This is a genomic window from Delftia sp. DLF01 (assembly GCF_014852125.1).
Classification (GTDB): Bacteria; Pseudomonadota; Gammaproteobacteria; order Burkholderiales; family Burkholderiaceae_C; genus Comamonas; species Comamonas acidovorans.
This window is the reverse complement of record NZ_JACVAZ010000003.1, coordinates 1,126,983-1,183,441: the sequence shown is the minus strand read 5'-3', so window position 1 is coordinate 1,183,441 and position 56,459 is coordinate 1,126,983. Positions and strand designations below refer to the sequence as shown.

General features: G+C 65.4%; 52 protein-coding genes and 6 tRNA genes (2 of these 58 cut by a window edge). 49 read left to right on the top strand and 9 right to left on the bottom strand.

The annotated features are described in order from the left end of the window. The 46 genes from IB269_RS20675 to IB269_RS20450 all read left to right on the top strand — a co-directional run. Positions 1 to 180: the 3' end of a lysozyme gene (locus tag IB269_RS20675; RefSeq protein WP_063326677.1), read on the top strand. Its footprint begins 468 nt before the window's first position; 180 of the gene's 648 nt are visible here — the last part of the coding sequence; its start codon lies beyond the left edge, outside the window; its stop codon occupies positions 178 to 180. Next, a complete protein-coding gene (locus tag IB269_RS20670) occupies positions 177 to 698 on the top strand; it encodes a hypothetical protein (RefSeq protein ID WP_080736826.1) in 522 nt (173 codons plus the stop codon). Before IB269_RS20675 ends, IB269_RS20670 begins: the two co-directional genes overlap by 4 nt. Positions 699 to 723: 25 nt before the next feature. Further along, positions 724 to 1,653, top strand: coding sequence for a hypothetical protein (locus IB269_RS20665; protein WP_192368139.1), 930 nt, complete (start codon positions 724 to 726; stop codon positions 1,651 to 1,653). Between the two features lie 8 nt (positions 1,654 to 1,661). Next, on the top strand, positions 1,662 to 1,868 hold the full coding sequence (locus tag IB269_RS20660) for a hypothetical protein (RefSeq protein WP_192368138.1): 207 nt from the start codon (positions 1,662 to 1,664) through the stop codon (positions 1,866 to 1,868). Between the two features lie 60 nt (positions 1,869 to 1,928). Then, positions 1,929 to 3,044, top strand: coding sequence for a N4-gp56 family major capsid protein (locus tag IB269_RS20655; protein WP_013803292.1), 1,116 nt, complete (start codon positions 1,929 to 1,931; stop codon positions 3,042 to 3,044). Between the two features lie 26 nt (positions 3,045 to 3,070). Next, on the top strand, positions 3,071 to 3,520 hold the full coding sequence (locus tag IB269_RS20650; RefSeq protein ID WP_013803291.1) for a hypothetical protein: 450 nt from the start codon (positions 3,071 to 3,073) through the stop codon (positions 3,518 to 3,520). An 87-nt stretch (positions 3,521 to 3,607) separates the two neighbouring features. Beyond that, positions 3,608 to 3,991 (top strand): hypothetical protein, encoded by a 384-nt coding sequence (locus tag IB269_RS20645; protein ID WP_192368137.1) that lies wholly within the window; start codon positions 3,608 to 3,610, stop codon positions 3,989 to 3,991. A gap of 28 nt (positions 3,992 to 4,019) precedes the next feature. Beyond that, a complete protein-coding gene (locus tag IB269_RS20640) occupies positions 4,020 to 4,616 on the top strand; it encodes a hypothetical protein (protein ID WP_174549427.1) in 597 nt (198 codons plus the stop codon). After that, positions 4,607 to 5,239, top strand: coding sequence for a DUF6682 family protein (locus IB269_RS20635; protein WP_013803288.1), 633 nt, complete (start codon positions 4,607 to 4,609; stop codon positions 5,237 to 5,239). The genes IB269_RS20640 and IB269_RS20635 overlap by 10 nt, the downstream gene beginning before the upstream one ends. Positions 5,240 to 5,308: 69 nt before the next feature. Beyond that, complete coding sequence (locus tag IB269_RS20630) at positions 5,309 to 5,725, top strand: hypothetical protein (protein ID WP_180317230.1); 417 nt, start codon at positions 5,309 to 5,311, stop codon at positions 5,723 to 5,725. Between the two features lie 3 nt (positions 5,726 to 5,728). Beyond that, positions 5,729 to 6,775 (top strand): hypothetical protein, encoded by a 1,047-nt coding sequence (locus IB269_RS20625; RefSeq protein WP_192368136.1) that lies wholly within the window; start codon positions 5,729 to 5,731, stop codon positions 6,773 to 6,775. A gap of 2 nt (positions 6,776 to 6,777) precedes the next feature. Then, positions 6,778 to 8,622 carry a hypothetical protein gene (locus IB269_RS20620; protein ID WP_192368135.1) on the top strand — a complete coding sequence of 615 codons (1,845 nt, stop codon included), beginning with the start codon at positions 6,778 to 6,780 and terminating at the stop codon, positions 8,620 to 8,622. Positions 8,623 to 8,888: 266 nt separating this feature from the next. Beyond that, on the top strand, positions 8,889 to 9,059 hold the full coding sequence (locus IB269_RS20615; protein ID WP_192368134.1) for a hypothetical protein: 171 nt from the start codon (positions 8,889 to 8,891) through the stop codon (positions 9,057 to 9,059). Between the two features lie 43 nt (positions 9,060 to 9,102). Further along, positions 9,103 to 11,682 carry a hypothetical protein gene (locus tag IB269_RS20610; protein ID WP_192368133.1) on the top strand — a complete coding sequence of 860 codons (2,580 nt, stop codon included), beginning with the start codon at positions 9,103 to 9,105 and terminating at the stop codon, positions 11,680 to 11,682. Beyond that, complete coding sequence (locus IB269_RS20605) at positions 11,679 to 13,601, top strand: DUF1983 domain-containing protein (RefSeq protein ID WP_123691994.1); 1,923 nt, start codon at positions 11,679 to 11,681, stop codon at positions 13,599 to 13,601. The genes IB269_RS20610 and IB269_RS20605 overlap by 4 nt, the downstream gene beginning before the upstream one ends. Before the next feature lie 245 nt (positions 13,602 to 13,846). Beyond that, positions 13,847 to 14,017 carry a phage tail assembly chaperone gene (locus IB269_RS20600; protein WP_192368132.1) on the top strand — a complete coding sequence of 57 codons (171 nt, stop codon included), beginning with the start codon at positions 13,847 to 13,849 and terminating at the stop codon, positions 14,015 to 14,017. 29 nt (positions 14,018 to 14,046) lie between these two features. After that, complete coding sequence (locus IB269_RS20595; RefSeq protein ID WP_148078911.1) at positions 14,047 to 14,457, top strand: N-acetyltransferase; 411 nt, start codon at positions 14,047 to 14,049, stop codon at positions 14,455 to 14,457. Next, the gene (locus IB269_RS20590; RefSeq protein WP_192368131.1) at positions 14,435 to 15,301 is read left to right on the top strand and encodes a hypothetical protein; all 867 of its coding nucleotides are present in this window, start codon (positions 14,435 to 14,437) and stop codon (positions 15,299 to 15,301) included. The genes IB269_RS20595 and IB269_RS20590 overlap by 23 nt, the downstream gene beginning before the upstream one ends. Further along, a complete protein-coding gene (locus IB269_RS20585) occupies positions 15,301 to 16,059 on the top strand; it encodes a phosphoadenosine phosphosulfate reductase family protein (RefSeq protein WP_192368130.1) in 759 nt (252 codons plus the stop codon). Before IB269_RS20590 ends, IB269_RS20585 begins: the two co-directional genes overlap by 1 nt. Beyond that, complete coding sequence (locus IB269_RS20580) at positions 16,056 to 17,108, top strand: hypothetical protein (protein WP_192368129.1); 1,053 nt, start codon at positions 16,056 to 16,058, stop codon at positions 17,106 to 17,108. The genes IB269_RS20585 and IB269_RS20580 overlap by 4 nt, the downstream gene beginning before the upstream one ends. Before the next feature lie 126 nt (positions 17,109 to 17,234). Further along, positions 17,235 to 19,718, top strand: a complete 2,484-nt coding sequence (locus IB269_RS20575) for a hypothetical protein (protein WP_192368128.1) — start codon at positions 17,235 to 17,237, stop codon at positions 19,716 to 19,718. A gap of 45 nt (positions 19,719 to 19,763) precedes the next feature. Further along, on the top strand, positions 19,764 to 20,150 hold the full coding sequence (locus IB269_RS20570) for a Mor transcription activator family protein (protein WP_097202854.1): 387 nt from the start codon (positions 19,764 to 19,766) through the stop codon (positions 20,148 to 20,150). 277 nt (positions 20,151 to 20,427) lie between these two features. Then, complete coding sequence (locus IB269_RS20565; protein WP_192368127.1) at positions 20,428 to 20,838, top strand: hypothetical protein; 411 nt, start codon at positions 20,428 to 20,430, stop codon at positions 20,836 to 20,838. A 27-nt stretch (positions 20,839 to 20,865) separates the two neighbouring features. Beyond that, a complete protein-coding gene (locus IB269_RS20560) occupies positions 20,866 to 21,657 on the top strand; it encodes a hypothetical protein (protein WP_013803273.1) in 792 nt (263 codons plus the stop codon). Between the two features lie 98 nt (positions 21,658 to 21,755). Further along, positions 21,756 to 24,734: a phage tail tape measure protein gene (locus tag IB269_RS20555; protein WP_192368126.1), complete on the top strand. Its 2,979-nt coding sequence runs from the start codon at positions 21,756 to 21,758 to the stop codon at positions 24,732 to 24,734. After that, on the top strand, positions 24,731 to 25,126 hold the full coding sequence (locus IB269_RS20550; protein ID WP_192368125.1) for a hypothetical protein: 396 nt from the start codon (positions 24,731 to 24,733) through the stop codon (positions 25,124 to 25,126). The genes IB269_RS20555 and IB269_RS20550 overlap by 4 nt, the downstream gene beginning before the upstream one ends. Positions 25,127 to 25,139: 13 nt before the next feature. Next, positions 25,140 to 27,032 (top strand): hypothetical protein, encoded by a 1,893-nt coding sequence (locus tag IB269_RS20545; protein ID WP_192368124.1) that lies wholly within the window; start codon positions 25,140 to 25,142, stop codon positions 27,030 to 27,032. Between the two features lie 5 nt (positions 27,033 to 27,037). Continuing rightward, entirely contained in the window at positions 27,038 to 28,948 is a 1,911-nt protein-coding gene (locus IB269_RS20540; RefSeq protein ID WP_225614208.1) for a hypothetical protein, read from the top strand. 14 nt (positions 28,949 to 28,962) lie between these two features. After that, positions 28,963 to 30,132 carry a hypothetical protein gene (locus tag IB269_RS20535; protein WP_192368122.1) on the top strand — a complete coding sequence of 390 codons (1,170 nt, stop codon included), beginning with the start codon at positions 28,963 to 28,965 and terminating at the stop codon, positions 30,130 to 30,132. Beyond that, the gene (locus IB269_RS20530) at positions 30,132 to 31,532 is read left to right on the top strand and encodes a hypothetical protein (protein WP_192368121.1); all 1,401 of its coding nucleotides are present in this window, start codon (positions 30,132 to 30,134) and stop codon (positions 31,530 to 31,532) included. Before IB269_RS20535 ends, IB269_RS20530 begins: the two co-directional genes overlap by 1 nt. After that, positions 31,529 to 31,960: a hypothetical protein gene (locus IB269_RS20525; RefSeq protein WP_192368120.1), complete on the top strand. Its 432-nt coding sequence runs from the start codon at positions 31,529 to 31,531 to the stop codon at positions 31,958 to 31,960. Before IB269_RS20530 ends, IB269_RS20525 begins: the two co-directional genes overlap by 4 nt. Positions 31,961 to 31,962: 2 nt before the next feature. Continuing rightward, the gene (locus IB269_RS20520) at positions 31,963 to 33,846 is read left to right on the top strand and encodes a hypothetical protein (protein WP_192368119.1); all 1,884 of its coding nucleotides are present in this window, start codon (positions 31,963 to 31,965) and stop codon (positions 33,844 to 33,846) included. Next, the gene (locus IB269_RS20515) at positions 33,843 to 34,079 is read left to right on the top strand and encodes a hypothetical protein (protein WP_192368118.1); all 237 of its coding nucleotides are present in this window, start codon (positions 33,843 to 33,845) and stop codon (positions 34,077 to 34,079) included. The genes IB269_RS20520 and IB269_RS20515 overlap by 4 nt, the downstream gene beginning before the upstream one ends. A 287-nt stretch (positions 34,080 to 34,366) precedes the next feature. Continuing rightward, complete coding sequence (gene tig, locus IB269_RS20510) at positions 34,367 to 35,677, top strand: trigger factor (RefSeq protein ID WP_012204528.1); 1,311 nt, start codon at positions 34,367 to 34,369, stop codon at positions 35,675 to 35,677. Between the two features lie 135 nt (positions 35,678 to 35,812). Then, positions 35,813 to 36,421 carry an ATP-dependent Clp endopeptidase proteolytic subunit ClpP gene (clpP, locus tag IB269_RS20505; RefSeq protein ID WP_012204529.1) on the top strand — a complete coding sequence of 203 codons (609 nt, stop codon included), beginning with the start codon at positions 35,813 to 35,815 and terminating at the stop codon, positions 36,419 to 36,421. A 107-nt stretch (positions 36,422 to 36,528) separates the two neighbouring features. Continuing rightward, the gene (clpX, locus tag IB269_RS20500) at positions 36,529 to 37,791 is read left to right on the top strand and encodes an ATP-dependent Clp protease ATP-binding subunit ClpX (RefSeq protein ID WP_012204530.1); all 1,263 of its coding nucleotides are present in this window, start codon (positions 36,529 to 36,531) and stop codon (positions 37,789 to 37,791) included. Positions 37,792 to 37,911: 120 nt separating this feature from the next. After that, a complete protein-coding gene (gene lon, locus IB269_RS20495) occupies positions 37,912 to 40,326 on the top strand; it encodes an endopeptidase La (protein ID WP_012204531.1) in 2,415 nt (804 codons plus the stop codon). A 103-nt stretch (positions 40,327 to 40,429) separates the two neighbouring features. Next, positions 40,430 to 40,505, top strand: a tRNA-Gly gene (locus IB269_RS20490). Positions 40,506 to 40,572: 67 nt separating this feature from the next. Beyond that, positions 40,573 to 40,648: transfer RNA gene (locus IB269_RS20485), tRNA-Gly, on the top strand. A 59-nt stretch (positions 40,649 to 40,707) separates the two neighbouring features. Further along, positions 40,708 to 40,783, top strand: a tRNA-Gly gene (locus tag IB269_RS20480). Positions 40,784 to 40,826: 43 nt separating this feature from the next. Next, positions 40,827 to 40,900 (top strand) — tRNA-Cys (locus IB269_RS20475). Positions 40,901 to 41,283: 383 nt separating this feature from the next. Beyond that, on the top strand, positions 41,284 to 42,048 hold the full coding sequence (locus tag IB269_RS20470) for a M48 family metalloprotease (protein WP_043824220.1): 765 nt from the start codon (positions 41,284 to 41,286) through the stop codon (positions 42,046 to 42,048). A 149-nt stretch (positions 42,049 to 42,197) separates the two neighbouring features. Beyond that, a tRNA-Gly gene (locus IB269_RS20465) sits at positions 42,198 to 42,273 on the top strand. Between the two features lie 98 nt (positions 42,274 to 42,371). Beyond that, positions 42,372 to 42,462, top strand: a tRNA-Leu gene (locus tag IB269_RS20460). Positions 42,463 to 42,791: 329 nt separating this feature from the next. After that, a complete protein-coding gene (locus tag IB269_RS20455; RefSeq protein ID WP_013803265.1) occupies positions 42,792 to 43,418 on the top strand; it encodes a DUF6806 family protein in 627 nt (208 codons plus the stop codon). Between the two features lie 32 nt (positions 43,419 to 43,450). Continuing rightward, positions 43,451 to 44,062: a M48 family metallopeptidase gene (locus IB269_RS20450; RefSeq protein ID WP_097202847.1), complete on the top strand. Its 612-nt coding sequence runs from the start codon at positions 43,451 to 43,453 to the stop codon at positions 44,060 to 44,062. A 1-nt stretch (position 44,063) separates the two neighbouring features. Here the strand turns inward: IB269_RS20450 and murI are convergent, their stop codons facing one another. From murI to IB269_RS20430, 4 genes are all read right to left on the bottom strand, one after another. Next, on the bottom strand, positions 44,064 to 44,954 hold the full coding sequence (gene murI, locus IB269_RS20445; RefSeq protein WP_192368117.1) for a glutamate racemase: 891 nt from the start codon (positions 44,952 to 44,954) through the stop codon (positions 44,064 to 44,066). 58 nt (positions 44,955 to 45,012) lie between these two features. Then, on the bottom strand, positions 45,013 to 45,600 hold the full coding sequence (locus tag IB269_RS20440) for a GNAT family N-acetyltransferase (RefSeq protein WP_192368116.1): 588 nt from the start codon (positions 45,598 to 45,600) through the stop codon (positions 45,013 to 45,015). Then, positions 45,597 to 46,229, bottom strand: a complete 633-nt coding sequence (locus tag IB269_RS20435) for a class I SAM-dependent methyltransferase (RefSeq protein ID WP_013803261.1) — start codon at positions 46,227 to 46,229, stop codon at positions 45,597 to 45,599. The genes IB269_RS20440 and IB269_RS20435 overlap by 4 nt, the downstream gene beginning before the upstream one ends. Positions 46,230 to 46,329: 100 nt before the next feature. Then, positions 46,330 to 47,883, bottom strand: a complete 1,554-nt coding sequence (locus tag IB269_RS20430) for a fumarate hydratase (protein ID WP_034391754.1) — start codon at positions 47,881 to 47,883, stop codon at positions 46,330 to 46,332. A gap of 313 nt (positions 47,884 to 48,196) precedes the next feature. On the opposite strand from IB269_RS20430, the gene fumC reads away from it, so the two are divergent. After that, positions 48,197 to 49,588 (top strand): class II fumarate hydratase, encoded by a 1,392-nt coding sequence (gene fumC, locus IB269_RS20425; protein ID WP_192368115.1) that lies wholly within the window; start codon positions 48,197 to 48,199, stop codon positions 49,586 to 49,588. Positions 49,589 to 49,652: 64 nt separating this feature from the next. Here the strand turns inward: fumC and IB269_RS20420 are convergent, their stop codons facing one another. From IB269_RS20420 to IB269_RS20405, 4 genes are all read right to left on the bottom strand, one after another. Then, positions 49,653 to 50,552, bottom strand: a complete 900-nt coding sequence (locus IB269_RS20420) for an alpha/beta hydrolase (protein ID WP_192368114.1) — start codon at positions 50,550 to 50,552, stop codon at positions 49,653 to 49,655. A gap of 147 nt (positions 50,553 to 50,699) precedes the next feature. After that, positions 50,700 to 51,926, bottom strand: coding sequence for a multidrug effflux MFS transporter (locus IB269_RS20415; protein WP_192368113.1), 1,227 nt, complete (start codon positions 51,924 to 51,926; stop codon positions 50,700 to 50,702). 1 nt (position 51,927) lies between these two features. Then, positions 51,928 to 52,437, bottom strand: a complete 510-nt coding sequence (locus IB269_RS20410; RefSeq protein ID WP_192368112.1) for a MarR family winged helix-turn-helix transcriptional regulator — start codon at positions 52,435 to 52,437, stop codon at positions 51,928 to 51,930. Positions 52,438 to 52,587: 150 nt separating this feature from the next. Next, positions 52,588 to 53,274 carry a DUF3334 family protein gene (locus IB269_RS20405; protein ID WP_063326645.1) on the bottom strand — a complete coding sequence of 229 codons (687 nt, stop codon included), beginning with the start codon at positions 53,272 to 53,274 and terminating at the stop codon, positions 52,588 to 52,590. Between the two features lie 139 nt (positions 53,275 to 53,413). Here IB269_RS20405 and IB269_RS20400 point away from each other — a divergent pair, with 139 nt between their 5' ends. Both IB269_RS20400 and IB269_RS20395 read left to right on the top strand, forming a co-directional pair. Further along, positions 53,414 to 54,052 carry a ParB-like protein gene (locus tag IB269_RS20400; protein ID WP_065347984.1) on the top strand — a complete coding sequence of 213 codons (639 nt, stop codon included), beginning with the start codon at positions 53,414 to 53,416 and terminating at the stop codon, positions 54,050 to 54,052. Then, positions 54,052 to 55,677, top strand: a complete 1,626-nt coding sequence (locus IB269_RS20395) for a SulP family inorganic anion transporter (RefSeq protein ID WP_192368111.1) — start codon at positions 54,052 to 54,054, stop codon at positions 55,675 to 55,677. The genes IB269_RS20400 and IB269_RS20395 overlap by 1 nt, the downstream gene beginning before the upstream one ends. 21 nt (positions 55,678 to 55,698) lie before the next feature. Here IB269_RS20395 and IB269_RS20390 read toward each other — a convergent pair whose 3' ends face one another. Further along, positions 55,699 to 56,459, bottom strand: the 3' portion of a protein-coding gene (locus IB269_RS20390) for a LacI family DNA-binding transcriptional regulator (RefSeq protein WP_071954943.1). The gene runs 226 nt beyond the window's last position; the window shows 761 of its 987 coding nt (coding positions 227-987); its start codon lies beyond the right edge, outside the window; the stop codon is at positions 55,699 to 55,701.

Here is a 56,459-nt window from a genome sequence, read left to right as displayed (position 1 = left end):
AGCCTGGCTTCCAGCACGCTGCGGCGCAAAGCCAACGCCGGTGATCTGGCAGGGGCCTGCAACGAGAACCCTCGCTGGAATAGGGGCACGGTCAAGGGCGTTTCCACCGTTCTGCCGGGGCTGCAACTGCGAGGCGATGCGAATGGCGAAATCTGCCGAGAGTGGAGGGTCATGCCTTGAGCTCCCGCTTCTTCGTCCAGTCCATGGCTGCAGGGCTGGCCTTCATCCTCGGTGCAGGTTGCGCGTGGTGGACTCAGGATCAACGCTACGGAGTGCGCCTGGAGCAACTGAGGCAACAGGCTGTCAGCGACGAACTGTCCCGTGTGCGCCAGGCCGCGCAGGACATGGCTGCTTTTTCCAAGGGACTTGACGATGCACTTGCCACATTCCAACGTACCCAGCAGCGCAATGCGCTGGTCCAGCAGGATCTTGAGCGCAGCCTGCGCGACATGCACATTGCTGCTGCAGGCTTGCGCGGTGACTTCGCCGGTTTGCCAGAACGTATCAGCGCAGCTACCCGGCCCTCTCTTGCCCAGTACGCCAGCACCTGCACAGCCTTACTCGAAAGTCTGGCAGAGCGAGGTACAAGAATGGCACAGCGCGGTGCAGACATCGCGCGAGCGGCTGATGGCCATGCCGCTGACGTCCGATTGATGGGTGATGCCTGGCCCCGTGCCAAGCCTGCCAATCTCCCTTGAGCACGCACATCAGGAACTGCCAACCATGACCAATCAAGACGACCAACTGCGCCTTCTGTCCGAAGCCGAGCGCGCCACGTTGCAGGAAGACGACTATGACCCCAGCGAGGACAATGCGGCAGCACTTGCTGCGTTGGGCCGTGGCAGTCTCTATGGGAGCCCCGAAGATGAACCAATGGGGCAAGCCGATGGCCGTGACAGTGATGACGCGCCAGCATCCACGCTGAAAGCCGGGGCGGAAGCGCCAACGAGCCATTCGCCCGAAACGGACCACAATGCCGAACGCCACGGCGCCGGGGGATCCTCTAAGCCGTTGCCATCTGGCTACAGGGTGGATCTGCCCTTGGATTACCAGGACCAGGTCTGGGCCAACAAATCTGCCATGGCCGAAGTCCGCCGCAGGTTCAACGACGGTGATCTGGACCACTCGGAAATGGAGGCTGAACTGGACAGGCTGCAAGATGAGCGTGACCAGCTACGCGATGTGAAAACGCGTGCCACTGTCTCTGCGGAAATGCGCCAGCAGTCTGAAATGGATGCATGGACCCACTCCATCCACACGTTCCTGGATGACGCTGCAAAAATGCCTGAGCTGGGTCGCGTGAACTACCACGCGGACTTGGAAAAACAGGCTGACCTGGACGCTTTCGTCAAGGCACTTGGGGCAGCTCCCGCCAACCAGCACAGGCCTTTTCGCTGGTTTCTGGAGGAAGCGCACAGGCGTGTTCTGGCCCTGCATGGAATCCCCACCACCAAAAAGTCCGTGGACATGCGGCGCCGGGCCGATCCGTCCGACATAGTCACCAACCTGGCCGACGTGCCCGGCGGCGCAGGCGATGCCGACCCCGCGGGCGACGAGTTCGCCGAGCTGGACAAGCTCACCGGCCTGGACTACGAGCGCGCGCTGGGCCGCCTGTCCGAAGAAAAGCGTGCGCAGTTCCTGCGCTCGGTGTGAAGGGCCCCATGGCACAGGCTGCAGCATCGACGCCCGGCGTGCGCCGCATCTTCATCGAGTTGCGCACGGGGGATGTGCTGGAGGTGGGCGGCGTTCGCATCCAGCTGGAATACAAGAAGGGGCAGGCCGCGCGCATGGTGATCGCGGCGGCGCCGGATACCTGCGTGCGAAAGATCGCAGCTGCCTCGCGGCCCGTACCAAGCCTGCCATCTTGAGGGCTGAACCATTTTTCAACCGGGGCGCTGGAGTGCTCGCTACCACACAGGAGCACTCCTATGGGCAAAACAGTGGTGGGCGTGAACAGCCCCCGCGCGGTCAAGCGCTTTTCCGGCGACCTGGCTCTCGATGTCTCTCAAGCCTCGTACTTCGGCAAGCGCTTCGCGGCCGTGGGCCAGGGCGCCAAGACGCCAATCCAACTGCTGACGGATCTGGAATCCGAAGCTGGTGACCTGGTCAGCTATGACCTGCTGGCCGAGCTGCGCATGGCACCCGTCGAGGGCGACGATGTGCTGGAGGGCAAGGAAGAAGGGCAGCGTTTCTATACCGATGAGCTGTACATCGACCAGGCGCGCGGCGGCGTCAATACCGGTGGCCGCATGTCGCGCAAGCGCACGCTGCACGATCTGCGCATGCGCGCCAAGCAGCAGCAGGCCAACTGGTGGGGCCGCTTCCAGGACGAACTGACATTCACCTACCTGTCGGGCTCGCGCGGCGTCAATGCCAACTTCATCCTGCCGCTGGGCTACCAGGGCCGTGCCAAAAACCCGCTGACGGCGCCCACGCCCAACCAGCACCTGTTCGGCGGCGATGCCACGGCGGTGGCCAACCTGGATGCCACCGACAAGATGTCGCTGGCCGTGGTGGACCGTGCCCGCGTTCGCGCAGACAGCCAAGGCGGCGGCGCCACCAACATCCCCGTCATGCAGCCCTGCGTGGTCGATGGCGAGGAGGTGTTCGTCATGGTCATGCACACCTTCCAGGAAGACGACCTGCGCAAGGAAACCGGCACGGGCGGCTGGCTGGAACTGCAAAAGGCCGCGGCTGCGGCCGTGGGCTTCAAGTCCCCGCTGTTCAAGAGTGCGCTGGGCATGTACCGCAACGTGGTGCTGCACTCGCACCGCAACGTGATTCGCCACAACACCCACGGCGCCACGGGCGACCTGGAGACGGCGCGCGCGCTGTTCATGGGTGCGCAGGCCGGCGTGATGGCGTTCGGCTCGCCGGGCACGGGCATGCGCTACGGCTGGCATGAGGAAACCCGCGACAACGGCAACCAGGTCGTGATCACCACGTCGTCCATCTTCGGCGTCAAGAAGTCGGTCTTCGAGATCGAGGGCGAGAAGCAGGACCACGGCGTCTACGGCATCGACACGGCCGCTGCTTCGCGCTGATCCCCACCGAACGAAAGGAGTCATTCATGGCTTTCAAGCAACTCAGTGCCGTGGCCGCAGGCCATCAGGCACCCATCACCCCCGGCGGCTCCGAGCTGGTGCGCTCGCGCTTCGGCCAGCCCCTGGCAGTGGCAGACCACGCAGTGGGTACCCGTGGCGTCATCGGCATCCTGCCCGCCGGCATGCTGCCCGTGTCGCTGTACATCCGCGTGCCTGCTGCCCTGGGCGCGGGCTTCAAGGCCTCCATTGGCCTGGCGGATGCGGCTGGCGACATCAGCACAGCGGCCGACGACGGCGGCGGCGCCTGGGTGACGGACAACGATGTGGGTGCAGCCGGTGGTTACGCGCACCTCGTGCCAGCGGCCTTCGCCAAACTCGCAACCAAGGATGAAGACCGACGCATCATCCTCAAGGTTTCGGGCGCAGGCACGGCTGCCGGCCTGTTCACGCTGGACCTGATCTACACGAACGCCTGACAGCGCGCTCATGTGTGCGCCCCCGCAAGGGGCTTTCCCCGGTGGCATTGGCCGCCGGGGCTTTTTTAACCCCGGAGAACCATCACCATGAAGCTGTTCACTTCGCTGCCCGCGCGCAAGGACGGAACCCTGATCGTGCGCATCAAGGGCGCCACCTATGTTTTCGAGGGCAAACCGCTGGCCTGCGAGGTCGAGAACGAGGCTCATGCCGACCACCTGCGCGCCGGCAACTTCCAGACCGAGGAGGAGTTCGACGCCGAGCAGAAATTCCAGCGCCTGGCCGCCGAGCGCGAAGCCCGCCGCGCGGCCCTGGACGGCAAGGCTCCATCCTCGCGCGGCACCTTCTCGCCCGGCGTGGGCCCGGATGATGAGGACGATCTGGACGGCGGCACCGGCATGCCCCAGGAGTCCGACTCCGCGCCGACCGGCCGCGTGCGCCGCGCTGCCCGCTCCTCCAACGTGACCGGCTGATCGCACCATGGCCAGCTGGGAGAACTGGATGCCTGAGCTGGTACTGGCTGCCCCCAAGGCGCCGGTACCGCTCATTCACCTGGCGTTGAACCGCGCCGCGCGCACCTTTCTCAAGGCAACGCGCGCCTGGCAGGAATGGCTGGAGCCCACGGACGTGACTGGCGAGGCCTTCGCCGAATACACCTTCGAGCTGCCCCAGGGCGCAGAGCTGCTGCGCTTGGAGCGCGCCACGCTGGCTGGGCGCCCGCTGGAGGTGGCGAAGGCGCGCGACCTTCCGGCCGATCCCTGGCAGCACGAGCTGCGCGGCAAGCTCTACCTGGTCACGACCAACCTGCGCGAATTCACTGTGCGCACGGGCAGCGCGGGCCGGCTGCAGGTCTACGCCTCGCTGATGCCGTCCCTGCGCGGCAACAGCGTGCCCGACGAGGTTGCCTCGCTCTACCATGAGGCGATCCGCGAGGGCGCCAAGGCCGAGCTGCTGGCCACCGAGGGCACGGACTACTACAAGCCCGACCAGGCCGGCGTGGCCCTGGCGTTCTTCCAGCGCGCCATGGATGACGCCACAGCCGACGTGTGGCGCTCCAACACCAGCCGCGGCTCGCGGGGGAGGGCATCATGGCTTTGACCGTGGCCCAGCTGCTGGACGATGCAGCGCGCGACCTGCAGGACAAAGGGCACATCCGCTGGACCCGCGTGGATCTGCTGGACTGGTTCAACGCGGCGCAGCGCGCCTTTGCCGAGCAGCGGCCCGACCAGATGGCCCAGCCGCGCGAACTGGTGCTGGCCGCCGGGTGGCGGCAGGAGCTGCCGGCCGACATGCTCACGTTGATCGACATCACGAACAACGCCAACGCCACGCAGCGGCGCATCACCAAGACCGACCTGTGGGTGCTGGACGCCGTGGCCGGCGCCTGGCGCTCGGGCTCTCCGGGCCGCGAAGTGCAGCACTACATGCACGACCTGGGCACGCCGCAGGAATTCCTGGTCTATCCGCCCGTGGCCGCCGGCACTAAGGTGCGCGCCATGGTGGGTGTCGCGGCTGTGGACTTGGCCGACGAAAACGGCACGACCTCGGTTCCTGAGCGCTGGATGGACGCCCTGCGGCACTTCGTGCTGTTCCGTGCCTGGTCCATCGATGCCGAGTTCGGCGGCAACGCCACCATCGCGGCGGCGCACCGTGCCCTCTACAACGAGGTGCTGGGCATTCAGGCCCAGGCTGCGGCCACCACGGCCGTGGCCCAGAAGTGAACCAAGCCTGCCATCCTGGCGGGTATCTTCAATCGGGGCGCTGGAGTGCTCGAAGCCATAGGAGCCATCATGGCTGGTTTCAGCACATCCCTCGCCAACGCGATCATCAGCGCCACGCTGCGCAAGCAGGCCTTCCCGGCCATCCGCAACACCTTCTTCGCCCTGTTCACGGCGGACCCCACCGACGCCTTCACCGCCGGCACCGAGGTGGCAGCACCGTGGTACCAGCGCGTGGCCACGGGCGCCTTTGCCGCGCCCAACAACGGCGCCACCTACAACGCCGTGCGTGCGGAGTTTCCGCCCGTCACGGGCGCCCAGGTCACGGTCACGCACATCGGAATCATGGAAGGCGACTCGGCCACCGATGGCACGGCCACGCTCATGTATTCCGAGCAGTTGCCCACGCCGCGCACGCTGCAGATCAACGACGTGTTCCTGGTGGACAGCCAAGCCCTGACAGGCGACTTCACGCTGCAGCTGCTGTAAGCCATGAACAGGGGAGCACTCAATGGCTTCGCGCTGAACGGGCGGGCCTCCGATCCCGTGGTGCGCATCCGCGTGGACGCCAAGGGCTATGCCCGTGTGCGTGCCGGTGGCAGAGTGCTCGCCTATGCGGTGGTCCACTCGGCTCCGGCCGCTGCGCTGACCGGCCCGCTGGGCCGCGTGCATGCCAAGCTCTCGGCCGATTCCGTGGCGCGCGCAGCTGTCGAGGGCGTGCTGGGCCGGGTCCATGTGCGCAGCCTGCTGGCAGCCACGGGCCGCGCCATCGTCAAGGTTACGCTGCCGCCCGTGCGCGGGCGCGTCGCGGCAACGGCCCGGGCGAGCGCCACGGTCACGGCCCATGTGCAGGCCCGCATTGGGGTGGACGCGACCGCGCGTGCCAGCTTCAAGCCCCAGGCGCGACTGCTGCGCCGTGGCCCCGTGCAATCAACGCCCACCGCCCGTGGCACTGCCGATGGCCGCATCTACGTGCGCCGCTGGCTGCGTTCGCCTGTGGACGGCAAGGGCCAGGCCTTTGTCGTCACGCAGGGGCGGGTCGAGGCGCGTCTGGCCGCGCTGGTCCAGGCCAAGGCTGCGATCACGGCCCGTGGGCAGCGCCTGGTGCGCGCGCCGCTGCAGGCCCAGGGCGTGGCCTTCATCGAGATCGATCCGGCCGTTCACAAGCGCCTGCCCTTCGATGAGCAGGCGCCCGAATCACGCACCTTCCTCGTGCCCGCAGGAATGACCACCTTCTACGTCACCGACCAGGGGCAAAGCATGTTCCGCACTTCCCCCATGCAGCCTGCAGACACGCAGGACTACGACATCGAGTTCGCCGACTGGTTTCCGCCCGGCGACGAGATTGTTTCCGTGCAGCTCAAGGTGCAGCCGGCCATGCCCATGCCGCCGTCCTTTGCCTTCGTGGGCCAGCGCGTGAAGGTCTGGATCTATGCGGGCGGGGCCAGCGGCCAGAAGTACCAGATCAGCGTTGCCGCCACGACCAACGACGGCCGCACGAAAGAGGTGGAGCTGATCGTGCCCATCAAGGAAAAATAGAAATGCCGCAGCTGTTCCTGAACAACTTCCAAACCCAGTTCATCGCCGACGTGCGCGCGGCGCCGCAGACAGGCGCCCCGGCCAGCGAACTCGACTACGGCGTGCTGCGTGTGTCCGATGGCGCCGCTGGCACGCTGCTGAATCCTCCCGCCGGCGGCTGGTACGTGCTCACGGCCTACAAGCGCAGCGGATCGCTCGAAACCGATTACGAGATCCTGCGCGTCACCGCCGTGGACAACTCGGTGATCGGTGAATGCAGGCTCACGGTGCTGCGTGGCCAGGAAGGCACGGCGCCCCGTGCCTACAACTCGGGCGACCTGCTGGAGATGCGCATGACGGCGGGGGGTATGCGCGAGGTGGTGCAGACCACGGATGAGCGCATGTCGAATCCGCGTGCACCCACCGGCGCGGCCGGCGGCGTGCTGGCTGGCCAGTACCCGAACCCCACGTTTGCCCAGCCCATGGCCACGGCGGCGGATCTGCAGGGCAAGGTGGACAAGGTGCCAGGCAAGGGGCTGAGCGCCAACGATTTCAGCGACGAGGCTGCGGCAAAGCTCAGCGGCGTGGCGACGGGTGCCACCAAGAACGCGACCGACGCGCAACTGCGGGACCGGGGCACGCACACTGGTACGCAGGCCATGGAAACCGTGGCCGGGCTGCAGGCAGCGCTGGACGCGGCCAAGCAGTTCGCCAACCTCACCGGCAAGCCCACCACGACCACGGGCTACGGCATCACTGATGCGCTGACCTCGAAGCCCGTCTTGCTTCCTGCCGGCACAGACTTGAATCTTCTGCCTGATGAAAACCGAATTTATGACGGGTTCAACTTCAAGAATAGCCCATGGGCGCCGGAAATGTGGTGCTACGTCGAGACACGTACGCATACGTCGGCCGGCTATCACTATCAGATTACGAGGCTATTGACCGAAGAGAGCCCGGTCATGGAGCGTCGCAAAATGGGCGCATTAGGCTTTGGTCCATGGCGGTTGCAGAGTGCCTTCGGAGTTCAACCAATTGTCAGCGGTGGTACCGGAGCCACTACGGTTGACGCTGCGCGCAGAAATTTGGGGGTTCGTCAATATGCTTTGGCGGGACTCACATATTATGTGCGTGCTGATGGGAGTGATTCAAACTCCGGGACGCAAGATAGCCCACAAGGGGCATTTAAAACCCTGGCGCAAGCGGTATATACAGCAAACCTAATTGACAGATCAAACGTAACCGTACAAATCAAAATTGGACCCGGTAACTTTTCTGGTGTGTACGTAGGCGCATCCTCATCATTCGGGGGAAACTTCATATTTGAAGGTGCTGGCGGCGGCGTTACGAATATCGAGGCGGTCAATGGTACCTCAGCCTTTTCCGTTGGGACATGCCGTGTAACGATAAGGAATTTATCGTTAATTGCGGCTGTGGGGAACTCCAACGCTTATCTTGTCATAGCTGACCATAACGCTTTGGTTGACGTCAGCAACGTCACACTGGGCGGAAGCGGGGCAGCCCCTTATGTGTTGCTGTATTCTTCCAATAACGGGAATATTACTCTAGGCAATGTGAAAATAGTTGGCAGTTTTTCTTATGCTTTTTATGCCACCGTTTCAGGGAGAATTTATAGTCAAGGTCAAATCATTACATTGGTGAATGCGGTGTGCAGTAACTATTTTCTTTCTGCGTTGTCGCTCTCTCTTATTTTGTGGGTTAACAATACGGTCACTGGAGCCGTTGGCGGTGCAGGGGGTAAATATTTCTGTGCTGGGAACTCGTGTATTAATGCGGGTGGGGCTGGGCCATCGGCAGTCCCCGGTGCTGGTGCCGGTGTTCTAGATAGCGGGGGTGTATTTGCATGACGAGTTCGAAGAAATATAAACTTTCGACTGATAAAGTCGTATTCCGTCGAAACAATGACGGAACTGTATCGACTATTCCGACAAGCAGCATTCCAGGATTTCCGAACGTCAACCCTGATTATTTGGAGTACGTTGCGTGGCTCGCAGGCGGTAATACTCCAGACCCGGCGGACGTTGCGCCTGTACCTGTACCTCAGACCATCACCCGAGCCCAGGGAAAGGCGGCGCTGATCCAGGCGGGTCTGTGGCAGCAGGTGCAGGCCTTCATGGCCGGCATCGAAGATCCCAACGAGCAGCTGCTGGCCGAGGTCGCTTTGAACGACACCGTGACCTGGGAGCGCAGCAGCCCGTTCCTCGCGCGTGTCGCCGTGGCGCTGGGCCTGAGCCAGCAGCAGCTCGATGAGCTGTTCATCGCGGCGGCGGCCATCGTGCTGTAGCGGCCTGTCCGCACTGGTGCCAAGCCTGACACTGTAGCGGGCCATGACCACCTACAAGCTGTCCGCATTCCCGGGCGAGGCGCCCAGCGTGTCCGACCGCGCGCTGGGCGCCAACTTCGCCCGGGAGCACTTCAATCTCTTTTTGCCCAGCTCCGAGTTCTGGCCGCTGGCCACGGACCGGCGCCACTCGGCGTGCCTAGCCGGCACCTGCACGCTGCACCGCTTTGCGCGCGATGCCAGCGGCGCCGTGGTACAGAACCCGGCCGCGCCCATCCGCTCCTGGGTGCATGAGCTGTCCCTCGTCAAGGGCCAGATCAACGACGAGGCCACCGAGCGCACATACCAGACCACCAACGACGGCAGCGCGGCGCCGCGTGCGCTGGACGTGCGGGGCAACGACCGGCTGCTGGGCGTGGTGCGCCCGGTCAAGCCCACGGTCACGCTGCAGGTAGTGGACGAGTTCACCACTGAGGAGGCCAAGACCTGGCTGTATGGCGACTTCGCCGAACTGGTGCGCGCGGACCTGCTGGCCACGGTGATCCAGCACGAGGGCCACCAGGAGGCGATCCGCTGGGATGCCAATGGCAAGGCTTATGCCGGCGCCACATCCAACTACGGGCTGTCCCTGTCCACCGCCGTAGGGGCCGGCGCCTGGGCTGGGAATCTCTATGCCGTGGTGTCGGCCGCTCGCGCCAAGGCCTGCGAAATGGACACCACGCGGCTCGGCGCCATCAGCACGGGCAGCGGCTGGGCCGTGCCGGTGGCGGCCATGCCCTACAGCTATCCCTTCCGCAGGCCCGCGCTGGTGGAGGCGCTGCAGCAGCATGAGTTTCCGGACACGGCCGGCGAGCGCTCCGGTGAAACCGTGCTCACGGCCGACCAGGCCGCCAAGCTGGCCGACCTGGTGGAGGAGGCCGTGGCCCCGGGCACCAAGTGCGCCAACTGGCGCAGCGAGCTGGACAAGCTGCTCAAGGAATTCGCGGACCTGGCCCTGAGCAAGTCGTGGGCCGGCGCGGGCACGGCGCCCACCAAGCCGACTGAGCCCAGCGTGGCCCAGTACCACTTTGACGCGGACAACAACGCCATCGAGCACCCCGACTGGGTGCAGTACCGGCTCAAGCTGGAAAACTTCTTCAAGGCACAGGATGCCTACACCGACAGCAAGTCGGATGCTTCGGCCCAGGCCAGCAGCTTCAACGCGCGCCTGGTGGAAATCCAGCAGCGCTGCGCCACCCTGGTGTCCAGCATCCAGACCCAGCTGGCCAGCCAGTACATCGCGGCCACGGGCGACACGGCCGTGATCGGCACCTGGCTGGACCAGCTGGGCGGCGTGGCCGACCTGGCGGGCAAGACTGTGGAGCGCGTGGTGGACTCGCGCTTCTACGTTGTGGCCTTCGTGACCGACTGGGGCGAGGAGTCCGAGCCGTCGCCCATCTCCGAGATGCTGGAGGTGGACCAGAACGACACCGTGACCATCCAGCGGCCCCAGGCCATGACGGGCGAGCAGCATGCCGCGCGCCACGTCGTGAAGTGGCGCATCTACCGCAGCAACGCCTCGGCCGCGGCGGCGGCCTGGCAGCTGGTGCAGGAGCTGCAGATCTCCGTGGCCAGCTTCCTCGATGACAAGAAGGGCGAGGAGCTGGACAGTCTGCAGCCGCAGTTCACCTGGGCCGCGCCCCCGTATCGCATGGACAGCCAGTACGAGGGCGACAACAAGCCCAGCGTGGGCGCCAACCCCTACCTGCGCGGGCTCACGGGGATGCCCAACGGCATCATGGCCGGTTTCATCGACAACACCGTGGCCTTCTGCGAGCCCTACGTGCCCTACGCCTGGCCCGTGGACTACCAGGTCACGACCGAGTGGCCCATCGTGGGCATGGCCGTGTTCGACCAGACCCTGTTCGTGGGCACGGCCGGCAATCCGTACTTCGTGACGGGCGCGCACTCGGCGCAGATGTCGGCCATCAAGCTCGACAGCAACCAGTCCTGCAGCGCACGTCGCTCCATCGTGCCCGTGCAGGGCGGCGTGCTCTATGCCTCGCCAGATGGCCTGTGCCTGGCCAGCCCGGGCGGCGTGCAGGTGGTCACGCGGCAGCTGATCGCGCGCCAGGACTGGCAACGCATGCAGCCGGCCAGCATGTTCGCGGCCGAGCATGAGGGCGTCTACTACCTGTTCTACGCCGGCGCGGGTGGTGGCTGCCTGGCGTTCAGTGCTCAGGACGGGGCCAAGCTGGGCCATACCGACCTGGGCGGCGCGGGTGTGACGGCGGTCTGGGTGGACCGCTTCAACGACCTCATGTACCTGGCGCGCGGCCAGGACATCCTGGAATGCTTCACGGGCGATGCCCTGCGCACGGCGCGCTGGCGCACAGGCCTGGCCACCCAGGGCCAGCAGCTGCCGCTGGCCTGGGCCAAGGTCTACGGCCTGCAGGACGCCCAGCACCCGATCACCCTGCGCCTGTGGGGCGACGGCCAGCTGCAGCACACGGCCCAGTTCACCGACCTGCAGCCGCAGCGCCTGCCGCCCGGGCGCTGGCTGGAGCACCAGGTGGAGATCGAGGGCGCGGCCCGCGTCACCAGCGTGGTGCTGTGCTCGACCACCGAGGAGCTGCGCAGCGTATGACCAACCGCAAGAAAATCGACACGGGCGCGGCCCGCCTGCCGGCCCTGGCCCGGGTCAATGTCCAGGACAAGGCCCTGTCCAACTGGATGCAGGCCGTGACCGAGCACCTGGAAGTGCGCTCCGGCGCCCGGGGCAACGAGTTCGAGCGCGGCGTGACCCTGCGCGAGCTGGTGGCCCTGCAGGGCTCGGTGCAGGGCGTCACCCAGCTGCTGGCCACCGACAAGACGCCCGGCGAGGGCGAGATCGTCATCGACCTGGGCGGCGGGCTGTCGGCCACGGTGGCCGTGGAGCGCTTCGCCCAATCCATCATCGAATCGCGCCTGTTCAAGAGCCTGGCCAAGACCCTGGACGACCCCAGCCGCTTCGACCACCTGGCGCAGGAGATCCGCGACGAGCTGCTGCGCTCCATCGCCGACGAGGCCGCCCAGCGCGGCGCCGAGGTGCGCGAGCTGCAGACCGTGGTGCAGAGCAACGAGCGCAGCCTGGCCATGGCCGTGCGCGAGGTCACTGCCAGCCTGCGCAACGCCAGCGCAGGCCTGCGCGCCACGCAGGCGGCGTTCGCTGACGGCCAGCGGGCCATGGCCACCAACGTGCTGCAGCTGCAGGCGTCCCTGGGCAACTACTACCAGGACGGCAAGCCGGGCCGCGCCATGCTGGAGCAGGAGATGACGGTGCTGGCCGGCTACAGCGAGGGCCTGCGCGCGCAGTACACGCTCAAGGTGCAGGCGGGCGGGGCCCTTGCCGGCTACGGCATCGCGGCCGAGGAGGTCAATGGCAAGACCTCCAGCGCCTTCATCATCATGGCGGACAAGTTCGCCATCGTCTCCCCCAGCTACAACGCGGGCCAGATGAGCACGCCGCGGCCCGAGGACGTGGTGTTCGGCGTCGATGGCGACGGCATCTACCTGCAGCGCAACGTCTACCTCAAGGGAAACATGCGCATCGACGGGCTGGGCAAGAAGCTCATGGACGGGCTGCGCGGCTCGGTGCTGCTGTCGGCCAGCGGCAGCTTCTGGAGCGATGCCACCGCGCGCCAGGCTGTCTGGCAGGCCCTGGGCAACAGCGGCAGCGCACCCAGCACCAACCACCTGATCGTGGGCGATGCCGTGACCATCAGCAACGGCGCCGGCTTCACGCAGACTCGGCACTGGATGGGCGCGGCCTGGCTGATCCCGGCGGCCGTGCTCAATGGCGACCTGCTGGTGGACGGCACCGTGGCGGCACGCAAGGTGGACACGCGCGGCCTCACCGTGCGCGACAACGCCGGCAACGTCATCCTGGACGCCAACGGCCTGGACGCGCAATGGCTGCGCAATCTCAAGGCCGCCCAGGTCAGCGGCCTGGGGCCGCTGGCCACCAAGGACAAGGCCCGCATCGGCGACACCGTGGCGTTCCCGGACGGCACGACGATGAACACCAGCGACTTCATCAACCGGCTGCAGCGCATCACGTCCAACAACATCGGGGTGTTCATGGACACGGCGGCCATTGGTACGGCCTATATCGGGCAGGCGGCCATTGGCACGCTGCAGATCGCGGGCGGCTCAGTCACAGCCATGGCCCAAGGCGAGTTGCCCCGCGAGATTGTCATTTCTCCGGGCGTCGAGGTTGAAATATGCCAATGCACCGTGCGGATGTCGAGCGGTGGGACGGGCGTGGCAATCGTGGCGTTTGCGAACGCCATGCCGCAGTCTGGAGATGCGGGCTTGGGTCTGACCATCGTCCGCGACGGCAATGGCATGCGCTACACGGGGACCTCCATGCGCAATGGCTACCGCACTGTGGCCTATGCCGGGGCTTTTGACGCTCGGCCTCCTGGTGGCGATCTGACCTATCGCTTGATGGCGAGGAACCTTGATCCAGTGAGTTCCATAGAGGTGTATTCGGCCAACATCATGGCTACGGGAGGAAATCGGTGAATCACTATGTCCAGATAGGGGTGTCCGGCCTCGTAGTCGGTCGCGGAAGTACCAATGCACCGTTATCCGCCATACCGTCGCCACCAGGCGGGCAAGTGCTGCGCCTGGGTAGTGATGTTCCCGTAGCTGCTCCGCTGTTTTTTGATGGGCACCAGGTGCGCGTGGCCGCACCGGCTCCTTCCCCGTTCCATGTGCTGTCGAATTCGGGCACCTGGACGCTGAATGAAGCTGCGGCGTGGGTGAGCGTGCGTGCAGACCGCGACCGGCGGATCGCCGCCTGCGACTGGCGTGTCACCCGGGCGCAGGAAGAGGGCCGGCGCCTGGAGCCCGAGTGGCGGACCTACCGCCAAGCCCTGCGCGACATCACCGACCAGCCGCACCCGCTCACCATCGTGTGGCCCACGCCGCCGGCCTGATGCGTGCCAAGCCTGCCACTCTGGCAAGCATGCTGGACTACGACACGCTCGCCATCTACGTCTTCCTGCGCATGCGCATCCCTGGCCTGTTGAGCACCGAGGGCGCTGTTGGCATTGGCTGGAAGCGCGGCGGGGTGCTGGTGGCCGGGGCCGTCTTCGAGCAGCACAACGGCCGCACGGTGTGGGCGCATGTGGCCATCGACGCCCCGCTATCGCGCCGCTTCCTGCGCGCGTTTCTTGACTACCCGTTCGCTGTGTGCGCGGTCGATGCGCTGCGCGGCTACGTGCTCGCTTCCAACACCAGGCTGCGTGCACTGGCCCACCGGCTGGGCGCCGTGGAGGAAGCGGTGCTGGCAGGCGCAGCGCGCGACGGCGGCGATGTGGTGGTCTGCACCCTTTGGAGAGGAAAGCTGAAACATGACACGCTGGCACAGCACTGAATTTGATTTCCTGCCCGAGCAGGCATTCCGACCTCGGCCCGGGGGCGGCATGACGTTGGAGGGTGGCGGCGCCTCGACCCCAGCACCCGATCCGCGACTGGTGGAAGCGCAGGTGAAGAACCTGGGCATCCAGGACGACATGATCCAGCAGATCATCGGCAACGCGAACGACATGGCGCCGTTGCAGAAGGAGCAAACGCAGTTCGCGCTGGACTCCTCCCGCACCGCGTGGGAGCAGTCGCAGTCCGACCGCGACTATGCACTGGGGCGCCGCGACAAGCTGACGGGCCTGCAAGACACCATGATCGAGGATGCGCGCACCTTCGACACGGAGGGCAAGCGCGAGGAACTGGCGGGCCAAGCGGCTGCGGATGTCTCGAACGCCTACGAAAGTGCCAAGCGCACGCAGGGCGCAGAGATGGCCCGCATGGGCATCAACCCCGCTGATGGAAAGTATGGTGCCGCGTCCAATGCGCTGGCCGCCGGTGAAGCGCTGGCCACAGCGACAGGCAAGAACTCGGCCCGAACCGCTGCGCGTGCGGAAGGGCGGGCGCTGACGGACCGGGCCTCGAATGCCTTGGCCGGCTATCCTGCCATGGGCATGCAGACGACGGCGGCCACGGCCGGCTACGGCGCCTCGGGCCAGAACATCGCCAACACCGGCCTGGCCGGCCTGAACTCCGGCTACGGGCAGGCGGCGGGCATGGCGGGCAATGCCGGCAACAGCGCGGCCAACATGTGGGGGCAGCAGTCCCAGGCCTATCAGCAGTCCCAGGCCACCAGCGGCGCCGGAACGGGGGCCATCGTGGGCGCGGGCCTGTCTGCTGCGGCCATGTTCTTCTGATGCGGGCCGCAGACATTGCCGACAGCGTGGGCCAGGCGATTGCCGGCCGGCGCGCTGCGCTGCAGTTCAGTGGGGGCAAGGACTCGCTGGCATGCCTGTACCTGCTGCATCCACTGGTGGAGCAGGGCCTGCCGGTCTACTGGCTGTCCACGGGTGACACCATCCCGGAAACAAGCGCGGTTGTGGACCAGGTGCGCGCGTGGGTTCCAGATCTGCGTACCGTGCAGACGGACGTGCTCGCCTGGAAAGCGGCCCATGGCATCCCCAGTGACGTGACCACGGCGCAATCGAGCTGGATCGGCCAGGCCTACGGCATGAGCGACACGCCGCTGGTGGGCCGCATGGACTGCTGCGTGGCCAACCTGATGCAGCCCATGCACCAGCGCATGCTGGCCGATGGCATCGAGGTGGTGATTCGCGGGACCAAGCTGGCCGATACCGGCCAGGTGCCGGTGCGCGGCCCAGGCGATGCCTACGAGGTTTTGCTGCCGCTGCTGTACTGGAGCCATGACCAGGTGTTCCAGTTCCTGCAGGAGGTGGGCGCCCCGCGCAATGCCGTCTACGACACCTTCCGCGCCATCAGCGCGCCTGAGTGCCTGCACTGCAGCGCATGGTGGGACGACGGCAAGGCCGCCTATCTCAAGCAGCTGCACCCCGACAAAGTGGGGCAGTACCGAGTGAATCTGCAGACCATTCGCGCCGAACTGGCGCGCCGGGTGCAGGAGTTGGACAGCGAATTGAAGGAGTGCGAACAATGAATTTGGGAAGTGGTTTCGCTGCGGGCCTGGCACAGGGCCAGCAATTTACGCGGGGCATTGCCGATGCCTATCGCGCCGGTCAGCAAATGAACGATGCGCGCGACCAGGCCGCGCAGAAAGAGGCGTTGAAAGGCATTGCCAGTGCCACAGCCGTTGAGTCCACGGGCTACACCGCCGACCAGGGCAAGGAGCTGGAAGGCTTGGCCGCCAACGGCTACAAGATCGACTTTGACGGCGCGCAGAAGGCCTATGTCGCGCGCAACGATGCGGGCGACACCAAGACCATCGCCATGCAGGGGGTGACCGACTTCATGGGCGAGCGCTCGGCGGGGTCGATGAGCCGCGAGCAGCAGGACAGCACGCGCATGCTGGCCATGGCCGACGTGATCGGCCGTACCGACCCAGAGCGCGGCCTGCAGATGCGCCAACAGCTCACGCTGGGGGCGCACGATCTCAAACGCCAGGCTAGAGAAATGAAGCAATGGCAGCAGGATGACGAAGTGGGGCGCATCGAGGGCGAGCAACGAAAGCAGTTCCAGGCATCGTTGATTGACCAGAGCGGCAAGTCACGCGAAGCGACGATGGACGACCACCTTGCCCATAGTCAGCGCCGTATAGCGGCGCTGACACAGGCTGGGCATCTCAAGGCTGCGGACCAGGCTACCCAGGATTTGATGGCGCAGTCGCACATCAAAATCCAGATGGATACAAAAAGGCGTCAGGAGGCATCTGACAAGGCCGCTGCTGGCCTGGCGGTGGGCGACTATGCCCCGCTGATGGAGCTCTACAACCGCTATGTTCCCAGTGGCTACAAAATTTCCGGCATCGAGGCGGGACAGGGCGGGGCTTTGCAGATCAAGCGCACAGACCTGAATGGCCGGGAGGCGGCGCCAGTCACTCTTAAGGACAGTGGCGAGGCTCTTGGACTTCTCAAGTCCATGGCCAGTCCGGCGGCGCTGTACCAGTATTCCCAGGGCGAGTTCCAACGCAGCTTGCGTCCGAGCCGAGAAACCGTCCCGAGCGGCTTGCCGTATGGCGCTTCCAGGTAGCGCGGCGCTGATTCTGCAACCCAGGCCAAGGCCCGCTTCAGCGGGCCTTGCCGTTTCAGGAGCCCGGGTGCCGCTGCCTGCCGTGCCAAGCCTGCCAGTCTGTGCTTCTTGCCAAAAGGGGATCAGATGAGCAGCAAGAAGTACAAGCGCGAAAGGCTGGACCAGCCGAGCAGCCGGGCCTACGAGCCAGAGGCATTCGAATTGCTGGACGGGCTGGATGTGACCGGCATCGGTGCCGGCGCACGCTACCGGCCCGTGCCTGCCCAACCGCCTGCACAGCCGCAGGAGCGCAGCTGGGGTGAGGCGATCGCGGATGCCGGCGTGCAAAGCGCTGAAGGGGTGAATACAACCTTGGGCAGCGTTTTCAACCTCTTTTCGCCCTCATCCGGTGTTGCGGATTTTTTCCGCAGCAATGGCGAGCATTGGCGCAAGGCACAAAGCCCCGTGATGCAGCGCAAGCTGGCCGAAGCCGAAAAGGTGATCAGCGCGGCGGACCAGGATTCGATCATCGAACAATCCATCGCGGCAGCGCGGGCCTACAGCTCGGACCCCGTACTGATCTCGCGCTTCATCTTCACGAATCTGCCCAGTGTGCTCCCGGGCCTTGGCGCGTCGAGGGTGGGGCAGATTGCCACGCTGGCCGCAGGAGGAAGCACTGCCCTGGCGGCTGCGGCCGGCACCACCATGGCAGGTGCCACGGAGGCACTGATGAATGCGGGAGGCGCCCGTGCAAAAGCCTTCGAAGAGATCCGCGACACGCTGCGCAAGCAAAACGTTCCGGAAGACGAGGCGGTACGGATCGCCATCGGCAAGTCGGTGTTGCCTGCTGCCATAGGCAGCTTGACCGGCTTGCTGCCTGGCAAGCGCCACATCGAGCGTGCTCTGGCGGGCAGGGGACATGCCGTGACCGGAGCACTGGCATCGGCGATGCTGGGCAAGCAGCTCGATGACGTACTGCCCCAGATGGCGACAAACCACCAGGCTGGGGAGGTCGATGGGCGACCGTTGTCGCGCAATGTCGGACGCACGGCGGTGGAGGCCGCTGTCAGCGGCCTGCCGCCTGCGGGCGTCGCTGCCATCGCCGCCAGGCGCAGCCGGGCCCAAGGGGGCAAGGCGGGTAGTGAGGGCGATGCAGCGCTGCCCATCACCAGCCCGGAATCTGCAAGCCCGTCGCGGCCCGGATCGCCGGTACCTGTGGACGCAGGCCCGGCTGTCATGGAAATCTCCGCAGGTCCTGCCAAGATGGACAAGGCTGTCAGCACGGTACCTGCAGCATCCGGTCGTGGAGCCGATGGCGACGCCAAGCTGCAAGGCGCCAGGCAACGCGGGCCAGTGCCGGCCGATGCCTTTGCTAGTGGCGATGCGCCGGCCTTCGATCCAGCTACGGTGCAGGCCCGCAATTGGCTGCAGTTCGTGTCCGAGCGCGGCGAGAACATCGGCAGGCTGCGCAGGGGTACACCTGCCTGGGAATTGCTGCAGGACGATTGGAAAGCCGTGCAGGCTGCACGCAAGGACGCCTCGGCCGGCCGTACCGCGCCCGTGGATGATGCCCCGGTCCGTGCGCCGGGCGACGAGAATGCGGCCGCCCGCCCCGCCGCTGAAGGCAGCGCCCCTGTGCCGGGCAGCGAGAAGGCATCCATGCAACCTGCCCCGGGTGTGCGGCGGAGTGGGGAGCCTACTGCGGATGAGGCTTCTGGTGCACAGGACTCCTCCGGGCCGCCTGCCGCTGCGGCGCAACGGCCCCATCCGGATGGAGAACTGCCCGCCGCGTTGCCAGCTGCAGTGAAGGTCGGTGCGGGCGATGGCGCCTCGGCACCCGATACAGCGCCTGCTGCGGCGCAGCCAGCTTCGCGCCAGGATGCAGACAAGAGTGCAAGCCCGGAGCCTGATGCCTCCATGGGCAACGTGAAAGAGGTGGCTGATGCCATTAGTGCCTCATGGGCCAAGGGACCTCCGGTGCGCGTCATGTTCGACCTGAAGGAGCCCCGCCTGGCGCAGGCAATGCGTGATGCCGGCCGGGAACCGGGGGCCGATGGCGGCACGCAGGGGCCGCGCGGTTTCTATGCCGATGGTCAGCTCCACCTGCTTGCCAATGCAAGCCATACGCCGGCCCAGGTTGCGCGGGTCGTATACCGGCAGGCGCTAGGCCAGCATGGTCTTCAGGGGGCGTTTGGCGAAGGGATGGATGCCGTGCTCGACCAGATCGTCGCAGCGCGCCCGCGCGATGTGCGTGAGAAGGCCCAGGAGCACGGACTGGCCGAGGGTCGGGAGGGTCGGCGTGCCGCCGCCCAGGATGTGCTGGCGGCCATGGCCGAGCAGTCGCCGCAGGCGGGGTTCGTTCGAAAGGCAGTCGAGGCGGTCCGCTCGCGGCTGCGGGCTCAACTGCCGTCCATCAGGCCCATGGCGATGTCCGACGCAAGGATCATCGAGGACTTCATCCTGCCTGCCCGCGATTGGGTGCGGCGGGGCGGGCAGCCTGCTGGCAACGGTCTGCCCGCCGCCGTCGCTGCGCCACGCGCCGAAGCCGATGCGCAGCGGCAGAGGGTGGACGCGCAGGCCCGCACCGGCATGGACCAGGGCGAGTCCGGCGATGTGGGCTCCAGGCAGTGACGCGGGGCCCGTGGCAGGAATCGCCGACCCGGGGCGTTGCACACCATGACGACATCCATTGAATCCGTCAGCCCGCCCGAGGACTCGGCGGCGCAGCTGCTGGAGTGCGAGCTGCTGGAGATTGCCGAGCAGGAGCTTGGGCTGAGCGGCCCGCAGGCCTTGTCCGTTGCCCAGGCCATGTTGCGCGGGTTGCGAAAGCGCTATGGCGGCATGCGCATGGGCGCACGCGGCGCCGCCATCTACGTGCCCGCGCCCAGCAAGAAGGAGCGCAACGAAGCCATCCGCCAGGAATTCAACGGGGTCAACCGCAAGCAGTTGCAGACCAAATATGGACTCCAGCGGGCTCAGCTGTACCGCATCCTGGGCAAGCGGCCAGGCGCGGTTCGCAACGGTGTTTCCCCTCCGGAGACATCGCTTTCTGTAGAGGGCTGAGCCGTGCAGCGCAGCGGCGGACGGCGACCGCTGCTGCGCCTGGCATGTGCTTGAAAACAGTCTCATTTGTCGGCAGGAAATGAGACGCGAGGACAGAGAAACTGTCTGAACACGCCCAGCAGGGCGCAATGGAACCCAAGGATACAGGCGGTCTTTTTCCTATGTTCACCCACTCGAGAAACAACACCTTCAACACTGCGTCCCCGGTCGCAGGCTTGCCGGATGCAGCGGACGGTTGTATCCGCAGCCAGACGGCCGCCACCAGAGCGCGCGCCTGATGCTTCAGCTCGAATCCATCCTGGCCTCCCGCCTCAAGTCGTTGCCGGCCTTCGGGGGCTGGCACGTCAGCGGAGCCAGCGAGTCCGTCGACCGCTCGGCTGTGCCTGCTGCGCAGGTGCGCATGGCATCTGCCACAGGGGTGGCCGCCATGAGGACCGCGGCGCAGTTGCAGCCGACCTGGGTTGCCGCGCTGATGGTGCCGCGCGGCGCACAGGCTGCCGCCGCGCTGGGCGAGGCACTCGGGGCCTTGGTCGAAGCACTACACAACTGGTCGCCGGGAGCGGTCCATGACCGCTTCTGGACCCCCTTCCAGTTCGTCTCCATCCAGGAGGCGGCTTTTCCCGACCCAGGCCTCGTGGGGTACGAGGCCGCATTCACCACCACGGCCCTGTTTGACGGCCAGCCGTGATTTCTTACCTTTGATTGGAGCAGCGACATGCCGATTGCACACCCGAAAAATGACTACCAGATTCCGCGAGGCCGCGTCTACATCGACCTCTATGACGCCAACGAGCAACTGACGGGCGAGATTCCCATGGGCAACTGCCCTGGCTTCACCCTCACCGTCGCGGCAGAAAAGGCTGAGCACTTCAGCAGCGAAGAGGGCATGTCGGAGAAAGACGGCAGCTGGCCCATCAAGGTCACCCGCACCGGCGCCCTGACCTGCGACAACATCAGCGCGCGCAATGTGGCCTCCTGGCTGTCCGGCACCCATGCGCTGAAGACACAGGACGCCACCCCCGTGGACAACGAGAGCCGCGCCGTGGTACCCGGCCGCCAGTACCAACTGGGCGCCACCGCTGCCAATCCTCTGGGTGTTCGCAACGTCTCCACCGTGTCCATCAAGAGCGAGGACGGTCAGACCAGCTACGTCGCGGGCCGCGACTACAACCTGAGCCTGGAGACCGGCCGTGTCCAGATCATCGAAGGCGGCCAGATCGCCGCCGGCAAGGTGGTCTTCGGCTACACGCCCGTGGCCGGCCAGTTCGAGTCGGTGATGACGGGCGCCAAGTCCGACATGACCTGTGCGATCCGCATCGTGTCCGACAGCGCTGCCGGCCTGGACAGCGACTGGTACATGCCGCTGGTGGCGCTCACGCCCACGGGCGAGATGCCTCTGATCACAGAGGACACCAAGCCCGTGAGCATGCAGTTCTCGCTGGAAGTTCTCAAGGGTCCCAACGCGCAGGCCATCTACCGCGACGGCCGTCCCGTGTCCATCCCCTGATGTGAACCATCCCACCTGGCCGCGTGCCGGGTGGTTCGCCCTGCCGCCTGGACAGGCGGCAGGGCGAACCAGACATGCCTACAAAAGAACCCTGAATCATGGACGAGAAACCCATTTCCATGCTCACCCGCGCCAAGGACGCCGCAGAGAAGGCGTTCGATAGCCTCAAGGCCAAGGCAGCCGAGGTGGGCACATCAATGCTCCAGAGTTTTGGTGCTGCGGCCAGGTCTGCTTTCGACAGCGCGGCCAAAGCGCTCAGCAATTTCCAGACGGTGATGGACGGTGTGCAGGCCGTGTTGCAAAGTTTGGCGGACAAGGGCGCCCAGGGAGCCCAGTCCTTCATGGCGCTCGGCACGGCGGCCGGCTCTGCGGTGAGCGGGATGGTGAGCCGGGGCGCGGCCTCGTTGGACAGTCTTGCCACCAAACTGTCCGAGGTGGGGACATCCATGCTCAAGGGCTTTGGTGCTTCGGCTGGAGAGACCTTCAAGAATGCCGTCACGGCTGCGGCGGATTTCGAGTCGGCAATGGACCGTGTCCAGGTCGCCACCGGCAGTTCGGCCGAGGAGATGGCCGCGCTGACCAAGGCGGCCACGGATGCCGGACTCACCACGCAGTACTCGGGCGTGCAGGCTGCCGGCGCGCTGGAAAGTCTGGCGCAGGCGGGGTTGACGGCCCAGGAGAGCATTGCCACGTTGCCGGCGGTCCTGAACCTAGCGCAGGCCGGCGGCATGGAACTGTCCGCCGCCAGCGAAGCCGTGACCAAGGCGGTTTCGGGCATGGGCCTGCAATTCGAGGATGCAGGGCGCGTGGCGGATGTGCTGGCCAAAGGGTCGGTGCTCACCGGCACCAGTATCGGCAGCCTGGCCGAGACCCTGGGCACGGTGGGCCCTGCTGCCGGACGCGTGGGACTGAGCCTGGAAAGCACGGTGGCCATGATCGGCCAGTTTTCGCAGGCTGGGACCGATGCGGGGAAGGCCGGCTCGGCGTTCAACACCATCCTGGGCCAGTTCGCGGATCCGGCCAGCGCGTTCCGCAAGGAGCTGGGCGAGGCCGGCATTGTCACCGACGATTTCGAGCAGGCATTGCAGCAACTGGCCGGCAAGGGCCCGGAAGGCGCGCAGGCCATCAAGGCACTGGGGACGGAGGCCGGTCCCGTGCTGTCCGGGCTGCTCAGCCAGGGCATGGGCTCACTGAATGCTCTTTCCACCACGCTGGGCAATGCCTCCGGCAGTGCCGCCGACATGGCAGCAACCATGTCGGACAACCTCAATGGTTCGGTCAAGGGGTTCGAAAATGTCTGGGAGGGTGTCAAGGCCACGCTAGGCACGCCCGTGCTGCCTGTTCTCAAGGAGGCGGTGGATGCGGTGGCAGAGGGCTTCCGCACTGCCGTTGCTGACGGCGCCATTGGGCGCTTCGGCGAATCGATTGCTGCGGCCTTCCGCTCCGGCCTGGAATTCGCCAAGGGCTTCATTTCCACGATCGATTTCAAGGCCGTGGGCGAGAAGCTGCAGGCCTTCGCAGACCGGGCCAAGGACGCCCTGACGCGGGTGCAGGAGTACGGCACGAATACCGGCAACGTGCTGAAGATTGCCTGGGGCACGATGAGCGCTGGCGTCAATGGCGTGATGACCGTCATCTATGGCCTGGGTGCAGTTTTCGCCGAAATCGCGAGCGGTGTCTCGAGTGGGATTGCATGGCTTAACGAGCAGCTCGCGAAGGTCTCGTTTGGCCAGTTGTCCCAGTCCTTCAAGCAGGCCGCGCAAGACGCCGAGGTGATGGCGGGCGGCTTCGGGGCTTCGGCCCAGGCCATGCGCGACAAGGCCACCGAGTCCCTGCAGGCCGTGACCGACGCCGCTCAGACGACGCGCAATGGCTTCGCCGGCCTGGTGCAAGGCAGCCAGGAGGCCGGTACAGCTGGCGGGGAATCGGAGCGCGCCTTCAGGCAGATGGCTGCTTCCATCGAGGAGACCGGCCGAAAGAGCATGGAAACCAAGGTGGCGCTGGAGAGTACGGCTGCGTCGACGGCCATCGCGTCACAAAGCGTCAGCCAGTTGCGTGCCGAATACGAGCAACTGATGGCCGGTGGCAACCTGCAGGCCGCGGCCGAGACGCTGAAGGAGATCGACAGGGTCCAGCGGGCGCTGCCCGAGTCCGCGCAGAGCGCGCAGCAGGCAGCTGCGGCGGTGGACAAAGCCTATGTTGCCTTGGGCATGACCTCGGGTACAGCGCTGCAGGAGCTAGCGAAAACCTCGCAGGAGGCCTTCAGCAAGCTGGAGCAGGACGGCACCCAGTCGGCCTCCCGTATGGCTGATGCCTTCAAGGTCATGGCCGAGCGCGTGATCGCGGCCAACGGCGGCATAGCGCCTGAATGGCTCAAGACCAAGGCCGCCGTACAGGGCTTCGAGGTCGAGATGGACAAGGTGGGCAAGAGCACGCTGCGCATGAAGGACGCGGCGGACAGCGCCAAGGGCAGCAAGGAGCAGTTGACCCGTGCCGTGAACGACCAGCGCACTGCGCTGGAGCGCCTCAATGCCGAGCGTGAACGGGAGATCGCCGCGCAGGAGAAGGCCAACGAGCTCAAGGAGCGCGAGCTGGAGCTGTACCGCAAGAAATGGAAGATCGACAAGGAAAACTACAGCCTGAACACCGCGGGCGAGCGCGTGACGATGAGCTTCCATTCCCGCACATCGGTGCTGGAGCTCGCCAAGAGCCAGGGCCTGGATGAGGCTGCGGCCCTGCGCATCGTGGACCAGTTCGAGCAGCAATTCGACCGCAAGCCGGGCGTGTTGGGCGGCATCCAGGGAGGAGTGAACCCCAACGAGGTGAATGCGGCTATTGCCGAGGCGGTACTCGCACAGACCAGAGCCAAAGTGGCCAAAGAGGCAGAGGAGCAGAGAAAAGCCGCCCTGCCCGCCAAAGACGCAAACCTCAAGGAGGCCGGCGCGACGTCCCGGGTCATCGACCTGCGGGTCAATGGCAAGTCGCTCGGCAATGTGAATACCGATGCAGATGGCGAAGCAGCGATCGATCGCCTGCTGTCGGAACTCGAGCGCAGCAAGGCGCTGGCAGGAGCATGACCGTGACCACCAAGAACCACACGCTGGGCACCCTCCAGATCCCCCGTGGGATGACCTGGGCCGATGAATTCACTTGGTCTGCCGTGTCGCGCAATGCAGAGCGAAGCATCACGGGCGCTCTCATCGTGGACGAGGTGGGCAAGCTCTCCGGCCGTCCCATCACTTTGCAGGGCGAGGAATCCCAGGGCTGGATCCGGCGCGCCACGCTGCTGTCCCTGCAGGAGATGGCTGGCGCGGCGGGGCAAGTCTACCGCCTGCAACTGGCCGATGGCCGCAGCTTCGATGTTCAGTTTTCGGGCGACGAGCCCATCGCGGCGCGACCGGTCGGAAATCCCGAGCTGCCCGCGCTTGCCAACCCCTATGTCGCCACGGTGCGGCTCATCACGGTTTGAGGAACCAAAGCATATGACAGTCAAAGACGGCGATATCAGGCTGCTTGCCTCCAAAGTCATGGACGATGTACCAGAGGGCGGAGGCGGGCCGACCGGCAATTCCATCGTCTGGGGGGCAAGCAATGCCATTTTTCCGGACATTACGGAAGTGGACCGCGCTGGCGGCGACGTGAGCATCCGCCAGCTGTTCGCGGCGGTCCAGACTCCCGATGTCGAGCCGCTGATGGACGCCAACATCATCTTGTCAGCCATGCCCGACGATCCCAATGTTAATGTAACTTTGGCGAGCTGTGGCGTGTTCGCAAAGCGCACCGAGATTGCCGCAGCAATAGCTGCCTATTTGATCCCGGGCACGGAGTGGGGTGGTTTCTTGCTGGAAAACCACGTCCAGGGGCAGGCTGCCATCCACATCTTCCATCGACCTGGCACCCCCGCGCCCACCATCGGCCGAACCCTGGTGCTGGTCGCAAATGAAGGGGCCGCCAACGAGGTGCTGCAGTACGTGCGTGTGCTGCGGGTCGAGACCGAGACGCAGAATTTCACGTATTCGGTGTCCGGGGGGTATGTCGATTACCAGGCCAGCGTCACCCGCTGCGAGATCATGCCCCGCCTTCGCACAGCCTTCGCCGGCAGCCCGCCGAGCCGGACGTTTGTTCGTGACCAGGGCAAGACCAAGATCCGCGACACCACTGTCGCGGACGCGGCCACCTACTACGGCGCGCAGACGCTCAGCGCTGCCGTCACGCTGGGCGAGAACGTCCTGCGCGTGTCCAGCATCTACACCCAGCTGGTGCCCAGCTCGCGCACCGAGTCCGTGGCGCTGGATCAGCGGCCGGCCGGCGTGCGGCAGCTGACCCTGGCCACGGCGCCGCGCGACATCAAGGTGGCCGCTGCGCCCCACACGCGGCGCATCCGCGTGAGCCAAGAGAACCGGGGCTACTCATGGGTGCACATCCTGCGGCCCTTTCCCGCGCCCAACACCGTGGCGGTGTCGTTCCAGATCCTGGGCATCTGGTACACGGCCACAGACAACGGGCAGGGCGAGCTGACGGGCAGCGCCGTGGGCACGGTCAACTACAACAACGGTTCCATCTCTGTCACGCTGCCTGAGCTGCCCGATGACGGCTCAAGCATCATCTTCCAGTGGGGCGAAGCCAGTGCGTTCGTGAACCGCTCCGGCGCGACTGGCTGGCGGCTGCCAGAGCATGCGCTGCGCCTTGACCACCAGGGCATCAAGCGCGGCACGCTGTCGATCAAGTGGCAGTCTGGGGGCGTGCTGCGCACCGCCACCGACAACGATGGGCAGCTGCAGGGCGATGCCAAGGGCGAGATCAACTATGCCTCAGGCGCGCTGCTGCTTAGCCCCAAGTACATGCCCGATGCGGGCGGTCAGTTCGCCATCGAATACGACTACGCAAACATCATCGAAAAGAACATGGTCGTCACCCCCGATGCGGGCGGCTTCGCCACGGTCAACTTCGACACCGAACCTGCTGCCGGGTCGGTGTCCATCAGCTGGATCACGGTGCGCAACTTGTCGGCCAGCTCGGGCGCGTCTTCTGCGGGCACGGCGGCCGGCAAGAACACCAGCAACACCAGCAAGGTGAGCTACATGCCCCAGGTGCCACCCGTGGCGCCCCCGGCAACGACTAGCCGCGTGCCGCTGTCAGGCAACGACATCTATGCCAAGTACATGGCCCCGGGCGGTACGCGAGTGCTGACCCAGGAGGCCGTGTACATCGAGGTGATCGCTGCCTACGCGCCGGACGGCTACCACTACCCCGTGCCCGATGCCACAGGCGTCACCTGGTCCGAGGGGGACTACGCGCAGGGGCAGATCAGCATCGGGGGCACCACCTACAGGCGCTGGGGCACATCCATCAACAACGGGAGCCTTGGATCATGAGCGGCATGTCTGCAGCTATCGTCACGACGACAACCAACACGAATTCGACGGCCACGTCGACCTCCAGCCATAGCAGGACCAGTTACCAGACCAGCAAGACGCAGGACACCGTGCGCCACCTGCTGACCGACGATGGCCATGGTTCGTTCGGCCCGGATGGCACGATCAGCTACGCGGGCAAGTTCGCCAACGTGCGCTTCGCGCAGCTGGACAGCAAGACCGAGGGCTACAACAGCGATTTTGAGGACGCCAAGACCTTCGAGTCCACTTCGATGTCCGGCGGCGGAGGCGACCCGGGTTCGAGCAGCTCGTCGTCCAAGGGCGGCGAGCGCAGCGACACCTCCGTCAGCGAAGAGATCCTGGCGGCCAGCACCGTCACGCTGACGTATGCCGAGGGCTTTGCATCTCCGCAGCACCATGTGATGAACTACACGCCCGAGCCGCTCACGCTGGACCTGTGTCCCTACACCACCGACTACATCGTGCCCAATAGCGTGCGATTCCGATGGATGGGCCAGGTGTATGAGGACTACGACGGCGTGCTTGTGCGGGGCCGCACTGCAATCAGCCCGGGCATCGTCGCGGGCGCCCTGGACTATTCCAGTGGCGTCGCGCGCATCACGGACTATGTCGTCGGCGGCTCGCCCTCGGACTTCGCCGTCGAGAGCCTGTGGACCGTGCGTCAGAACTGGACCACGGCCAGCATCTTCATGCGTACCGCAACTGCGCCGGTCAAGCCTTCGGGCTTCGTCATGAACTTGTCGGATGTCACCGGCGCCCAGATCACGGCCATCGCCGGTATCGACGGGCTGATCACGGGCGATCACCTGCGCGGGCGCATCGACTATCAGACCGGCGTTGTTGAGCTGCAGTTCGGGGACTACGTGCTCGACACCTCGCTGACGGCGGCGGAGAAGGCCGAATGGTGGTACTCGGCCGACGACGTGGGCGCCGTGCAGCCGGACAAGATCTGGCGTCCCTGGCCCGTGGACCCGACCACGCTGCGCTACAACAGCGTCAGCTACTTCTACCTGCCGCTGGATGAGACCGTCATCGGTCTGGACCCCGTGCGCCTGCCGCAGGATGGCCGCGTGCCCATCTACCGGGTGGGCGGCTACCTGGTGATCGGCCACACCGGCAAGATCGGGCCCGCCCAGCTCACCAACGGCCAGACCCTCAACTGTGGCCGGACGCGCCTGTCCCGTGTGTACCTTGTAGGCGCCGACAGCAAGCTGATCCACCAGGGCTGGACCGTGGATCTCGACGCCGGCCTGGTCAGCGTGCAGGACACGACGGGCTGGGTGCAGCCCGTGCGCGTGTTTCACCGCATCGAGGAAATGGCCCGGGCCTCGGACGTCCAGATCAGCGGGGCCATCACCCTCACCAAGTCGCTGAGCCACGAATTCCCGGTGGGCTCCATCGTCAGCAACGCCCTCATGTCGGGCACGCTGCGCGCCCGGGTGAGCCATCTGTTTGACCAGAACACCTGGACCGGCCGTTGGCAGGACACGGTCGACGGCGCCGAGGCGCTGGCCAGCTACAACGACACCGTGGCGCCCATCCAGGTGACCAACGCGGGCGCCATCCCGCAGCGCTGGATGCTGCGCTTCAAGGACACGACCAACTTCGAGTGCATCGGCCAGGACGTGGGCAACATCGGCTCGGGCTCGATCAATACCGACTTCGCGCCCGTCAACCCCATCAGCGCCGCGCCGTACTTCACAGTTCGGGCCATCGGCTGGGGCCAGGGCTGGGCCGCCGGCAACGTGTTGCGCATCAACACCGTGGGTGCCATGCAGCCCTTTGCGGCCATCCGCACCGTGCAGCCCAGCGAGGCGACGGGCACCGACTACGCCTTCGAGCTGCTCACGCGCGGCGACGTCGACCGCCCACCCACCAATCCCCAGACCATCTGATCCCGAGGTAGCCCATGATCTACACGTTTGATTCCACCCAGGCCGGCGCCCCGGTGCTGTCCGGCACGGCCGGCGCGCTGGCGACGGTCCTCAAAGCCTGCCTGGTCGATGGCTTCGGCGCAGGCGCTGTCGTGTCGCTGGTGGTCACCGCAGGCATTGCCAAGGCCACGTACTCGGCATCCCATCCTTTCCGCGCAGGGACCGTGGCGCGCATCGCTGGCGCGACGCCCGCAGGACTCAACGGCGACAAGCTGATCCTGACGACCACGGTCAACAGCGTCACCTATGCCGCCCCGGACGTGGCGGACGGGGCGGCCACAGGCACCATCACCAGTCGCATGGCACCTGCTGGCTGGCAGGAGCTGTTCGCAGGCACGGTAGCCAATGTGCTGGTGGTCAAGCCCACGGCCGTGGAGGCGACCGGGTGCGTACTGCGTATCGATGATGCCGGCACCACCAATGCGCGCCTGCGCGGCTATGAGTCCATGACCGATGCGGTCACCGGCCAGGGGCCGATCCCACTCGACAGCCATGTGGCAGGCGGCGTGTACTGGTCCAAGGCCTATGGCGCCGACGGCACGCCGATCTCCTGGCGCGTCTGGGCAGACAGCCGGGGCTTCTACTTTGCCGTGGCGCCTCGCGGGAATGTGAATCGGTACACGCTCTTCTATGCCGGGGATCTGGCCAGCTTCAAGCCAGGCGATGCCTGGGGCTGGTTGCTCACAGGCAATGCATCGGACCAAGTCGGCGTCACTTGGCGCCCTGATGGCTGCTGCGGTTGGTCCAGTAGGAATGCGCGCGCCGGCATATACCTCGCGCGCTCGCATACCGGCGTGGGCCAGTCCATTGCGGCCGCCCGGTACGGCTCCCACCACAACGGCCCAGCCACGGAAACCTATGCCGGCACCAGCGGCTACGCATGGGGCTCCTACCCCAACAGCCCCAACAACGGGCTGATGACCGGCGAGCTTGAGGTGTTCGCCCTGGGCATGCGGGGCACATTGCCAGGCCTGCTGCATCCCGTACAGGATTGCGGCGACGCATTCACCAGCGGGACCACGCTGGAGGGCACGAACGAATTCCTGGGGCGCAAGCTCATGGCCTGGCGCGTGGGTCCACCCGTGCTGGGCGGCGAGGGCGGCGGTACCGTGTTCATCGACTCGACAGGCCCCTGGAGCCGCTGATGCCGCACGCTGCTCAATGGGTGCTGTCCGGCGTCACCGGCTACAACGCGCCGGGCCTGGCCCTGACCGAATTGCGGATGCTGACGGGCGATCCACTGTGGTCTAGCACCTCCCTGCTGGTCCATGCCATGGACGGCACGCTGGTGGACGCCAGGGGTAAGGCCCTGACGCCCACGGGCGTGAAGGTGGACCCCGCCCAGCCCTTCGACGGCTATCCCACGCTGTCCTGTGTCACCGGCACGGCGATCATCACCCCGGCACATCCGTCCCTGTCATTCGGCACCGGGGATTTCTCAGTAGAGGCCATCGTGCGCATCGATGCCATCCCAGCATCCGGGGACGGCTATGCGTTGTTCGCCAACGCAACCTCCTCCGCGCTTCCCTCCACGTTCTTCATTAGCGACCTCGGCACGCTACAGGCCTGGAACAATGGCATTGTGGTCCCCGTGGCTTCCAGCGGCGCGCCGTTGCCGCTGGGACGTTTTGCGCATGTGGAATGGCGGCGCGTCGCCGGCGTGCTATATGCGCTGCTGGACGGCGTGCTGCAGTGGTCGGTGCCGCACACAGCGAACTATGCGTCCACCGTCCCCGCGACTCTGCTGGCCAACCCTGGCGGCGGCTCGGGCTGGCTGCGCGGCTGGCTGGCGGCGCTGCGCATCACTAAAGGCCAGCGCTACCAGGGCGCGGCAGCGTGGCCGGGCCGGCAGTTTGCGCGAGGCCCGGTGTCCGTGCTCGCCCCGACCTACTCGGCGACCATCGATCCCACCGAAGGCGCGGTCAGCGATTTGTCCGATGGGGGGGCTGCTGGTGCGGCATGGGCCGATGTGTCGCCCGGGGGCTTTCGAATCATTGCCGATTTTGCGGTGCCGGTCTCTGTCGATGCGCTGCAGTTTCAGTCTGCCGGCAATGGCATGGAGTATGCGCAGCTCTCGTGCCGCGACGGCGCTGGCCGGTGGCAGGCGACGGGAGAGGTGGCTAGCCCCTACGTGGCGGATCAGGTCTGGTCTCCCGTCCTCAACGGCGCGCTGTCGGCGGCACGCGCTCGGCCTAGGTCACGCGCAGCCCGCACCTTGGTGGTCGTGTCGGCCTCGCTCAGCCCATTCTCGACCCGCGCCTCTCGCTTACGGGCCATCGATACGCAGTTCGGCGGGCCCGGCCGGATCTTCGGCACCACCAAGACCAAGGCTAGCCCCAGCAACTTGCCCACCAAGGCGCGCGTGGTACTGCTGCACCAGCGCAGCAAGCTGCTGGTCCGCGAGACGTGGAGCGACCCCGACACCGGCGATTACTCATTCGATGGGCTCGATGTGCGGCAGGAATTCCTCGCGCTGGCCGAGGACGCAGCGGGCAATTTCCGCGCCGTGGCAGCACAGCGACTGCTGCCTGGGGGCGCGCCATGACTGCCGGCATCTGGGAGATCGGCCCAGCCATGGCGCTGGCGCAGCTGCAGGCCACGGTCACACGCTCGGACCTGGGCACCGGCAACGCCCGAGTGCGCATCTACCTCGAGGTGCCGGCCGACTTCCTCGGCAGCCGTGGGGCGGTGCAGGCCGAGGTGGTGCTGGCCAGGCCCAGCGCCACGGTGGTCAACGGCACCCTGGTGCTGCACGTCCGCGATGCAGCCGGCGCAATGGTCATGGCCACAGGCATCCCGCGCTGGGCGGATTGGCATGCAGCCGATGGCGCGCTGCTCGCCGGCGGCGAGGTGTCGGACTCCGACCACACAGGTCCCTGGCGCCTCTTCGGCGGCCAGACCCCTGAGGGCGAGACCAGCCCGCTGCTGTACGCCGGCAGCCTGGTGCAGCTCGGCGAGACGAGTCTGATATAGCCATGGGCGAGATCGATCTGCTCTTTCGTGCACGCTTGGTCGATGGGCACTCGCCGGTCGAGCTGGTCTTTGGTGGCAGCGAGCCTGGGCAGCAGGTCGCCAAGTTGCAGGCAGCCGGACGAATCACGGGCCTGGGTGCAGCGCTTGCGATACGTGCCCAGGTGTGTGCATCGGCTTCCGGACGGATTTCCGGTTTGCGGGGAAAAGTAGGAGCAAGCGTCCACATCAATGTGGCCCGGCCCGCTGTCGGGCAGATGCCGGGAATCTACGGGCATGCCGACGGTGTCTGTGCTGCAGCCAATGCGGCTTTTGGTCAAGCGACGCCGGTATTGAGCGCGGCTCAGGTACGCGGTACCCACGGGAAATCAAGGCAGAGTCTTTTCCTGCAGAGCTGGCAGGAAGGGCGCCGCGTGGCCCAAATGGAACGACTTCGTTGGAAGGCCGGACAGAGTGTGATGAGCGGCCAACTCATGTCATGGCAGGAGGCTTTGCGCTTGCGACGTGCTTCAGGCATTGAGGGAGAGCAGGCCACCATTGCCGCAGGAGTGACGCAGCAACTCTTTGAGGAGGCCTTGCGGCGTAGGCATGCGATGACCAAGGCGTTCGGTTCTGGTTTGACTGCAGCAATGTCGGTGCATACCGATCTGCGAAGTGCTCGGGCTCTGCACAAGGCCCAGCTTGCTCGTTACGAAGATGCGCGCAGACCTTGGCCGGGCGCCACGCTGGCGCAGCCTGGGCCGCCGAATGCGTTGCCGTGCTATGCACTCGCGTCTGGCACTTCGGTGGAAATGGTATTCGAGCATCCTCGGGAGTCGGACGTTCAACTGATTTTTTCCTGCTGCAAGAGCTCTCCTGGTCCCCTGCCGCCACGCTACCAAATTCCGATTCAAAGCATCTATATGACCATACACACCCTAGAAGCAGAGCTGTTGCCAGGGCTGGAGCCCGTTGTACTCAGTGATGTGATCATTGCCAGCGACGACGACGGCTTCGGATGGAGTTTTTCGGCAAATGGTCCGGAGCATCTGCTGGACCAACTGGCCCCTGTCGGCGGGCTGCCTGCGCGGCTGCGCATCGTGGTGGATGGCATCGACTTCGTCTTCGTCGTGCAAACCCTGAGCCGCAAGCGCAGTTTCGGCAATCACCGTGTGGCGGTGCAGGGCGTAAGCATGACCGCGCTGCTGAGTAATCCCTACATGCCGGAGCAGACTTGGCTGAACACGGCTCCCGTCACGGCACAGCAATTGGTACGGGAAGCGCTGGAGTTTACAGGGGTGGAACTCGATTGGAAGGTGTCGGATTGGCTGGTGCCGGCCGGTGCCTGGAGCCACCGTGGCACGCCGTTGTCGGCCGTGATGCGCGTTGCCGCTTCGATCGGAGCCGTGGTGAGCAGCCACCGCACTCGGGAGCGCTTGATCGTCGCCCCCCGTTTCCCTCATCTTCCATGGAAATGGGCCGACGCGACTCCGGATGTGCGCATACCGGCGGACGTCATCGTGACAGACGAACTGCGGCCGGAGCCTCGTGCCGCCTACAACGCGGTCTATATCAGTGGTCAGGTGGGCGGCATCCTGGGGCACGTGCGTCGCGCCGGCTCTGCAGGTGGCAGCCTTGCACCCCAAATCACCGACGCCTTGATAGCCGAAGCCGTAGCCGCGCGCCAGCGAGGCGAAGCGGTGCTAGGCGCCTCGGGCAACAAGCTTGTCCAGTCCATCACCATGCCCGTGCTCTCAGGAGGCACGGCGCCGGGCCTGATCCTGCCTGGCCAATTGATCGAAGTCGTAGATACCAGAGAAACTTGGCGGGGCCTTGTGCGTGCGTCTCGTCTGAACGCTGCCATGCCCGTGGTGCGCCAGCAAATCACTGTGGAGCGCGCCGCCTTATGACGACCACCAATCTCTTCAAGCGCCTTATCCAGTTGTTGCCTGAGGAGCCAGTGCTCACAGGGCATGTCAGCGAGGTCCATGTTGATGGAACGGCAACGGTCGACCTGCCGGGCAGCGGCCAATTGCGCGTACGCAATCCCCTCGGCAGCCAGGAGGGCGACAGTGTCTATGTTCAGGGGCCGGCGATCACGGGCGAAGCCCCTCGGCTGACCTATGTACTTATTGACATCTAGGACGAATGCGCAGCAGGGCCCTGCCGGGCATGGAAAACTGAGGACAAATCCCCAACGTGGCCTTCTTCATGGCAAAACCGCCTCGTTTATAATGTCCGGCTTCGCTTACATCACGGGTTGAGCGAACCATGTGCGGTCCCCAGCGGCCAGGTGCATGTGATGTAAGCCCTTGAAATCTGAGGTGCCGCGCGGCCGACTGGCTTGGCTCGCGTCGCACCGTGACTTTTGCGCAATACGGTGCGGGCTGTACAGCAGCCGGCACGGTCCAATCCCTCATAGGAACAAACATGGCCGTTACTGTTGAAACCCTTGAAAAGCTCGAGCGCAAGATCACGCTGAGCCTGCCGCTGAACTCCATCCAGAGCGAAGTCGAGAACCGCCTCAAGCAAGTGGCGCGCACCGTGAAGATGGACGGCTTCCGTCCCGGCAAGGTGCCGATGAGCGTGGTGGCCCAGCGTTATGGCTACTCGGTGCAGTACGAAGTGCTCAACGACAAGGTTGGTGAGGCTTTTGCACAGGCCGTCAACGAAGCCAAGCTGCGCGTGGCTGGCCAGCCCCGCATCTCCGAAAAGGAAGGCGCTCCCGAGGGCGAGGCCCAGTTCGAAGCCATCTTCGAAGTGATGCCTGAAGTCAAGATCGGCGACCTGACCTCGGCCGAAGTCGAGAAGCTGACCGCCGAAGTGGACGACGCCGCCATCGACAAGACCGTGGACATCCTGCGCAAGCAGCGCCGCACCTTCGCACAGCGCGCCCAGGCCGATGTGGCCGTGGACGGCGACCGCGTGACCGTGGACTTCGAAGGCAAGATCGACGGCGAGACCTTCTCCGGCGGCAAGGCTGAAGACTTCCAGTTCCTGGTCGGCGAAGGCCAGATGCTCAAGGAATTCGAAGACGCAGTGCGCGGCATGAAGGCTGGCGAGTCCAAGACTTTCCCGCTGGCATTCCCCGCTGACTACCACGGCAAGGACGTGGCCGGCAAGACCGCCGATTTCCTGGTGACGGTCAAGAAGATCGAAGCCGCCAACCTGCCCGAAGTGGACGAGGCTTTTGCCAAGGCACTGGGCGTGGCTGAAGGCACGGTCGAAGGCCTGCGCGCCGACATCAAGAAGAACCTGGAGCGTGAAGTCAAGTTCCGCGTCCAGGGCCGCAACAAGCAGGCCGTGATGGATGCCCTGGTGTCCAAGGCCGAGCTGGAACTGCCCAAGGCGTCGGTGCAGGCTGAAGTCGCACGTCTGCTGGAAGGCGCCCGCGCCGAGCTGCAGCAGCGCGGCATCAAGGACGCCGAGAAGGCCGAGATCCCTGAAGACGTGTTCCTGCCCCAAGCCGAGCGCCGCGTGCGCCTGGGCCTGGTGGTGGCCGAGCTGGTGCGCGCCAACGAGCTGCACGCCACGCCCGACCAGATCAAGGCCCACGTGGAAGAGCTGGCCGCCAGCTACGAAAAGCCCGAAGACGTGGCACGCTGGTACTTCGGCGACCGCCAACGCCTGGCTGAAGTCGAAGCCGTTGTCATCGAAAACAACGTGACCGAGTTCGTGCTGGGCAAGGCCAAGGTCTCCGACAAGGCCGTGTCCTTCGACGAACTGATGGGCCAGGCCTGAGGGTTTGAGCACCGCCTGCCTGCCGCTTCGTGAGATCGGCGGGCGGGTTGGCATCTGCGGGGCTTGTGCTTTGGCGCACAAGCCCCATTTTCTTTCCGGATACGGCTAAAGTAGCCCCCTAGTACTGGAGAAAACATGAGCGCATTGGAAACTCAGGGTTTGGGCATGATCCCAATGGTCATCGAACAGTCCGGCCGCGGAGAGCGGTCGTACGACATCTACTCGCGCCTGCTCAAGGACCGGGTGATCTTCCTGGTGGGCCCTGTCAATGACCAGACGGCCAACCTCGTCGTGGCCCAGCTGTTGTTCCTTGAGAGCGAGAACCCCGACAAGGACATTTCGTTCTACATCAACAGCCCCGGCGGCTCCGTGAGCGCCGGCCTGGCCATCTTCGACACGATGAACTTCATCAAGCCCGATGTGTCCACGCTGTGCACCGGCATCGCAGCCAGCATGGGCGCCTTCCTGCTGGCCGCTGGCACCAAGGGCAAGCGCTTTGCGCTGCCCAACTCCCAGGTCATGATCCACCAGCCGCTGGGCGGCATGCAGGGCCAGGCCACCGAGATCGAGATCCACGCCCGCGAGATCCTCAAGACCCGCGAGCGCCTGAACAAGATCCTGGCCGAGCGCACGGGCCAGCCGCTGGAAAAGATCCAGCACGACACCGAGCGCGACTACTTCCTGTCCGCCGAGGAAGCCAAGGACTACGGCTTGGTCGATCAGGTGATCAACAAGCGCTCCTGAAGTCCGGAGGCTGCATGAGAATGGGCGGCGTTTTCCCCCTACGGAAAACGCCGCTTTCCATTTGGTTATCATCCTTTTCCATATTTCTGTAACAAGGCACCGACCCCATGGCCGAGAAAAAAGGCTCCTCCAGCGAAAAAAACCTTTATTGCACCTTCTGCGGCAAGAGCCAGCATGAGGTCAAGAAGCTGATCGCGGGTCCGTCAGTCTTTATCTGCGACGAGTGCATCGATCTCTGCAACGAGATCATCCGCGACGAGCAGCCCAGCACCGAGGCCAAGGACGGCCGAGGCGACCTGCCCACGCCCGCCGAAATCAAGGCCAACCTGGACAACTACGTGATCGGCCAGGACCTGCCCAAGCGCACGCTGGCCGTTGCCGTCTACAACCACTACAAGCGCCTGCGTCACAAGGACAAGGCCGGCAAGGACGAGATTGAGCTGGCCAAGAGCAACATCCTGCTCATCGGTCCCACGGGCTCCGGCAAGACGCTGCTGGCGCAGACGCTGGCGCGCATGCTCAACGTCCCCTTCGTCATGGCCGATGCCACCACGCTGACCGAAGCCGGCTACGTGGGCGAGGACGTCGAGAACATCATCCAGAAGCTGCTGCAAAGCTGCGAGTACGACGTTGAGCGTGCACAGCGCGGCATCGTCTACATCGACGAGATCGACAAGATCTCGCGCAAGTCCGACAACCCCAGCATCACGCGCGACGTGTCTGGCGAGGGCGTGCAGCAGGCCCTGCTCAAGCTCATCGAAGGCACCATGGCCAGCGTTCCCCCGCAAGGCGGCCGCAAGCATCCGAACCAGGACTTCCTGCAGATCGACACGACCAACATCCTGTTCATCTGCGGCGGCGCGTTCGCGGGCTTGGAGAAGGTCATCGAGAACCGCACCGAGGCGTCTGGCATCGGCTTTGGCGCCACGGTCAAGAGCAAGAAGCAGCGTTCCATCTCGGAAGTGTTCCAGGAGATCGAGCCTGAAGACCTGATCAAGTTCGGCATCATCCCCGAGCTGGTCGGCCGCATGCCCGTGGTCACGGCCCTGGCCGAACTGGGCGAAGACGCCCTGGTGCAGATCCTGACCGAGCCCAAGAACGCCCTGGTCAAGCAGTACAGCAAGCTGTTGGCCATGGAAGGCGTGGAGCTGGAGATCCGGCCTGCCGCGCTCAAGGCCATCGCCCGCAAGGCGCTGGCGCGCAAGACGGGTGCCCGTGGCCTGCGCTCCATCCTGGAGCAATCGCTGATCGGCACCATGTACGAGCTGCCCAACGCCGACAATGTCGAAAAGGTAGTGGTGGACGAGTCCACCATCGAAGACGGAAAGGCGCCGCTGCTGGTTTACCGCGAAGCGGCCAAGAAGGCCTGATGCGCCGCCGCCTGCAAAGGTCCGGCAGCGCAAGTCCCTGCGTCCCGAAATCCTTTCGGGCCGCAGGGTTGAAATACACCGGTGTGCGGACCATCTTCCGCTGACAAACCGAGGATTCCCATGTCAGGACATACCCCTTTGCCTTCCACCCCCCTAGACCTGGCGCTGCTGCCGCTGCGTGACGTGGTCGTGTTCCCCCACATGGTGATCCCGCTGTTCGTGGGGCGCGCCAAGAGCATCAAGGCGCTGGAGCTGGCCATGGAGGGCGACCGCCGCATCATGCTGGTGGCCCAGAAGACCGCCTCCAAGGACGAGCCCACGGCCGCTGACATGTTCGATGTCGGCTGCGTGTCCACCATCCTGCAGATGCTCAAGCTGCCCGACGGCACGGTCAAGGTGCTGGTCGAAGGCCAGCAGCGCGCGCTGGTCAAGCAGGTCATGGACGAAGAGACCCACTTCGTGGGCTCCGTCGTGCCCGTGGCGCCCGAGGCCGAAACCCACAAGCCCAGTGAGATCGAGGCCCTGCGCCGCGCCGTGACGCAGCAGTTCGACCAGTACGTCAAGCTCAACAAGAAGATCCCGCCCGAGATCCTCACCTCCATCGCCAGCATCGACGATGCCGGCCGCCTGGCCGACACCATTGCCGCGCACCTGCCGCTCAAGCTTGAGAACAAGCAGGCCGTGCTCGACCTGGTGGACATCAAGGAACGCCTGGAGAATCTCTTCGAGCAACTGGACCGCGAAGTCGACATCCTCAACGTCGACAAGCGCATCCGCGGCCGCGTCAAGCGCCAGATGGAGAAGAACCAGCGCGACTTCTACCTGAACGAACAGGTCAAGGCCATCCAGAAGGAACTGGGCGAGGGCGAAGACGGCGCCGACATCGAAGAGATCGAAAAGAAGATCAAGCTGGCCCGCATGCCCGCCGAGGCGCGCAAGAAGGCCGAGGCCGAGCTCAAGAAGCTCAAGCTCATGTCGCCCATGTCGGCCGAAGCGACCGTGGTGCGCAACTACATCGACGTGCTCACGGGCCTGCCCTGGAGCAAGAAGACCAAGATCAAGCACGACCTGGCCAATGCCGAGGACGTGCTCAATGCCGACCACTTCGGCCTCGAAAAGGTCAAGGACCGCATCCTTGAATATCTTGCTGTGCAGCAGCGCGTGGACAAGGTCAAGGCGCCCATCCTGTGCCTGGTCGGACCTCCGGGCGTGGGCAAGACCTCGCTGGGCCAGTCCATCGCCAAGGCCACGGGCCGCAAGTACGTGCGCATGGCGCTGGGCGGCATGCGTGACGAGGCGGAAATCCGCGGCCACCGCCGCACCTACATCGGCGCCATGCCGGGCAAGGTGCTGCAAAGCCTGGACAAGGTCGGCACGCGCAACCCGCTGTTCCTGCTGGACGAAATCGACAAGCTCGGAATGGACTTCCGTGGCGACCCGTCGAGCGCCCTGCTGGAAGTGCTGGACCCCGAGCAGAACCACACCTTCGGCGATCACTACGTCGAGGTGGACTTCGACCTCAGCGACGTGATGTTCGTGGCGACCTCCAACTCCATGAACATCCCGCCCGCGCTGCTGGACCGCATGGAAGTGATCCGCCTGTCGGGTTACACCGAGGACGAAAAGGTCAACATCGCCATCCGCTACCTGCTTCCCAAGCAACTCACCAACAACGGTGTGAAGGACGGCGAAATGCAGGTCGACGAGTCCGCCATCCGCGACATCGTGCGCTACTACACGCGTGAAGCCGGCGTGCGCTCGCTGGAACGCGAGCTCTCCAAGATCTGCCGCAAGGTGGTCAAGGGACTGCAGCTCAAGAAGCTGGAGCCCACCGTCGTCGTCAATGCCGACAACCTCACCGACTACCTGGGTGTGCGCAAGTACAGCTACGGCCGTGCCGAGCACAACAACCAGGTCGGCCAGGTCGTGGGCCTGGCATGGACCGAGGTCGGTGGCGACCTGCTGACCATCGAGGCCGCCATCATGCCCGGCAAGGGCGTGATCTCGCGCACCGGCTCCCTGGGCGACGTGATGAAGGAATCGGTCGAAGCTGCCCGCACCGTGGTGCGCAGCCGCTCGCGCATGCTCGGCATCAAGGACGAGGCCTTCGAGAAGAAGGACATCCACGTGCACGTGCCCGATGGCGCCACGCCCAAGGACGGCCCCAGCGCGGGTGCGGCCATGACGACGGCCTTCGTCTCTGCGCTGACAGGTATCCCGGTGCGTGCCGATGTCGCCATGACTGGCGAGATCACGCTGCGCGGTGAGGTCACCGCCATCGGTGGCCTCAAGGAAAAGCTGCTGGCGGCCCTGCGTGGCGGCATCAAGACGGTGCTGATCCCCGAAGAGAACGTCAAGGACCTCCAGGAGATCCCCGACAACGTCAAGAGCGGCCTGGAAATCATCCCCGTCAAGTGGATCGACCAGGTCCTCAAGGTGGCGCTGGAGCGTGTGCCCGAGCCCTTGTCCGAGGAGGAGGCCGCAGCGCCGCCGCCAGCGGAATCCAAGCCTGTGGAGCCAGCCGTCAAGCACTGAAGATGAAAAAATGTAGCGTTTTTCCTGAACCCTCCAAGAACTACGCTACAATTCATCCCATCGCAGCAAACGACGTTGTAGAATGTCAGGCTTCGGTAGAAATGCGGGAATAGCTCAGTTGGTAGAGCGCAACCTTGCCAAGGTTGAGGTCGACGGTTCGAACCCGTTTTCCCGCTCCAGATTTTGAACATGCTTTCGGGTGTGTTCGGTTCTGGTGGCGGTTGGCTGCCAGAATGGATGATTCAAGCGGGAATAGCTCAGTTGGTAGAGCGCAACCTTGCCAAGGTTGAGGTCGACGGTTCGAACCCGTTTTCCCGCTCCAGTTTTGGATGTGCCTAGTGCACATCCGATTCAGGTGACGGTTGGTTGCTTGAATTTTTTGCGGGAATAGCTCAGTTGGTAGAGCGCAACCTTGCCAAGGTTGAGGTCGACGGTTCGAACCCGTTTTCCCGCTCCAGTTTTAAAAACTGCAGCAATGCTGCATGTTTGATAGTGATATTGGCGCGATAGCAAAGCGGTTATGCCCCGGATTGCAAATCCGGTTAGACCAGTTCGACTCTGGTTCGCGCCTCCAAAAATTCATTGCAGACACAGTGTTCAAAAGGCCCCTCGGGGCCTTTTTCTTTTTCTGCATCACGGATCGTTGTTGGTCCTTGGTGCCATGTCTCCGCAGCGGCCTCGACTTGGCTGGCGCATCTTCTTCTCTTCCGATTCAGTGCCGTGGCGGTGCTTCACGCTCTGTGCATCGAGAGCATGGCTGCATGCCTGTTTTGGTCATTCATCGCTGATTTGGTGAATTTAATTGTTTCCATTTGTTTTGAATGAGCAGTCGTCATTGAAATTTGGCATTGCTTGTCCATTGAGAAATTGCAAGAAATTGCAAATGGGTTGTCATTGCAGGTAGATTGAATTGGCGCGTCGTGGATATGATGCGCGCTTCATTTATCGGGAGGGATTATGAAGATCAAGCTATTGACGGCAATTGTTGCCAGCGGCGTGGTGCTGGCGGGCTGTAAAACCATGGAGTCTGCCGATGTGGGCGGGTTGCTGGATTCGGGCTCCACGGCCATGAAGGCCATGACGCTCACGGATGACGACGTGGTCACCCTGTCCAATGATTCCTGCGCAGCCATGGATGCCCAGAACAAGGTGGCAGATGCAAAGAGCAAGTACACGCTGCGGCTGAACAAGGTGATTGCCGGCATGCCGCAGGCTGTCAATGGGAAGAAGGCTGTCTACAAGGTCTATATGACGCAGGACGTGAATGCCTGGGCCATGGCCAATGGCTGCATCCGTGTCTACAGCGGCCTGATGGATCTGATGAACGATGACGAGCTGCGTGGCGTGATTGGCCATGAGATCGGGCACGTGGCACTGGGTCACAGCAAGAAGCGCATGCAGACGGCCTATGCGGCTTCGGCTGCACGCTCTATTGCGGCCAATAGCGGCAATTCGGCGCTGGCCTCGCTGTCGCGTTCGCAGGCGGGTGATCTGGGTGAGAAGTTCATCAATGCCCAGTTCTCGCAGTCGCAGGAGTCGGCGGCCGATGACTACTCCTTCGATCTGCTCACGGAAAAGAAGATGAGCCGCCAGGGGCTGGTCACATCGTTCCAGAAGCTGGCCAAGCTCAGCGCTGGCAGCGGCGGCAGCTCCATCCTGAGCTCCCATCCGCCGTCCGAACAGCGGGCCAAGCGCATGCAGGATCGCATCGACGGCAAGTAGGCGTCGACGGTGAAGCAGCCTGCCGCAGCAAAGTGCAAGGCGGGCTGCGATCTGCCTTGGTGCAGATTTTTTGCGGGCTTCTTCCGAAGCACCAAAAATCTGCGCTAGAATTCAAGTCTGCTCTGTGAAGCGCACAGCTCTACAGATACGCGGGAATAGCTCAGTTGGTAGAGCGCAACCTTGCCAAGGTTGAGGTCGACGGTTCGAACCCGTTTTCCCGCTCCAATTCAGAAAAAAGGGAAGCGGTAACGCTTCCCTTTTTCGTTGGTGCTGCAGTTGCAGGTGTGAGCAGTTCGCGCTGACCTGTGACGCTGCGGTGCAGGGCCCCGATGGTGAAATTGGTAGACACTGCGGACTTAAAATCCGCCGCTTCCGAACAGGGGCGTGCCGGTTCGATCCCGGCTCGGGGCACCACAACCCAATACGTACCAGGCATTGTTGCTATCTATACGGTAGCGGATTGAAGCAGCCAAGGCGCCTGCTGTTCCGCAAATTCAGGCGTCGTGCCGCAACGTGCATTGACGGTCCTGCCCGCTTGCTGCGCTGCAAGGTGTCCATGCGTTGCCAAGTCCTTGCCCGTTGGCATAACGTGCGAGAATCCATTCATCAGGCCCCGGGCTGCTTGCCTGGATGGCGCGGCTCGGGCAGACAGTGATGGCGATGCCTGCATGCGTTCCGTTGACGTTGATCGTGGCACATGGTGCGGCGTGACAGGTGTGGCCAAACTCATCCCAGACGAGAACATGTCGAATTACAACGCTCCATTTGAAATCCACGTGCACGGCCAAGTGCTGCTGCGCCCCGACACGACCTACGAGCAGTTGCAGGAAGCGCTGGGTCCGCTGTGGAAGTATGCTGGGGCCCGTTCCCTGGCCGATGGCGCTGGCAGCGTCTATGAGGAGGAGCCTGGCATCCAGTTCGATACCAAGGAGCGCCTGCTCCAGGTGTGCTGGACCGTGCGTGGTGACGAGGATTTCCGCCAGTCGCTGGACGACATGTGCATGGGCATCAATGAGCTGGCCGAGCAGGGCGCGGCCATCGAGGTGACCTTCTACGACACCGAGTTCGACGAGGAAGAGGAGTCCGAAGAGGCCGAGTCGCGCGACGACTTCGTCATGCTCTTCGTTGGTCCGACGCCCGCGGCCATCATGCAGGTGCAGCGTGATCTGCTGGTGCAGGACGTGGTCAACCTGATGGAGCGCCATTTCGACGGCTCCGAACTGGGTGGCGTGGTGCAGGAGATCGACAAGCTGTTCTCCCAGCGCTTCGATGCCCTGGTCAGCTCGCTGGAGATCGGCAAGCCGCCGCGCGGCATGGGCGGATCGGGTTCGGGTCACGGCGGCAACCGCCGCCCACGCCACCTGCATTGAGCGCAAGACGCTGCCCAGCGCAGCGTACAGCCATGGCGGCACAGGCCAGCACGCCCAAGTATTCCGGAGCAGTCACCGAGACCGTACGCCGCCAGCGCGAGCAGCGGCGCGAGGTGGCCGGTGGCGCGCTGCCGCTTCCCTACCTGTCCGCCTACCCGGCCGCGCTGCAGTCACAGGTGCGTGGCTGGCTGGCCGAGGACAAGGCCGAGGCCTGGCTGCTGCGCAAGCATCCCGAGGCCCATGCCGTGCGCACGGACAAGAGCCTCTATGACTACGTGGATGCCCTCAAGGGCCGGCACATGCGCAATGCCGGCACGCTGAACAAGGTGGCCTACGACGGCCGCATCCATGTGGTCCACAACGCCCTGGGCCTGCACACGCGCCGCACCGTGGTGCAGGGAAGCCGCCTCAATGCCCGGCATGAGATCCGCATCGGCGCACTGTTCAAGCAGGCGCCCGAGGCTTTCTTGCGCATGATCGTCGTCCACGAGCTGGCCCATCTGCGCGAGCCCGATCACGACAAGGCCTTCTACCAGCTGTGTACCCACATGGAGCCCGACTACCACCAGCTGGAGTTCGAGCTGCGCCTGTACCTGAGCTGGATGGACCACTCGGGCCGGCGCCTGTGGCTGGCGCAGCCCTGATTCAAGCGGCCGTGGGGACAGCGCTGGATTCGCCGACCTGAACGGACGAGCAGCATTGCGCGGGCAGCTCCAGCCAGCGCGATGCGGCGGACTGCAGGGCCTGCAGCGATCCCGTGGTCATCAACTGGACCTGGCCCTCTGCCGCGGGCAAGGGTCCTGATTCGCTGGCCAGGGTGCCCAGGCGATCCAGCACGCGCCGCGTCTGGCGGGCTACCGGGGCACCTGTGTCGATGAACTGGATGTCCGGCCCCAGCAGCGTGCGCAACTGCTCGCGGGCGAATATGTAGTGGGTGCAGCCCAGCACCAGGGAATCCATCTCACCCGTCTTCTGTCCGAAGCTGCCCAGGGCATTCACATACCTGGCGCACAGTTGCGCGACCTCGGTGGCCATGGGGTCGGCGGGAACGGGTTGCTCCGTGCTTTCCTCGATGGCCTTGGCCAGTCCGTCGCAGGGCTGGACATGGAATTGCACGCGCTGGCCATGGTCGGTCACCAGGCGTGCAAAGCGTGCGCTGCTCACCGTGCCGCGTGTGGCCATCACGCCCACGTGGCCGGTCTGGCTCGACAGCGAAGCGGGCTTGATGGCGGGCTCCACGCCGATCAGGGGCAGTTCGGGCATTTCGGCGCGCAGCATGTCCACGGCCGCTGCCGTGGCCGTGTTGCAGGCGATCACCAGCACCTTGATCTGGTGCTGCTCGCGCAGATGGCGCGCAATGGTGCGCGTGCGCTGCTGAACGAAGGCATCGCCACGCGCATCGCCATAGGGTGCATTGCCGCTGTCGGCTAGGTAGACGAAGCGCTCATGCGGCAGTTCATGGCGCAGCGCCTGCAGCACGCTGAGGCCGCCGATGCCGCTGTCGAAGACGCCGATGGGAGAGGCCGGGGAGGTCATGTGGAGATGCGGATAAAGGCTTTTGGAGGCGGCGCCCAGTATGCCCGCTCGGGCGCGTTCATGCTGCGGCCATGGCTTGCTGCTGCAGCCATTGGGCATGTGTCAGGCGGTACAGGCAATGCCTGCGCAGCGCATGGCCTGCCGGCACCTCCGGATGGTCGAAGTCATGGGCGTCGCGTTCCATGCCCAGGCGCTGCATCACGGCCTGCGAACGCAGGTTGGACAGCGCGGTGAACGAGACGATGGACTCCAGATGCAACGCGCCGAAGCCGTGCTCCAGCGCCGCCCGTGCGCCTTCGCTGGCCAGGCCCTGGCCCCAGAAAGGCCGGGCGAGCCGCCAGCCGATTTCCACGCAGGGCGAGAACGGCAAAGACGCGGCGGGAGTATGCAGCCCGATGAAGCCCATGAACTCGCCGCTGGCAAGGTGCTCTGCCGCCCAGAAGCCCCAGCCGCGTTCCTCGATCAGTGCCTGGATCCTGTCTGCCATGGCATCGCTTTGTTCACGGCTGAGCAGTGCCGGAAAGTGCTCCATGACCTGTGGGTCGGCATTCAGCGCGGCAAAGGTCTGTCGGTCGCCGGCCTGCCACTGGCGCAGTATCAGGCGCGGTGTCCGCAGGGTCGCTACAGGGGGATGTGTGGTGGTCATGGTTGGAGAGGGCGCTGCAGTACCAGCAGATACGCGGCTGCATGGCCGTGAAAGGAGTGGGGGATGAAGCCTGCCTCGCCTGCCAGCTTTTCCACGCTGGTGCGGCGCTGGAAATGCGGGTCGAAGACCAGTTCGGCCACGGCCAGCAGGCCGCCGGGGCACAGGCTCTGGAAGATATCGGCCAGCGCGGCCTGACGGTCCGGGATCTCTCCCAGTACGGCGGCCATCACGGCGCGGTCGTGCTGCTGCGCTTCAAGCTGCCCCTGGCCCAGCGCAGCCGCCTGGGTGCGCACATTCTCCAGCCCCTGGGCGCGCGCCTTGGCAGCCACCTGTTCAAGCATGGCCGGCTGCAGGTCCACGGCCAGCACCTGTCCCTGCGCGCCAACGGCACGCGCCAATGGCAGGGTGACGCGGCCCGGGCCGCAGCCCGCGTCCAGCACCTTCATGCCCGGCTGGATCTGCAGTTGCCCGACGATGAAGGCTGCCTTGTTGCTGGCCGCGAAGGGATTGTCAAGCTCGACCATCCAGCGCAGCCAGGACGGGCAGGGCAGGACATGGCGGCGGGAGGACAGGCGCCAGGCCAGGCTGGTCACGGCCAGCAGGGCGATGAGGACGAGCGCGATGGTCATGTTGAATGGGCAGTGTTGCAGGCAGCGGGCAGTCTGTCACAAATGCCCGCACCAATGAAAAGACCGCCCGAAGGCGGTCCCTTTGCGCTTGGTGCCGGCCTCAGGCCGAGGCGATCTCAATGGTCTTGAACTCGCCGGATGCGATGCGCTTTTGCCATTCGGCAGGGCCGGTGATGTGGGCGCTGGTGCCGCCGGCATCCACGGCCACGGTCACGGGCATGTCCACCACGTCGAATTCGTAGATGGCTTCCATGCCCAGGTCCTCGAAGCCCACGACCTTGGCGTTCTTGATGGCCTTGGACACCAGGTAGGCGGCGCCGCCCACGGCCATCAGGTAGGCCGACTTGTGGTTCTTGATGGACTCGATGGCCACCGGGCCGCGCTCGGCCTTGCCGATCATGGCGATCAGGCCGGTCTGCTCCAGCATCATGTCGGTGAACTTGTCCATGCGGGTGGCCGTTGTGGGGCCTGCGGGGCCCACGGCTTCGTCCTTGACCGGGTCCACGGGGCCGACGTAGTAGATCACGCGGTTGGTGAAGTCCACGGGCAGCTTCTCGCCCTTGGCCAGCATGTCCTGGATGCGCTTGTGGGCGGCATCGCGGCCCGTGAGCATCTTGCCGTTGAGCAGCAGGGTGTCGCCTGGCTTCCAGCTGGCCACTTCTTCCTTGGTCAGTGCGTTGAGGTCCACGCGGCGCGACTTGTTGTAGTCGGGCTCCCAGTCGATCTTGGGCCACAGGTCCAGCGAGGGCGCGTCCATGTAGACCGCGCCGGAGCCGTCCATCACGAAGTGCGCATGGCGCGTGGCCGCGCAGTTGGGAATCATGGCCACGGGCTTGGAGGCCGCGTGCGTGGGGTACATCTTGATCTTGATGTCCAGCACGGTGGCCAGGCCGCCCAGGCCTTGCGCGCCGATGCCCAGGGCGTTGACCTTCTCGTACAGCTCCAGGCGCAGTTCCTCGACCTGGTCGAGCTTCTCGCCGCGCGCAGCCTTGGCCTGCAGCTCGTACATGTCCAGGTCTTCCATCAGGCTTTCCTTGGCCAGCAGCACGGCCTTCTCGGCGGTGCCGCCGATGCCGATGCCCAGCATGCCCGGCGGGCACCAGCCCGCGCCCATGGTCGGAACGGTCTTGAGAACCCAGTCCACCAGGTTGTCGCTGGGGTTCATCATGATCATCTTGGACTTGTTCTCCGAGCCGCCGCCCTTGGCGGCCACGGTCACGTCCAGCTTGTCGCCGGGCACGATCTGCACGTTGATGACGGCAGGCGTGTTGTCCTTGGTGTTCTTGCGCGCGAACAGCGGATCGGCCACGACCGAGGCACGCAGCGTGTTCTCGGGGTGGTTGTAGCCGCGGCGTACGCCTTCGTTGATGGCGTCTTCCAGGCCGCCCGTGAAGCCTTCCCAGCGCACGTCCATGCCCACCTTCAGGAACACGTTGACGATGCCGGTGTCCTGGCAGATCGGGCGGTGGCCGGTGGCCGACATCTTGGAGTTGGTCAGGATCTGGGCCATCGCGTCCTTGGCCGCCGGGCTCTGCTCGCGTTCGTAGGCGCGGGCCAGGTGGGCGATGTAGTCGGCGGGGTGGTAGTAGCTGATGTACTGCAGGGCGCCTGCGATCGAATCGATCAGGTCCTGCTGGCGGATCGTGGTGGTCATCGGTGGGGTGTCTTTTTGATCGGGGGAACAGGGGAGGGGAATCCCGGGGGCGATTATCGGCGCTGCAGGGGGAAAAGTGCACGCAATGGGCGCAGTCTTGTACAAGAGTCGAGGGGTTTGCCTGGACAAGCCCGCCTCGGCGACACCTCGGTGGGGGACGGATGCGAGAGGTTCCCATTTACGGAGTTACCATGAGCGGGTTTTTGCCATTGCGGCCCTGCCAGCCAGATATCCCCGAGCCACGTCCTGCGCGGCCCGCCGACCTGCCTCCAGCCAACTGCGCCGCGTTGTTTTCACCAAGGAGTCCATACCAATGACCGCGACCCGCCAGGAAAAAGACACTTTCGGACCCATAGCCGTCCCCGCAGACAAGCTCTGGGGTGCGCAGACGCAGCGTTCGCTGCAGAACTTCGACATCAGCGGAGAGCAGCAGCCGCGCGAGATCATCCACGCGCTGGCCCAGGTCAAGAAGGCCTCGGCCACCGTCAACCACAAGCTGGGCCTGCTCGACGAGAAGAAGACCCAGGCCATCCTGGCCGCCGCCGACGAGGTGATCGCCGGCAAGCACCCGGACGAGTTCCCGCTGGTGGTCTGGCAGACCGGCTCGGGCACGCAGACCAACATGAACGTCAACGAGGTGCTGGCCAACCGCGCCAGCGAAATCCTCGGCGGCGAGCGCGGCGAGTCGCGCCTGGTCCACCCCAATGACGACGTGAACAAGAGCCAGTCGAGCAACGACGTGTTCCCGACCGCCATGCACGTGGCTGCCGTCACGGCCATCGAGCAAAAGCTGCTGCCCGCCATTGCCCTGCTGCGCAACACGCTGCAGGCCAAGAGCGAGGCCTATGCCGACATCGTCAAGATCGGCCGCACCCATCTGCAGGACGCCACGCCGCTGACGCTGGGCCAGGAAATCTCGGGCTGGGTGGCCCAGCTGGCCCATGGCGAAAAGCATGTGCGCGCCGCGCTGCCGCACCTGTACGAGCTGGCGCTGGGCGGCACGGCCGTGGGCACGGGCCTGAATGCGCCCAAGGGCTATGCCGAGGGCGTGGCCGCCGAGCTGTCCCGGCTCACCGGCTACCCGTTCGTGACGGCGCCCAGCAAGTTCGAGGCCCTGGCCTCGTGCGACGGCCTGGTCCACGCCCACGGCGCGCTCAAGACGCTGGCCGCCAGCATGATGAAGATCGCCAACGACGTGCGCTGGCTGGCCTCCGGCCCGCGCAGCGGCCTGGGCGAGATCTCCATCCCCGAGAACGAGCCCGGCTCGTCCATCATGCCCGGGAAAGTCAATCCCACGCAGAGCGAAGCCGTGACCATGCTGGCGGCCCAGGTCTTCGGCAACGACGTGGCCATCAACTTCGGCGGCGCTTCGGGCAACTTCGAGCTGAACGTGTTCCGCCCCATGGTCTCGCACAACTTCCTGCAGAGCGTGCGCCTGCTGGCCGATGGCATGAAGAGCTTCAACGACCACTGCGCCGTGGGCATCGAGCCCAACCGCGAGCGCATCACCGAGCTGGTGCAGCGCTCGCTGATGCTGGTGACGGCGCTGAACCCGCACATCGGCTACGACAAGGCGGCCTACATCGCCAAGAAGGCGCACAAGGAAGGCTCCAGCCTGCGTGAAGCCGCCGTGGCTTCCGGCCACCTGACCGGCGAACAGTTCGACGCCTGGGTGATCCCTGCCAAGATGGTCGGCAATCTGTAAGACCTGCTGATGCAATCAAAAAGGGGAGCCGATCGGCTCCCCTTTTTTTGCTTCATGGCCTGGCTCAGTTGTCCGCCTGCGGGCGGCGCACGGCGCGGAACACGTACTTGAGCGCGTCGCCGATGGTGCTTTCCCAGACCGGCCATTCATGCTTGCCGTTGACGATGCGCAGCTCGGCAGGCTGCTTGTTCCTGCGCAGCTGGGCGTAGAGCTGGGCGGCGTCGGACTCGATCATGAATTCATCGTCGTCGCCCGAGTTGATGTACATGGGCACGCTGATCTTGCGGGCGAGAAAGCTGTCCCACAGCACAGGGTAGTTGTAGCTCTTCCAGACCGTGGTGCTGTACTGGCCGCCGGTATTGGGTTCGGCAAAGACCTTGACCGAGCGTGCCGAGGAATCGGCGGGCGGCTCGGGGTTGTAGATGGCGGGGCTCAGCAGGGCGGCGGCCTGGAATTTCTCGGGGTACTTGAGCACGTAGCGCAGCGCGCCATAGCCGCCCATGGACAGGCCGCCGATCACGCGGCCATCGCGGCTGGTGAGGGTGCGGTACTTCTTCTCGACATGGGGGACGAGGTCCTGGAAGAAGGCCGTCTCCATGGGCTCCTTGAGGTCCACGTACCAGGTTGTTCCCGCGTCGGGCATGACGATGATGGCGGGCGGGATCTCCCCGTTCTGGATCAGCTGGTCCACCGTGCGCAGCAGATTGCCCTTGACGGGCCAGTCATTGCGCTGGCCGTCATTGCCGTGCAGCAGGTACATGACGGGATAGCGCAGCCTGGACTGGGCGTCGTAGCCCGTGGGCAGGTAGACGTTGTAGGTCCAGCTGCGCTGCAGCGTGGCGCTCTTGAACTCGGCGGCCTCGATGGAGCCGGCCTGGGCGGCTGTGCCGGCCAGCAGCGCGGCGGCTGCCAGCGTGCCGGTGGCGGCCTGGCGCAGGACGATGGAAAAGGAAAGTTGGCACATGGTTTTTTGTCTCCTGTGGGCCGTGGCAGCTGGCCACGGCTGCGCCAATGTAATCGAGGGCCTGTGCGCCTCGCGCCCGCGTGTGGCCGGACCGTCGCCTGGGGGACTGTGGCCCTCAGCCGGGGCGGCCCTCAGCCGGGGCGGTCCTCAGCCGGGCGCACGCTGCGCGTGGCGCAGCGCGCTGCGAAAGCCCAGTTGCCCCAGCACGCAGGCCACCACCAGGGCCAGCGCCGCCGACAGCGCCGGGTTGCTGCCCAGGCTGGCGCCCAGCGTGCACAGGCCGCCCACGGCCATCTGGGTGCTGCCGTAGACACCGGCGGCCGAGCCCGTGAGGCGCGGATGCACGCTCAGCGCGCTGGCCAGCGCCGCAGGACTGGTCAGGCCCGAGCCCAGCGCGAACAGCACCATGAGCCCCACCACGATGGCCGGCGTGAGCTGGTTGAACAGGGCCAGCAACAGCAGCATGGCCGCGCTGGCCAGGCTCAGCAGATTGCCGTTGAGCATCAGCCGCTCCAGGGGCCAGTGGCGTATCAGCTGGCGGGCCAGCGCATTGCCCACAGCCATGCCGCCCATGAGCAGGCCCAGGTAGATGGCCACCTCATGCTTGGTGGAATGCAGCTGCTCGATGAAGACGAAGGGCGCGGCCGCCAGGAAGGCATAGATGGACGTGGTGGCGCAGCCGCCGCCCACGGCAAAGCCCACGAAGGCAGGAGAGCGCAGCAGGCTGCGGTAGTCGTCGCGGATGGTGCCCAGGTGCAGGCGGCCCGTGGGCTGGCCGGTTTCGGGCAGCAGCTTCCAGATGGCGAAGGCCGTCACGCCGCCGACCACGGCCAGCGTGCCGAAGATGGCGCGCCAGCCCAGGGCGTCGTCGATGGCCGAGCCGATGGCCGGCGCGATGCCGGGGCCGATCATCATCATCAGGTTGAGCAGCGCCAGGCTGCCCACGGCGTTCTCGGGCGTGCTTGAATCGCGCGCAATGGCGCGGCCCAGGGCCAAGCCCGCGCAGCCGCCCAGCGCCTGGAGCAGCCGCGCGCCGATCAGCCAGGGGGCGGACGGGGCAAGAAAGGCCGCCAGGCTGGCCAGCGCATAGAGGATGAGCCCGGCCAGCAGCATGGGGCGGCGCCCCAGGCTGTCCGACAGCGGGCCATAGATCAGCTGGCCTACGCCCAGGCCCAGGATGTAGACCGTGATGGTCAGCTGCATCTGGCTGGCGCCGGCCTGGAGCTGCCGTGCCGCATCGGGCAGGGCGGGCAGGAACATGTGCATGGCCAGCGTGCCGACGATGGTCACGATCACCAGCAGCCACAGCGGCGCCTTGCGGCTGGCCGCTGCATGGTCCTGGGCGGGTGGCAGCGAAGAGTGCTCGGCCGTCATCTCAGGCAGCCTGCTCGTCGGGCAGGTCCGTGTCGCAGGCGGGCTCGGCGGCCATGGCCTCCAGCAGGCGCTGCAGCGTGGCATAGGCCGCGCCCAGTTCCTCGGGCGGCACGGCGCCCAGCACCTGGGCGCGCGCCTGCTGCAGCAGACCCTGCACGGCTTCTACCTGGGCATGGCCGGCTGGCGTGAGCTGGATTTTTCTGACGCGGCGGTCGCTGTCGTCCACGCGCTCTATCCAGCCCTGGGCGGCCAGGCCGTCCACCAGGCGCACGACGGAGGAGCTGTCCAGCGCCAGGGAGTGGGCCAGATCCTTCTGGCGCATGGCCTCGGGCGAGCGCGCCAGGTGCATCAGCGGCATCCACAGTGCCTGGGTCAGTCCCATGGGTGCCAGCAGCCGGTCCAGCGTGCGGCGCCACTGTTTGTTCACCTGCCCCAGCGTGAACATGAAATGCCTTTGCACGGCGGCGGGGTCGGCCTGCGTGGGCGGGAAGGGGGCGGAAGGGGACGACATCGGGTGATATTCAAATAGTTGGCATCCCAATTATCTGCATATCAACGATGTCGTTTGCGGGGCCGCCCTGATACATCCGCATGCATCAGGGTCTTGCCCGCGGTGCCGGGGCCGTATGCGGGGCTGTATGCCGGAGCCGTGTACCGGCAGTTACATGCCCAGCGACTTGAGCAGTTCGTCGGTGTCGGTGCTGGCGGCCGGCGCGGGCGCTGCGGCCGGGGTGCTGGCGGCGGTCTGGGCCATGAGCGCATCGGGGTCGGGGCGCTCCTGGGGCTCGAAGTCCACGACCTTGATGAACTCGGTGCGGTCCATGGCCAGTTCGAGATAGAAGATGTTGTTGTTGCCCGTGTAGAAGGTCACGCGGCGCGCCTCGGGGGAGTCGAGGTTGGCGTCCACGCTGAGGTTGACCTGCTTGTTCAGGCGGATCATCTTGGGCTGGCTCTGGGTGATGTAGGTCTGAAGCTCGCGCTGGACCTTGCTGGTGAAGTCGCCCACCACCTGGTTCATCAGCTCGCCCATGACGTTGCTGACATCGTCCGAGGTATAGGAGGTGGCCAGGTCGTCCTCGCCCATGCCCATGCTCAGCATGTAGCTGCGGTACAGCTCCATGGCGGCGGCGGCCGAGAAGTTGATGATCACCAGGCCCGAGAAGCCGCCGTCCACCAGGACAAAGCAGCCGATGTCGGGCTTGAGGCTGGTCTTGGTGATGCGTTGCACCATGCCCGAATACTGGATCTGGCACTGCGTGGCCACCTGGAGCACGCGCGAGACGGAGTTGCAGAGGCTGATCAGCACGTCTTCCGTGCCATGGACGATGGGATGTTGGGGCTGGTTCATGAGGTCAACGGGACAAAATTGTGAGCGATTATGGGTGCAAGTCCGTTGTTGCGACCATTTGTAACTCCGAAGGCGTATTCTGGATGTCGGACCGGGCAGCCCGCCGGGTCCGCACCTTTGATGCAACGGAGGTTGGACGATGAGAGCACAGCAGCATCTGACCCGGGTTCCGCTGGACGCACTGCGTCCCACGCAGATGACCATAGGCGCGGCCGAAGTGCAGACCAAGCGCGCCCAGTGGAGCCGCCTCAGGCGCAAGGAGCGCGAAGGCCTTCTGGCCTCACACTGGTTTCCGGCCGTGCTGGGGCCGCGTGGCCTGCACTACATCGTTGACCACCACCACCTGGGGCTGGCGCTGACGCAGGAGTCCGTGGAGCAGGTCTGGGTCATGCAGCTGGCCGATTTCAGCGAGGCCGATCCGCTGATGTTCTGGCGCCTGATGGAGTTCCACCAATGGGCCCATCCGTATGACGAGCGCGGCCGCCGATGCGACTGGGCCAAGATGCCCGAGCAGCTGGACCGTCTGCGCGACGACCCCTACCGCAGCCTGGCCGGCGCCGTGCGCAAGGCCGGTGGCTATGCCAAGGACACGGCGCCTTTCGTCGAATTCCTCTGGGCCGATTTTTTCCGCACGCGCTTTGCACCCAAGGACCTGCGCAGTGGCAAGAGCGATGTCGCCTTGCCCGATCAGGCCCTGCATGAGGCCCTGGGCCTGGCGCACGGCGCCGAGGCGCGCTACCTGCCGGGCTGGTCCGGCGTCGTTGCCCCGCAATCCTGATGCGTGCGCCTGGCCTGCCTGCCTTGGCCGATCGGGGCGCCGGCCTGTCCATCGCCGGCCTGCTGCTGCCCGAGGCCGTGGCCTATTCCGGCATCGCCGGCCTGCCGCCGCAGGCCGGGGTGATTGCGCTGTTCGCCGGGCTGCTGGCCTATGGCCTGCTGGGGACCAGCCGCTTCGCCATCGTCTCGGCCACATCCTCCTCTGCCGCCGTGCTGCTGGCGGCCACGGCGTCCATGGCCGGCACCTCGCCGCAGCAGCGCATGCTGCTGGGCGTGGGCATCGTGCTGCTGACGGGCCTGTTCTTCGTGGTGGCGGGGCTGGCGCGGCTGGGCGCGGTCTCCAATTTCATTGCCAAGCCCGTGCTGCGCGGTTTTGCGCTGGGGCTGGCGCTGACCATCGTGGTCAAGCAGATCCCGCATGCCGTCGCCTTCCAGCCTGTGCATGGCGATCTGCCGCGCTTTGTCTGGGAGCTGCTGGCCGGCTGGCGGCACTGGAATGGAGCGGGTCTGGTGATGGCCGTTGCGGCGTTGCTGCTGATGCGTGCGCTGGCCCGCTGGCGTGGCCTGCCTGCGGCCTTGCTGGTGATAGCGGCTGGCATTGCGCTGGATGCGAGCGGCTGGTGCGCGCGCTGGGGCATTGCGGCCGTGGGGCCGATACGGCTGGATTTCTCCAACACCGGCATTCCCTCGCTGTCGCGCACCGAATGGCTGCGCCTGGGCGAGCTGGCCTTTGCGATGGCGCTCATCCTCTATGCCGAGTCCTATGGCTCCATCCGTACCTTTGCGCTGCGCCACGGCGACCGCGTCGATGCCAACCGCGACCTGATGGCGCTGGGTGCGGCCAACCTGCTGTCGAGTGTGTTTCATGGCATGCCCGTGGGCGCGGGCTACTCGGCCACATCGGCCAACGAGGTGGCGGGCGCGCAAAGCCGCTCTGCGGGCCTGGTGGCCTGCGCCGTGGTGGGCCTGGCCGTCTGGCTGCTGCTGCCCTGGATAGAGCGCACGCCCGAGCCGCTGCTGGCCGCCATCGTCATCCATGCGGTGGGCCACACGCTGAACCCTGCCGCGCTGCGCCCTTACTTCGCCTGGCGGCGAGACCGGCTGATCGTGGTGCTGGCCTTCTTTGCCGTGCTGGCGCTGGGCGTGCTCGACGGGTTGCTGCTGGCCATCGCGGCCAGCCTGCTCATGCTGCTGCAAACGCTGTCCCGCTCGCATGTGAGCTGGCTGGGCAGGCTGGGGGACACGCATGACTTTGTCGATGCCGCACGCCATCCCGACGCGGTGGTGCCGGCCGGCCTGCTGATCGCGCGGCCCGAGGCGCCGCTGTTCTTCGGCAATGCCGACCCCGTGTTTGCGGCCATCCGGGAGCGGCTGCAATCCCTGCCTTCGCCCCGCGGCGTGGTGCTGAGCCTGGAAGATTCGGCCGATCTGGATGCCACCAGTGTCGAGGCGCTGTGCGACTTCGCGGCCCAGTTGCGGCAACTGGGCGTGCCGCTGGCCCTGGCCCGCGTCAAGGACCCCGTGCGCGACCTGCTGGCGCGCGTGGGCAATCCGGCCTTGCCGCACGCCAGCTATGCGGGCTGGAGCGTGGACGACGCCGTGCGCCAGTTGCAGATCCCTGCGTGATCCCCGCCCCGGCGCAGCACCTCAGCCCGCCGCCTGGGTGGACTCGCGCACGATGCAGCGCCCCTGCATGATCACCTTGCGCAGCGGCAGGTCGGGCGTGTGCAGCCGCTCCATGAGCAGGCCGAATGCGGCGCGGCCCATGGCCTCCACCGGCTGCTCGATCACGGTGATGGCGGGGGCCACCAGTTCTGTCCAGCGCTCGTTGTCGAAACCGGCGAGTGCCACATCGCCGGGGATGCGCAGGCCTGCGGCGCGTATCGCGCGCAGGCAGCCTTCCAGCAGCAGGCTGTTGCTGGCCACGAAGGCATCGGGCCGCTGCGGCTGGCGCAGCCATTGCGCGACCTCGGCCTCGGCGGCATCGCTGGTCGGAGGCAACTGGCGCAAGTCGGGCGCCAGGCCCGCATCGCGCATGGCGGCCAGATAGCCGTCGCAGCGCTCGCGCGCCGTGCTGCTGGTGCTGCCGAAGACGCCTGCAATGCGGCGGCGGCCCTGGTCCACCAGATGCCTGACCAGGGTGGCGCAGGCCTGTGCGTTGTCCAGCACCACGCTGTCATGGAAGGCCGGGGCGCCCGCCCGGTCCACCAGGACGACGGGGAACTCCAGCTGCATGCGCTCGAGCTTGTGCAGGCTGGCCTGGGTGGGCGCAAAGATCAGCCCCGCGATGCGCTCTTCCTGCATGAGCTGCAGGTACATGGCTTCGCGCTGCGGGTCTTCGTCGGTGTTGCACAACAGCACGCGCCGGCCCTGGCGATAGGCCTCGGCCTCGACCGCGCGGATCAGGG

Bases quoted from the DNA above. Each gene is read 5' to 3' on its own strand.
- IB269_RS20660 (WP_192368138.1), top strand. From the start codon at position 1,662: ATGGCACAGGCTGCAGCATCGACGCCCGGCGTGCGCCGCATCTTCATC.
- IB269_RS20590 (WP_192368131.1), top strand. From the start codon at position 14,435: ATGACACGCTGGCACAGCACTGAATTTGATTTCCTGCCCGAGCAGGCA.
- IB269_RS20395 (WP_192368111.1), top strand. From the start codon at position 54,052: ATGCGTGCGCCTGGCCTGCCTGCCTTGGCCGATCGGGGCGCCGGCCTG.
- IB269_RS20435 (WP_013803261.1), bottom strand. From the start codon at position 46,229: ATGACCATCGCGCTCGTCCTCATCGCCCTGCTGGCCGTGACCAGCCTG.
- IB269_RS20640 (WP_174549427.1), top strand. From the start codon at position 4,020: ATGCCTGAGCTGGTACTGGCTGCCCCCAAGGCGCCGGTACCGCTCATT.
- IB269_RS20645 (WP_192368137.1), top strand. From the start codon at position 3,608: ATGAAGCTGTTCACTTCGCTGCCCGCGCGCAAGGACGGAACCCTGATC.
- IB269_RS20625 (WP_192368136.1), top strand. From the start codon at position 5,729: ATGAACAGGGGAGCACTCAATGGCTTCGCGCTGAACGGGCGGGCCTCC.
- IB269_RS20610 (WP_192368133.1), top strand. From the start codon at position 9,103: ATGACCACCTACAAGCTGTCCGCATTCCCGGGCGAGGCGCCCAGCGTG.
- clpX (WP_012204530.1), top strand. From the start codon at position 36,529: ATGGCCGAGAAAAAAGGCTCCTCCAGCGAAAAAAACCTTTATTGCACC.
- clpP (WP_012204529.1), top strand. From the start codon at position 35,813: ATGAGCGCATTGGAAACTCAGGGTTTGGGCATGATCCCAATGGTCATC.
- IB269_RS20585 (WP_192368130.1), top strand. From the start codon at position 15,301: ATGCGGGCCGCAGACATTGCCGACAGCGTGGGCCAGGCGATTGCCGGC.
- IB269_RS20650 (WP_013803291.1), top strand. From the start codon at position 3,071: ATGGCTTTCAAGCAACTCAGTGCCGTGGCCGCAGGCCATCAGGCACCC.
- tig (WP_012204528.1), top strand. From the start codon at position 34,367: ATGGCCGTTACTGTTGAAACCCTTGAAAAGCTCGAGCGCAAGATCACG.
- lon (WP_012204531.1), top strand. From the start codon at position 37,912: ATGTCAGGACATACCCCTTTGCCTTCCACCCCCCTAGACCTGGCGCTG.
- IB269_RS20450 (WP_097202847.1), top strand. From the start codon at position 43,451: ATGGCGGCACAGGCCAGCACGCCCAAGTATTCCGGAGCAGTCACCGAG.
- IB269_RS20655 (WP_013803292.1), top strand. From the start codon at position 1,929: ATGGGCAAAACAGTGGTGGGCGTGAACAGCCCCCGCGCGGTCAAGCGC.
- IB269_RS20420 (WP_192368114.1), bottom strand. From the start codon at position 50,552: ATGTGCCAACTTTCCTTTTCCATCGTCCTGCGCCAGGCCGCCACCGGC.
- IB269_RS20555 (WP_192368126.1), top strand. From the start codon at position 21,756: ATGGACGAGAAACCCATTTCCATGCTCACCCGCGCCAAGGACGCCGCA.
- IB269_RS20440 (WP_192368116.1), bottom strand. From the start codon at position 45,600: ATGACCACCACACATCCCCCTGTAGCGACCCTGCGGACACCGCGCCTG.
- IB269_RS20550 (WP_192368125.1), top strand. From the start codon at position 24,731: ATGACCGTGACCACCAAGAACCACACGCTGGGCACCCTCCAGATCCCC.
- IB269_RS20530 (WP_192368121.1), top strand. From the start codon at position 30,132: ATGCCGCACGCTGCTCAATGGGTGCTGTCCGGCGTCACCGGCTACAAC.
- IB269_RS20415 (WP_192368113.1), bottom strand. From the start codon at position 51,926: ATGACGGCCGAGCACTCTTCGCTGCCACCCGCCCAGGACCATGCAGCG.
- IB269_RS20665 (WP_192368139.1), top strand. From the start codon at position 724: ATGACCAATCAAGACGACCAACTGCGCCTTCTGTCCGAAGCCGAGCGC.
- IB269_RS20515 (WP_192368118.1), top strand. From the start codon at position 33,843: ATGACGACCACCAATCTCTTCAAGCGCCTTATCCAGTTGTTGCCTGAG.
- IB269_RS20635 (WP_013803288.1), top strand. From the start codon at position 4,607: ATGGCTTTGACCGTGGCCCAGCTGCTGGACGATGCAGCGCGCGACCTG.
- IB269_RS20545 (WP_192368124.1), top strand. From the start codon at position 25,140: ATGACAGTCAAAGACGGCGATATCAGGCTGCTTGCCTCCAAAGTCATG.
- IB269_RS20410 (WP_192368112.1), bottom strand. From the start codon at position 52,437: ATGTCGTCCCCTTCCGCCCCCTTCCCGCCCACGCAGGCCGACCCCGCC.
- IB269_RS20620 (WP_192368135.1), top strand. From the start codon at position 6,778: ATGCCGCAGCTGTTCCTGAACAACTTCCAAACCCAGTTCATCGCCGAC.
- IB269_RS20605 (WP_123691994.1), top strand. From the start codon at position 11,679: ATGACCAACCGCAAGAAAATCGACACGGGCGCGGCCCGCCTGCCGGCC.
- IB269_RS20405 (WP_063326645.1), bottom strand. From the start codon at position 53,274: ATGAACCAGCCCCAACATCCCATCGTCCATGGCACGGAAGACGTGCTG.
- IB269_RS20580 (WP_192368129.1), top strand. From the start codon at position 16,056: ATGAATTTGGGAAGTGGTTTCGCTGCGGGCCTGGCACAGGGCCAGCAA.
- IB269_RS20430 (WP_034391754.1), bottom strand. From the start codon at position 47,883: ATGACCACCACGATCCGCCAGCAGGACCTGATCGATTCGATCGCAGGC.
- IB269_RS20560 (WP_013803273.1), top strand. From the start codon at position 20,866: ATGCCGATTGCACACCCGAAAAATGACTACCAGATTCCGCGAGGCCGC.
- murI (WP_192368117.1), bottom strand. From the start codon at position 44,954: ATGACCTCCCCGGCCTCTCCCATCGGCGTCTTCGACAGCGGCATCGGC.
- IB269_RS20455 (WP_013803265.1), top strand. From the start codon at position 42,792: ATGTCGAATTACAACGCTCCATTTGAAATCCACGTGCACGGCCAAGTG.
- IB269_RS20565 (WP_192368127.1), top strand. From the start codon at position 20,428: ATGCTTCAGCTCGAATCCATCCTGGCCTCCCGCCTCAAGTCGTTGCCG.
- IB269_RS20525 (WP_192368120.1), top strand. From the start codon at position 31,529: ATGACTGCCGGCATCTGGGAGATCGGCCCAGCCATGGCGCTGGCGCAG.
- IB269_RS20400 (WP_065347984.1), top strand. From the start codon at position 53,414: ATGAGAGCACAGCAGCATCTGACCCGGGTTCCGCTGGACGCACTGCGT.
- IB269_RS20570 (WP_097202854.1), top strand. From the start codon at position 19,764: ATGACGACATCCATTGAATCCGTCAGCCCGCCCGAGGACTCGGCGGCG.
- IB269_RS20470 (WP_043824220.1), top strand. From the start codon at position 41,284: ATGAAGATCAAGCTATTGACGGCAATTGTTGCCAGCGGCGTGGTGCTG.
- IB269_RS20535 (WP_192368122.1), top strand. From the start codon at position 28,963: ATGATCTACACGTTTGATTCCACCCAGGCCGGCGCCCCGGTGCTGTCC.
- IB269_RS20520 (WP_192368119.1), top strand. From the start codon at position 31,963: ATGGGCGAGATCGATCTGCTCTTTCGTGCACGCTTGGTCGATGGGCAC.
- fumC (WP_192368115.1), top strand. From the start codon at position 48,197: ATGACCGCGACCCGCCAGGAAAAAGACACTTTCGGACCCATAGCCGTC.
- IB269_RS20615 (WP_192368134.1), top strand. From the start codon at position 8,889: ATGGCCGGCATCGAAGATCCCAACGAGCAGCTGCTGGCCGAGGTCGCT.
- IB269_RS20630 (WP_180317230.1), top strand. From the start codon at position 5,309: ATGGCTGGTTTCAGCACATCCCTCGCCAACGCGATCATCAGCGCCACG.
- IB269_RS20575 (WP_192368128.1), top strand. From the start codon at position 17,235: ATGAGCAGCAAGAAGTACAAGCGCGAAAGGCTGGACCAGCCGAGCAGC.
- IB269_RS20595 (WP_148078911.1), top strand. From the start codon at position 14,047: ATGCTGGACTACGACACGCTCGCCATCTACGTCTTCCTGCGCATGCGC.
- IB269_RS20540 (WP_225614208.1), top strand. From the start codon at position 27,038: ATGTCTGCAGCTATCGTCACGACGACAACCAACACGAATTCGACGGCC.